This is a genomic window from Streptomyces sp. NPDC003697 (assembly GCF_053587115.1).
On record NZ_JBSFNN010000006.1, the window covers coordinates 74,694 to 130,142 of the forward strand.

Below are 55,449 nucleotides of genomic sequence, written 5' to 3' on the forward strand. Positions count from 1 at the left end.
GGCGGTGGGCCCGTCAACCAGGGCAACCAGGCGATCGGCGGTGGCGGTCCGGTGAATCAGGGCAACCAGGCCATCGGCGGTGGTGGGCCCGTCAACCAGGGCAACCAGGCGATCGGTGGCGGCGGTCCGGTGAATCAGGGCAACCAAGCGATCGGTGGCGGCGGTCCGGTGAATCAGGGCAACCAAGCGATCGGCGGTCGCGGTCCGGTGAATCAGGGCAACCAGGCCATCGGCGGTCGCGGTCCGGTGAACCAGGGCAACCAAGCGATCGGCGGTCGCGGTCCGGTGAATCAGGGCAACCAGGCCATCGGCGGTCGCGGTCCGGTGAATCAGGGCAACCAGGCCATCGGCGGTCGCGGTCCGGTGAACCAGGGCAACCAGGCCATCGGCGGTCGCGGTCCGGTGAACCAGGGCAACCAAGCGATCGGTGGCGGCGGTCCGGTGAATCAGGGCAACCAGGCCATCGGTGGCGGCGGTCCGGTGAATCAGGGCAACCAGGCTGTCGGCGGTGTCGGTGCGAACCAGGGCAACCAGGCGGTCGGCGGTCTTGGTGCGACGAATCAGGGCAACCAGGCCATTGGCGGTCTCGGTGCCAACCAGGGCAACCAGGCGATCGGTGGGCTTGGTCCGGTGAATCAGGGTAACCAGGCGGTCGGCGGTCTCGGTGCGAACCAGGGCAACCAGGCCATCGGTGGCCTTGGTCCAGTGAATCAGGGCAACCAGGCGGTCGGCGGTCTCGGTGCGAATCAGGGCAACCAGGCCATCGGTGGGCTTGGTCCGGTGAATCAGGGCAACCAGGCGCTCGGCGGTCTCGGTGCGAATCAGGGCAACCAGGCGGTCGGCGGTCTCGGTGCGAACCAGGGCAACCAGGCGATCGGTGGGCTTGGTCCGGTGAACCAGGGCAACCAGGCGCTCGGTGGACTCTTCTAGGGCACCTCTCGACGCGGCGAACCCGCCACGGGCAACCGTGGCGGGTTTGCGGGATCGATCGTCGTCGCTAGTGCAGGAACCCGCCACTGGGATACGACTGCCGCAGTTCGGCCACGAGCCGGCGCAGCCGCTGTGTCGGGCGGAGGCCCAGCTCATTGCGCAGGAGCTGCGTGTAGCGTTCGAAGTGGCCGAGTGCCTCCGCCAGGTTGCCTTCCGCCAGGTGGGCGCGGATCAGCGAGGCCTGGCTGCTCTCCCGCAGTGGGTCGGCCTGGACAGCGATATGGGCTGCCGTCACCGCCCCGGCGAACTGCTCGGCGGCGATGAGTTCTCCCGCCAGTTTCTCCAGGGCGTGGAGGCGCAGCTGGCGCCAGTGCTCCGACTCCAGCAACGCCCACTCGTCGTACCAGCCGGGCAGGAGATCGGCCGAGAGCTGATCGACGGTCGCCGCGTTGAGGCCGAGGTCCTCGGCGGGGACGCCGGGGTCGAGTATGCGCTGGGCCAACGACCGGGCGTGGTGCAGGTCGACGGACACCCCCCGCGCGAGGCGCACCTCGCTGGGGGAGACGTCCAGTGCCTTCCGGCCGAGGTCGCGCAGGCGTGACAGCGCCGCCCGGAGGTTCGTGTACGCCTTCTGCTCGGATGCCTCGGGCCACAGGCTTCCGGCGATCAGGGACCGAGGGACGGAGGCGCGGTAGTTGAGCGCGATAAACGCCAGGAGTCGCTTCGAGCCGGCCGGCACTGTCACCGGGTCGTTGTCGACCAGCAGGTCGAAACCGCCGAGGAGAGCGATGTGTACGGACGGTCGGCTCTTCACCGTCACCGAAGAGAAAGCGAGATCGTCTGAGCTCATGGCTGTGATCGCTTTGGGATCGTTCCACCTGGGCGTTTACCGGTCAGCGGCACCCCCTGCGCCCAAGGATTCGCAATCTTCACACCTCCCTCCGGACCCATGCTGCTCCATCCGGTGAGGGGTGTCTATTCGTCCTGATTGTGCTATTGAGGGCCCTCTGGCCGTGGAAATCGCGCCCCTTACGGGCACCGCGGGCAGGCCGGAGCGGCGTCGTTCCCGCCTGCTCGGGGTGCGTCCACGACGGCCGGTGGACGACTGTTCGAGCACTGCAGGCCACCGTCCCGCCGGGAACGTTCCCGGCGGGACGGTGCGGGAGCCGGTGAGCGGACCGGCTGCCGCATTCAGGCTGCCAGGAGCACCCCGGCGCCCGGAGTGGCGCCGGGGTGAGCGTCGGTCACCGGGTCGAGCCCACGCCCGCCTGCTGGTGCTGGTCTCGGCCGGAGGAGCATGACAGGAAGCGAAGTCGCCGTGAAGGTGGTTGTGGCTTCAATGAAGGGTCGTCACGTTATCGTGATCAAGGTGCGGCCCTCGTGCGCCGGTCGTGGGGCTCCAGAGGCTGCGGCGAGACCGAGGTCAGGTGCCGCGCGATGCTCCGTCGCTGGCTGACGGCTGTCCTGTGATCCGCGGTGGACCAGCGTGCGGCGTCCGATGCGGTGCCCGGCTCCCGCGGGCGTGAGCGGCCCGGTCACCGGCCGACGGTGACCCGAGCCGCGCCCACGCCGGCTGCCGCCGGCAGCGGCGCCGCGGACCGCACAGAAGAACGCCCCTCCCGGCGCTTTCCGCCGGGAGGGGCGTGACGTCAGGTGGGTGCCGTGTGGGCATCCCACGCTGCCGGTCGGTCAGCGGCGGGCGCTGTGGTGGTGCCAGTCGCTGCCCCACGAGACGGTGTCGACGACGCGGTGGCGGTTGTCGCGCAGGGTGGCGGTGTCACGCCGGTCCCACACGGAGTTGTGGCGGTCCTGGAACAGGTCGGTGCTGGTGTCGCGGCCGAAACCGGTGTGGACGCGGACGCTGGAGCGGCCGTTCAGGCGGTAGTGGTGGAAGGTGTAGGTGTGACCGGCCCGGTCGGACAGGGTCCAGCGGTCCAGGTTGACCGCGTGGCGGCCGTTGTTCGTGAGCACCACGTACTCCCTGATGAAGGAGTGGCTGGAGCGGTCGTTGCGGCCGCGGGAGTCGTGGTGGACGTTGCTGATCTGCACCTGCTCACGGTGCGGGCGTGCGTGGTCGGCCGCGGAGGCCGGCAGCGTCGCCGCACCGACCAGGGCGCCGGCCGCGGCGACGGCGGCAGCCAGACGGCGGGCGATCACGGAAGCGGGAACGGTCACGTATTCTCCCTGCGAATGCGGGCACATTCCGGTCACGGGGTGGAGCCGTGCGCCGGCTGTGCCTGGTGCGGATGGCGGCCAGGTGGCCGCACATCCACACCTTGTCCGTCTCGGCCCGTGATGATGTGAATACAGGTCTCGTGTTACACATCGTCCATATTTCCGTGACTCTCGGCTGTATCGACCATTCACCCGCTGGGGGTGTCAGGTTGACGGCCTGTCAGTCCGCCCGGCCCTTCCGGTACGGGCACCACGGCGCAAAGCCGCCATACCGCGCCACCCCGGCGCCGTGGCGGCCGTCACCCGTAAGTGGGTAACGGGCCGACGTGTCAGCGGATCCGCCGTCCGCGCCGGGCCGTGTCGGGCGTGCTCGGCGGAGCGCCCGGACGCGCCTCCGGCGCCGCTGTGGCCACCGCGGGGGAGGACGTCATGACGCCGGTGGCCATACGGGACGAGCGAGGCCGGGACACCGTGGCCATCCGGCACGGGCGAGCCACCGATGCCGCTGGTCGCCCGGGACACGAGTCCAGGACGCCGGTGGTCACCTGCCGGGCGGGTCCAGACGCTGGTGGTCACCTGTGGGACGGGTCCAGTGCGTCGGTCGTCGCCGTGCGGGAGGACGTCGCGACGTCGGCGGCCACCACGCGCGAGGAGGCCATCACCTCGGACACGAAGCGGGCGCGGCCGAGGCCGAGCCGGCGCAGTGCGCGGCCGTGGTCGGCGGCGACGGCGACGGAGACCGCGAGCAGGAGCAGCCGCCACAGCGCCATGACCGGGCGGGGCAGCGGGCGGGGCAGCTCCGCGAGCGAGGCGTGCAGCCGCTCGCAGTGGAAGGGGACGTGGCGCTGTTCGTCGGCCAGGATCCTCCGCGCCACGTCCGCGGTGAGCGGATCGTCGGCGCCGTCGCGCAGCGCCCGGTAGTACCGCAGCGCGATCACTTCGGCGATCATCAGCACCAGCAGCTCGGTGCGCAGGCCCATGAGGCGGCGCAGCCGCACGAAGGCCGTGTCGCTCCAGTGGCCGGTCAGCGTGGGCACGCCGCCCGCCGCGAGCAGCCGGGCCAGGAGGCGGGCGTGGTTCTGCTCCTCGGCGACGAACAGCCGCACCGCCCGCGCGTAGTCGGGGTCCCCGGCGTCGTCCGCCTTGGCGACGAGGTTGGCGCCGTCGCCGTCCTCGCCCACCTGGAAGCGCCGGATGCCGGCCCACACCGCCGGGTGCAGGGTGGCGCCGAGCTCCCAGTCGGGGTCGCCAAGATCCTGCCTGCGCCGGTGTTCGTCCTCGAAGCGCCGTACCCACGCGGCGAACCCGCTCGTACCCACCCGGTCTCCCCTCGCCCTGGGACATGATTGCCATGCCCCGATCAAATGGGACGCAACGAGGAGGCCGGCCCGTTGCCCGGTTGCCCACTGGCCGGGGCGCCAGGAGCGGCAGTGCGGCTCATACCGGGCACGCCGGGCCTGCTGGTCCCAGGGCGCGGGGACCGGCCGGGGGTGGACGCAGAAGGGCCCGACGTGCACCACGGAGGTGACACCGGGCCCTTCGACGTCGTACGGGCGCTCCCGTACGCGGGGGTGCGGCTACGCCGTCACCCGCACTGGCAGGGGCCGCCCGACTGGCACCCGCAGCCGCAGCCCGAGCCGCAGCCGCACGCGCCGAAGAGCGGGAGGCTCCTGGTCTCGGCGGGCCGGTCGGTCTCGCGCTCCTGCGCGGGGTCGGGCGTGGTGCTGGGCGATTCGGCCATGGGTCCTCCTCGAGGCTGGTGCCTGTGCCCATTGCATGCCCGCTCCGCCGGGCGCATCAACGGCGCACTGTGGCTCACTCGCAGCCGGGTACCGCCCCGAGCGCCCACCCAGGGCACCCGCCGGCGCGCCTGTCCGGAGCGCCCGAAGCGCGGGCCGGCCGCCGCCGGCGCCGGTTCTCAGGCGCCCTCGACTCCCGTGACCGGCTGGATGTCCTGCTGCAGCTCGTCCGCGTGCTCGCCGGTGACGAGGAACACCACCCGCTTCGCGACGGCCACCGCGTGGTCCGCGAAGCGCTCGTAGTAGCGGCCGAGCAGGGTCACGTCGACGGCCGTCTCGATGCCGTGCTTCCAGCGGTCGTCCATGAGGTGCTGGAAGAGGGCGCGGTGCAGCAGGTCCATCTCGTCGTCGTCCTGCTCCAGCTGCAGGGCCAGGTCGACGTCCTTCGTCACGATCACCTCGGCCGCCTTCGCCATCAGGCGCTGCGCGAGCTGGCCCATCTCCAGGATCGTGGCGTGCAGGTCCTGCGGCACCGCGCGCTGCGGGAAGCGCAGGCGGGCCAGCTTCGCCACGTGCTGCGCGAGGTCGCCCGAGCGCTCCAGGTCCGCCGACATGCGCAGCGAGGTCACCACGATGCGCAGGTCGGTGGCCACCGGCTGCTGCCGCGCCAGCAGGGCTATGGCCCGGGCCTCCAGGTCGTGCTGCAGTTCGTCGACCTTCTTGTCGGCCTCGATCACGCTCTCGGCCAGCTTCAGGTCGGAGTCGAGGATGGCCGTGGTGGCGCGTCCTACGGCGGACCCGACCAGCCGGGCCATCTCCACCAGACCGTCGCCGATCGAGTCCAGTTCCTCGTGGTACGCGTCCCGCATCAGGGTTCCCTCTCGTGCGTCTTCGTCGGGGGGTTCCGGGGGCCGGGGGCCGTGGTGAAGCCGGCGGCTCGAACCCCACGCTTCCACGTTCCGGCCCGTACGCGTCGGTTTCCGTCTTCCCGGATGAACCGGTCCTGGCTCCCAGGTGAACTCTGGGCGACGAGTGTTCGAGCCGGTGCTCCGGCGGCTGTGGGCACCTCGCAGCGCATGCCTAACCTGGACGCATGGACGTGAACGCGGCGGTCGCCGCAGCGGCAGCGATCGCCGGAGTACTCACCGGCGTCATCGCCATGCTGGCGTTCCGCTGGAGCGAGCGCGAGCAGAAACGCCCGACCCGCAGCTCCCTGCACACGGACGCGGTGCTCCCGCCGGGTGTGGACACCGTCCTGTCCGTCCTGCGCTCCTCCGCCGTCGTCCTCGACGAGGCCGACGCCGTGGTCAAGGCCAGTTCCGCCGCCTACGCGCTCGGTCTCGTCCGCGGCGGCAGAATGTCCGTCGAGCCCATGCTCCAGATGGCCCGTGACACCCGGCGGGACGGCGAGATACGCCAGGTCGAACTGGACCTCCCCCGGCGCGGCACCGGACGCGGGGAGGCCCTCGCCGTCTCCGCGCGCGTCGCGCCGCTCGGCTCCCGCCTCGTCCTGCTCCTGGTCGATGACCTGACCGAGGCCCGCCGGATCGAGGCGGTGCGCCGGGACTTCGTGGCGAACGTGAGCCACGAGCTGAAGACCCCCGTCGGCGCGCTGTCCCTGCTGTCCGAGGCCGTCATGGACGCCTCCGACGACCCGGAGGCCGTGCAGCGCTTCGCCGGGCGGATGCAGATCGAGGCCACCCGCCTGACCAACCTGGTGCAGGAGCTCATCGACCTGTCCCGGGTGCAGAACGACGATCCCCTCGAGGACGCCGAGCCGGTCGGCGTCGCGGAACTGGTCGACGAGGCCGTCGACCGCTGCCGGCACGCGGCCGGCACCAAGCAGATCACCATGGCCGCCGTGATCCACCCGGGCCGGGAGGCCCGCCCGGTGGAAGCCGGCGGCGTCCGGGGGGCGGCCGGGGGCGGTGACGCCCGGCGGGCGGACGCCGCGGATCTGCACGTCTGGGGCAACCGCGGCCAGCTCGCCGCCGCCCTGGGCAACCTGGTGGAGAACGCCGTGAACTACTCGCCGGCCCGCACCCGCGTCGGCATCGCCGCCCGCCGGGTTGCCTCGCCCGGCGGGGACATGATCGAGATAGCCGTCACCGACCAGGGGATCGGCATCTCCGACAGGGACAAGGAGCGCGTCTTCGAGCGCTTCTACCGTGTCGATCCGGCCCGCTCGCGGGCCACGGGCGGCACGGGCCTGGGCCTGGCCATCGTGAAGCACGTGGCCGCCTCGCACGGCGGGGAGGTCACGGTGTGGAGCGCCGAGGGGCAGGGCTCCACCTTCACCCTGCGGCTGCCGGAGGCGGGCGCGGCCCGCGACCGCGCGCAGCAGCATCCCGTCCTCGACGAGGAGGACGGGCCGTCCGCCGGCTCGATGCGCGGCGGATCCCCCGACTCACCCCATGAACCGCTTCCCGTCGCCCCGGAGGTCCTTCCGTGACCCGAGTGCTCGTCGTCGAGGACGAGGAGTCCTTCTCCGACGCTCTGTCGTACATGCTGCGCAAGGAGGGCTTCGAGGTGGCCGTGGCGGCCACCGGGCCCGACGGACTCGACGAGTTCGAGCGCAACGGTGCCGACCTCGTCCTCCTCGACCTGATGCTGCCGGGGCTGCCCGGCACGGAGGTCTGCCGCCAGCTGCGCGGCCGCTCCAACGTCCCCGTGATCATGGTGACCGCCAAGGACAGCGAGATCGACAAGGTCGTCGGCCTGGAGATAGGGGCCGACGACTACGTCACCAAGCCCTTCTCCTCCCGGGAGCTGGTCGCCCGCATCCGCGCGGTGCTGCGCCGCCGCGGCGAGCCGGAGGAGGTCACTCCGGCCGCGCTGGAGGCGGGCCCGGTGCGCATGGACGTCGACCGGCACGTCGTCACGGTCTCGGGCTCCAAGGTGGACCTGCCGCTGAAGGAGTTCGACCTGCTGGAGATGCTGCTGCGCAACGCCGGGCGCGTGCTGACGCGCATGCAGCTCATCGACCGGGTCTGGGGCGCCGACTACGTGGGCGACACCAAGACCCTCGACGTCCACGTCAAGCGCCTGCGCGCGAAGATCGAGCCGGACCCGGGCGCGCCGCGGTACCTGGTGACGGTCCGCGGCCTCGGCTACAAGTTCGAGCCGTAGGAACCACGGCCCGCGCACGTACGGCCGTCCGGCTCCCCGGAGGCGCCGGCACGGACGGTGTGCGGCCGCGTACGCCGCAGGGCGGCGCCCTCACCACGGAGGGTGCCGCCCTGCGGCGTACGCGGGCCCTACTGGCCGGCCGGCGTCCCCGAGGCCGAGTCGCCCGGGGTGGCGCCGGCGGCGTTCTCCCCGGACGGGGCGCCGGAGGCGGACTCCGACGGCGCGCCGGACGCCGGCTGGGACGGCTCGCCGGACCCGGAGGGGGCCGGCGAGCCGGAGGCGCCCGGCGCCGCGGGGATCTCGCTCGGGCCCCACGCGCCGAAGTAGCTCACGGCCGGCACGACCAGGGCGCTCATGCTCACGGCACCGGCCTTGCTGAAGGTGAACGTGATCTTCTGGACGTTGCCGTCCCGGACGTTTTTGCCCGGGTCCAGCAGGATGGCGGAGGCGTTGCCCTTGCCGCCGAGGACGAGGTAACCGCCGGCCGGGACGGTCACCTTGCCTGTGCCCTTGGCGGGCGAGAGCCGGGCGGTGCCGTTGCCCTGGACGCTGATCGAGTCCAGCGTCTGGTCGGCGCGGCCGTTGTTGAACACGGTCGCGGAGATCGCGGCCGGGCCCTTGGTCTGCGCGTCCGGCTGGGTGATGACCAGGGCGTTCTGGATCTTGATGTCGCCGGCCGTGACGGTCAGGTTGTCCGGCCTGACCTGGAGCGTCTCGGCGTTGTTGCCGGCGCTGCACGCGGCGAGCGAGGCGATCGAGAACGCGATGGCGGCGGCGGCGAGGGCGCCGCGTCGAAGGCTGCTGCTCACGGCGGCGGCAACTCCTTGAACGTGGGCGGAGCAGGACGGCCCCCTGATAAAGCCGCCCTAAGTGTCTGTCAGCGGCCACAGGTTACCGAGCCGTTCTCGCGCCACCGCACCCGACCCGCCTCTACCCGCGTTCACACGCCCGTACGCCCCGCGAACGGCGCTCTCGGCCCCTTCCGTGGGCGGTGTTTCCGCCGTCCCGCTGGTCGCCCGGGCCGACTCATGAGTCACTTCGGCCCCGGGAGTCTCGCCATTCACATGAGAAGCCGTCGCATAGCCCATGGGCGCCCCGGATTTCCGTGCCGGAATGCGCGTCCCAGGGTCCGGAAATTGATCACCGGGCGATCATCCGGCGGCGTGCCGGCCGCCGTGATCAATTCCCCGGATTCGGCCGGGACGCGACTCAGCTCACCGAACGGAGTAGCGGGAGTCGTACATCTGGAACCGGGCAAAACGGGAGTTTCAGTCGTTTGGCGCGGGCGCCGGATGCGTGTAGCGTACGCGTTTCGCCTGCCTTGCAGAGCCCCTCCGACCTGCGAATACCTGCTTCCCCTCGCCCTCCGCACCCCTCCCGAAGCACGTCCCTGTCGCAGTTGTCAAGCCCCGAGATATGCCCTGACCTGCGAAAACGCCATTCAGAAGACGCCGTATCCGTGTTACCCTGGATAGCCACGGAAGGGGTACCTGTCACATGACGTTCAAGGTTGGCGACACCGTGGTCTATCCCCATCACGGGGCCGCGCTGATCGAGGCCATCGAAACTCGTCAGATCAAAGGCGTGGACAAGACCTACTTGGTGCTGAAGGTCGCCCAGGGTGACCTGACGGTGCGCGTGCCGGCGGACAATGCGGAGTTCGTGGGCGTGCGCGACGTGGTCGGTCAGGACGGGCTGGACCGGGTCTTCGAGGTGCTGCGCGCTCCGTACGCCGAGGAGCCCACGAACTGGTCACGCCGTTACAAGGCGAATCTGGAGAAGCTCGCCTCCGGCGACGTCATCAAGGTCGCGGAAGTCGTGCGTGACCTGTGGCGCCGTGAGCGCGAGCGCGGACTCTCCGCCGGTGAGAAGCGCATGCTCGCCAAGGCCCGCCAGATCCTGGTGAGCGAGCTCGCTCTCGCGGAGAACACGAACGAGGACAAGGCCGAAGCCCTGCTCGACGAGGTCCTCGCGTCCTGACGCGAGGCAGCGACACCCGCCTCAGTTCAGCACACCTGCCGCGGTGCCCGATGACACACTCGCTGTCGCCGGGCGCTGCGGCATGCTCGTACCCGCGCACACGCGCCACCCCCGTCACGCGGCGGGGGGAGGGGCCACCGGCACCGAGGTGGCCGGCCCGGGCGGTCGCCTCGACCAGGGTCACGGAAAGGGTCCGGTCAAGGTCTCACGCCCGGTACTCCCCCGGTCTCGGCCGGGGGCACTGCAAGGGGCCATACCCAGGTAGGCCGAGCACACAAACCTGACAGGAACCGATGTCTGACGATTCGCTCCCCCCGCCCGCGGGAGCGCCCGCCGGGGCCTCCGTCGCCGCCGTGATCCCTGCCGCCGGCCGGGGCGTGCGCCTCGGTCCGGGTGCCCCGAAGGCCCTCCGCGCGCTGAACGGCACGCCGATGCTGATCCACGCGGTGCGCGCCATGGCCGCCTCGCGCGCCGTCTCCCTCGTGGTCGTCGTCGCCCCGCCCGAGGGCGCCGCCGAGGTGAAGTCACTGCTGGACGCGCACGCCCTGCCCGAGAGAACCGACTTCCTCGTCGTCCCCGGCGGGGAGTCCCGTCAGGAGTCGGTCAGGCTCGGTCTGGACGCGCTGCCGCCCGGCCACGACATCGTCCTGGTGCACGACGCGGCCCGGCCGCTGGTGCCGGTGGACACCGTCGACGCGGTGATCGAGGCCGTCCGTGACGGTGCGCCGGCGGTCGTCCCCGCGCTGCCGCTGGCGGACACCGTCAAGGAGGTCGGGCCCGCGGCGGCGCCCGGCGGGCCGGAGCCCGTCGCGGCGACGCCGGACCGGGCGCGGCTGCGCGCGGTGCAGACCCCGCAGGGCTTCGACCGGGCGACGCTGGTCCGCGCCCACGAGACGGTCACCGGCGACGTCACCGACGACGCGAGCATGGTCGAGCGGCTCGGCGAGCGGGTCGTGGCCGTGCCCGGCCACGAGGAGGCCTTCAAGGTCACCCGCCCGCTCGACCTGGTCCTCGCGGAGGCCGTTCTGGCCCGCCGGAGGCTCAACGATGGCTTCTGAGACCGCCGGGCAGCCGCCGCTGCCCCAGGTCGGCATCGGCACCGACATCCACGCCTTCGAGGAGGGCCGCGAGCTGTGGTGTGCGGGCCTGAGGTGGGAGGGCGAGGGGCCGGGGCTCGCCGGGCACTCCGACGCCGACGTCGTCGCGCACGCCGCGTGCAACGCGCTGTTCTCCGCCGCCGGCCTCGGCGACCTCGGACAGCACTTCGGCACCGGGCGCCCGCAGTGGTCGGGGGCCTCCGGGGTCACCCTGCTGACCGAGGCCGCCCGGATCGTGCGGGAGGCGGGCTTCCGCGTCGGCAACGTCGCGGTGCAGGTCGTCGGCCCCCGGCCGAAGATCGGCAAGCGGCGGGACGAGGCCCAGCGGATCCTGTCCGAGGCGGCCGGCGCGCCCGTGTCCGTCTCGGGCGCGACGACGGACGGCCTCGGGTTCCCCGGCCGGGGCGAGGGACTGATGGCGATCGCCACGGCACTCGTGGTGCGGGTGAGCTGAGCGCGTTCGTGGGTACCCTGTCGGTCACCGCTGATCCAGGTCCCCCGGAGGTGCCCATGCCCGCCGCCCTGTCCGACCGGCTCAAGGCCCTGCTCGACACGCCCGTCTTCGTCGTCGTGGGCACCATCCAGCCCGACGGCCGCCCGCAGATGTCCCCGGTGTGGGTGAAGCGGGACGGCGACCAGCTCCTGCTGTCCACCACCGCCGACCGGCGCAAGAAGAGGAACCTGGACCGCGACCCCCGGGTGGGCCTCGTCGTCGTGGACCCCGAGTCGCCCTACGACTACGCCGAGATCCGCGGCACCGCCGAGATGACGACCGAGGGCGGCCAGGAGCTCATCGACGAGCTGAGCCGGAAGTACACGGGCAAGGACTACGCGGAGTTCAACCCGGCCTCCGGCCAGGACGCCGAGCGCGTGGTGGTGCGCATCACGCCGCAGAAAGTGGTCGGCAGCCTCTGACGGCCGGACCCGAGCGGTTCCCGCCCTCGGCCCGGCACCGCCGGGAGGGGCGCGAAACGGCGCCGCGGACGGAAAAGGGGCGCGAGGCACTGCCCCGCTCCCACTACTCTGGAGTGGTGACCATTCGCCTGTACGACACCAGCGCCCGGCAGATCCGTGACTTCACCCCGCTCAAGCCGGGCTGTGTCTCGATCTACCTGTGTGGCGCCACCGTGCAGGCCGCACCGCACATCGGCCACATCCGGTCGGGCCTGAACTTCGACATCATGCGCCGCTGGTTCGCGTACCGCGGCTACGAGGTGACGTTCATCCGCAACGTCACCGACATCGACGACAAGATCATCGCCAAGTCCCACGAGCAGCACCGTCCGTGGTGGTCGATCGCCTACGCCAACGAGCGCGCCTTCAACGAGGGCTACGCGGCGCTCGGCTGCCTGCCGCCCACCTACGAGCCGCGCGCCACCGGCCACGTGCCGGAGATGGTCGAGATGATGCGCACGCTCATCGAGCGCGGGCACGCCTACGAGGCCGACGGCAACGTCTACTTCGACGTGCGCTCCTTCCCGGGCTACCTGCAGCTGTCCCGGCAGGAGCTCGACAACCTGCAGCAGCCCTCCGGGGCGGGCGAGACCGGCAAGCGGGACCCGCGCGACTTCGCCATGTGGAAGTCGGCCAAGCCGGGTGAGCCGACCTGGCCGACGCCGTGGGGCGACGGCCGGCCGGGCTGGCACCTGGAGTGCTCGGCGATGGCGCACAAGTACCTGGGCTCCGCCTTCGACATCCACGGCGGTGGCCTGGACCTGGTCTTCCCGCACCACGAGAACGAGATCGCCCAGGCCAGGGCCTACGGCGACGAGTTCGCCCGGTACTGGGTGCACAACGCCTGGGTGACCATGGCCGGCGACAAGATGTCCAAGTCGCTCGGCAACTCGGTGCTGGTCTCCGAGATGGTCAAGCAGTGGCGCCCCATCGTGCTGCGGTACTACCTCGGCACCCCGCACTACCGCTCGATGATCGAGTACAGCGAGGAGTCGCTGCGCGAGGCCGAGTCGGCGTTCGCCCGGATCGAGGGCTTCATGCAGCGGGTGGCGGAGCTCGCCGGCGGCGTGGTCCAGCCGGCCGCCGAGGTGCCGCTCGCCTTCGCCGAGGCCATGGACGACGACCTGGGTGTCCCGCAGGCACTGGCCGTCGTGCACACCACGGTCCGGCAGGGCAACTCCGCGCTGGCCGCCGACGACAAGGAGGCCGCCGTGGCGCGGCTCGCCGAGGTGCGTGCCATGCTCGGCGTCCTCGGCCTCGACCCGCTCGATCCGCACTGGGCCGGCGAGGGCGGCCGCGGCGAGGACCTGCACGGCGTGGTCGACAGCCTGGTCCGCCTGGTGCTGGACCAGCGCGAGGCCGCCCGCGCCCGCAAGGACTGGGCCACCGCGGACGCCATCCGCGACCAGCTCAACCAGTCCGGACTCGTCATCGAGGACAGCCCCCAGGGACCGCGCTGGAGCCTCGGCCCGCGCTGAGCCCGCCGGTCCCCGCGACCTGGTGTGCCGCCCGGCCCCCCGGACGGCACACCGCCAAGACGTACGGCGCCGAAGGGCCGTGCACACCGCACAGCCGTACCCACGAACGCTTCATCACCGCAGAGACACAGAGACAGGTAGGTCATGGCCCCGAAGAACCGCCGCATGTCCGGCAAGAAGGGCGCGCAGGTCGGCAGCGGCGGCAAGCGGCGCCGGGGCCTGGAGGGCAAGGGCCCCACACCCCCCGCCGAGATGCGCAAGGGACACGCCAGGCAGCGCGCCGCCCAGGCGAAGACACGCCGCGTCCAGGGGCGCACGCAGCGCCGCGGTGGCGGCCGGTCGACGTCCGAGCTGGTCGTCGGCCGCAACCCCGTGGTCGAGGCGCTGCGCGAGGGCGTGCCCGCCACCACCCTGTACGTCCAGCAGTTCATCGACAACGACGAGCGGGTGCGCGAGGCGCTCCAGCTCGCGGCCGATCGCGGCGGGATCAACCTCATGGAGGCCCCCCGCCCCGAGCTCGACCGGATGACGAACGGGCTCAACCACCAGGGCCTCGTCCTCCAGGTGCCGCCGTACGAGTACGCCCACCCCGAGGACCTCGTCGACGCCGCCCACGACGAGGGCGAGGACCCGCTGATCGTCGCTCTGGACGGGGTGACCGACCCGCGCAACCTGGGTGCCGTCGTCCGGTCCGTCTCCGCCTTCGGCGGGCACGGCGTCGTCGTGCCCGAGCGGCGCGCGGCCGGTATGACCGCCGGCGCCTGGAAGACCTCCGCCGGTACGGCCGCCCGGACCCCGGTGGCCCGCGCCACCAACCTGACGCGCGCCCTGGAGGCGTACAAGAAGGCGGGGATCACGGTGATCGGTCTCGCCGCGGACGGCGAGGCGGAACTCGGCGAGGTGGAGGCCCTGCAGGGGCCGGTCGTCGTGGTGGTCGGCAGTGAGGGCAAGGGCCTGTCCCGGCTCGTCGGCGAGACCTGCGACGTGCGGGTGCGGATCCCGATGCCGGGCGGCGCGGAGTCCCTCAACGCCGGTGTCGCGGCGGGCATCGTGCTGTACGAGGCGTCCCGCAGGCGCTCCTGAACCGTCCGGGGCCGGGTGCCTGAACCACCCGGCGCCGGACGCCCGCACCGTCGTCCCGGACGCCCGCACAGCCGTCCCCGCGGTCACCCACTCGCGTGGATGCGGGCGAACACGGCGAGCTTGACGGGGTCCGGACACATCCGACGCGCGGCGCCAGTGTCCTAACCCGACATCACTCGGTTAGATGAGTGTGGACACCAGAACACCCCGCACACCCACGGGGGACCGCTCGTCGGGACACGACGACGCTCCCGCGCTGAGCATGGTGAAGGTGCCGAGCGACCCGGCGCAGATCATCGTCAGTCACGCGAGTTTCCGCGTGCAGTTGGGTGCCGCGACGCCGCGCACCCGGTCCCCGCGCATCGCCCGGCACATGAGCGCCACCGAGGACACCGTCCGTATGCCCGTCGTCGGCACGGCGGGCCGGACCGGCGCGGCCGCGCACCGCCGCCCGGTCGTCTGGAGCGGGCGGTCCGCCCCCGACGACACCGGCGCCCACCGGCTGCTGCAGGCCGTGCGGACCGGCAGCGTCCGGCACGGCGACGACCCGGCCGACGCCGGGACCACCCGTGTCATCCCGCGCGTCGACGTCGGGGTGCGCCCCGGCGCGCCCTACGGCGACGACGGCTACGACGACCTCGCCCGGACCGCCGAGACCCCGGTCGTCGGCGCCCGCCGCACGCCCGAGGGGACCCGTCTCCTGCCGCACACGCGGGCCGCCGTCGGCGCGTACGACGAACCCGCCCACGCCGCCCCCGCGCACGGCGGTGACGGCTACCGGGAGCAGGGCCACGGCGAACCGCCGTACGGGACGCCCGAGTTCGGTGCCGACGAGCACGACGGCACGGCCGGGCGCGGACGGGTGCCGTCCCGGCGGCAGAGCGACGACCCCGCGCGGCACGCCTACTACCCGGGCCGCCGTATGAACCTCGGCGTCGTCCTGCTCCCGCTGCGGATCTTCCTGGGCTTCATCTCCCTCTACGCCGGCATGGGCAAGCTGTGCGACCCGCTGTACTTCGACGGCGGCGAGCGCGGCTCCATGGTCAAGTGGCTCAACTCCCTGCACCCCTGGGAAGTCGCCGAGCCGCTGCGCCAGTTCGCGCTGCACCACCCCATCGGCTCCGGCCTCGTGATCGCCTTCCTGCAGGTCATCGTCGGCGTCCTGACGGTGCTCGGGTGCTGGCAGCGGGTCGCCGCGGCCCTCGGCGCGCTGCTCTCGGCCGCGCTGATCGTCACCGTCAGCTGGAAGACGGTCCCTGCCTACGACGCGCCGGACATCATCTACCTCGCCGCCTGGTCCCCGCTGGTCATCGCCGGCGCCCCCGTGTACTCCGTCGACGGACGGCTCGCCGCCTCCGCGTGGCGGCGGCTCGGCCCGCGCTCCGACATCTGGGAGCTGCGCCAGTACGTGCTGCGCCGCGGTGCGCTGCTCACGTTCGTCGTCACCGGTCTCACGCTGCTCGTGGGCTCGGTGCTCGGCGGCGCGGTCCGCGACGCCGACCGCGTGGTCGTCCCCGGCCCGGGCGAGGCCCCGCGCAACGAGCTGCCCGGCTCGCCGCTGCCGAAGGAGTCCGGCGAGCGGCACGACAGGTCCCCCTCGGCGTCGACGGCGCCGAGCCGCGGCGGGGGCGCGTCGGCCAGCCCCTCCGGCGGTCCCGAGAGCGCACCGGGCGAGGCCCGCGAGAGCGGCACGGCCACCGGAGGCTCGCCCAGCCAGACCCAGGGCACCGGTGGCCAGGCCCCGCGGCGCCAGTCCTCCCCGGCCGAGCAGGCGCCCAGCACCAGCTCCGGTCCGGCTTCCGGCGGCGGCTCGACCGGCGGCGGTGGTTCCGGGGACTCCGGCAGCGGGTCCGGCGGCGGCAGCGGTTCCACGGGGCAGCCGGGCCTGGTGGGCGGGCTGCTGGGATAGGGCGCCGCTCCCCAACGAAGCCGAAGGGGTCCCGCTCCGAGGACGTGCGGGACCCCTTCGTCGTGCCGTTCCCGGCCGAGGCGCTCGGCGCGTCGGCGCCCTGCGGTGTCCGCGGTCCGCCGGGAGGGCGTCAGCGGCTCAGCGAGGCCAGTTCCTTGGCGGCCTCGGTGAGGTCCTTCGCCGTGTCGATGGCACGCCAGTACGCGCCCTGCGGGAGCGGGAAGCCGGCCAGCCGGCGCTCACGGGCCAGCCGCGGGAACGTGGTGCGTTCGTGGTCGCCGCGCTCGGGGAGCAGGGCGGCGAACTCGGGGGAGAAGACGTAGACGCCCGCGTTGATCTCGACGGTGGACGGCGGGGCCTCGATGAAGTCGGTGATGTGGCCGAAGCCGTCCGTCTTGACGGCGCCCCACGGCAGCCGCGGGCGGGCCAGCGCGAGGGTGGCCACCGCGTCGCGCTCGGTGTGGAAGTCCGCCATGTCGCGCAGCGAGAAGCGGGTCCAGATGTCGCCGTTGGTCGCGTACCAGGACCGCTCGGGGTGGGGTAGATGAGCGGCGGCGAAACGCAGGCCGCCACCGCGGCCGAGGGGCTCGCTCTCCACGACGGTGACGACGCGGACGGGCAGGTCCGCCGACTTCAGCCAGTTCTGCAGGACCTCGGCGAGGTGACCGCAGGACACCACCACGTCCGTCACACCCTCTTCGGCGAGCCAGGCGAGCTGGTGGCCGATGATCGGGGTCCCCGTGCCGGGGATCTCGACCATGGGCTTCGGCCGGTCGTCGGTGTAGGGCCGCAGGCGTGAGCCCTGGCCACCGGCCAGGATCACGGCTTGAGTGGGGCGGGACGCCGCGTTCGGATGGGTCATGCCCGAACTGTACGTGGCGCCGCGCGGGCGGCTCGAGGCCGTGACCGGTCCGGGACGGCAGCGGCCGGCGAGGTACCCGGCAGTCCGGCCGGGGACGGGGGGCGAGCACGCGGCAGAGGCATGTGAGGCCCCGTCGGAGCCCGACGGGCGCTGTCAGCGGAGTCCGGGCGGCTCAGCGCAGCCCTGGCCGGGGATGGGAGGCGCTCGCGGGACTCAGCGCGCCCCTATCCAGGCTGTGGGCGGCGCTCGCGGGGCTCGGTGGAGTCCGTACGGGTCGGCCGAATTCGTGCGGGCCCCGCCGAGCCCCGGGTGGGACGGGGCTCGGCGGGCGGCCGGCCGGGGGTCCGGTGGGGGCCGGCCGGCCGGGGGGCCCGTGCGTGGTCAGCTGCGGGCGGCCAGGACGCCCGAGGCGAACGAGGTGTCACAGACCGGCCGGGCGTAGGACTGGGCGCGCGAGGGGCCGTAGATGCGGACGGCCGCGCGGCCCAGGGTGCGGGCGATCGAGGAGCAGTGCCGGGCCAGCGACGGGCGGCCGTTGACCGCCTGCTGGAGGTGGGTGAGCGCGACGCCCGGGTCCTTGTCCTGCAACTCCGTCAGCAGCCGGTCGCGCAGCACGTCCTGCGGGGCCAGGGCGCGGGCCCGGGAGACGTCGGCCACGGAGGCGTCCGACGCGGTGAGCACCGAGTTCGAGGGGTTCCCCGACCAGTTGACTCGGGTGACCGCGAGGGTCCCGGAGAGCACCAGGACGACGGGCAGGACGAGGGCGAGGGAGCGGCCGATCCGGCGGGCGGGGCCCCGGCCGCGACGCGTCTGTGGGGTGGTGGAGTGCTTCACGCGAGTGAGGTTAGCGCCCAGTGATGATTTGGCGACATTTAGTCACCCCTTCGAGGGATGCCGAACGCCCCTGTGGGAAGCGGGGAGTTGACGCACGCTGATCGAAATGGGCGGTATGCCGGGTCGGCCGGGGCAACGCAAGAGGGCCCCGCGCCAGTTCGCGGGGCCCTCTTCGTCGACCCGGGGTGAATCACCCGTAGGTGTACCGGTGGTTCAGCCGGTAGGGGACGGCGGGAGCGTCTCAGTCGGACAGCCGCTCGCCCGTGGAGGTCGAGAACACGTGGATCTCGCCCGGCTGCGGCACGACGTGGACCGTGGCGCCCTTCTCCGGCACGGCACGGCTGCTGACGCGGACGACCAGGTCCCTGGACTCGCCGCCGACCTGGACGGTGCCGTAGATGTAGCCGTCGGCGCCGGTCTCCTCGACGACGTTCACCGTCACCTCCAGGCCGGCCGGGGCGTTGTCCGCGTCCTTGGACAGCGCGTCGGCGACGGACCCGCCGAGCTCGACGACGTCGAAGTGCTCGGGCCGGACGCCGACGGTGACCGTGCGGTCGCCCCGGTCGGCGGCGGCCTTGAGGGCGTCACGGCCGACCGGGACGACGCTGTTGCCGAACTTCACGCCGCCGTCGGTGATCGGGACCTCGACCAGGTTCATCGCCGGGGAGCCGATGAAGCCGGCGACGAACAGGTTGGCCGGCTTGTCGTACATGTTGCGCGGCGAGTCGACCTGCTGGAGCAGGCCGTCCTTGAGCACGGCCACCCGGTCGCCCATCGTCATGGCCTCGACCTGGTCGTGGGTGACGTACACGGTGGTGATGCCGAGCCGGCGCTGCAGCGACGCGATCTGCGTGCGGGTGGAGACGCGGAGCTTGGCGTCGAGGTTGGACAGCGGCTCGTCCATGAGGAAGACCTGCGGCTCACGGACGATGGCGCGGCCCATCGCGACGCGCTGGCGCTGACCGCCCGAGAGGGCCTTCGGCTTGCGGTCCAGGTACTCGGTGAGGTCGAGGATCTTCGCGGCCTCCTCGACCTTCTGCCGGATCACCGCCTTGTTGACGCCGGCGATCTTGAGCGCGAAGCCCATGTTGTCGGCGACCGTCATGTGCGGGTAGAGCGCGTAGTTCTGGAACACCATGGCGATGTCCCGGTCCTTCGGCGGCAGGTGCGTCACGTCGCGGTCACCGATGCGGATGGCGCCGGCGTTCACGTCCTCCAGGCCGGCGAGCATGCGCAAGGAGGTGGACTTGCCGCAACCGGACGGGCCGACCAGGACGAGGAACTCCCCGTCGGCGATGTCGATGTCGAGAGCGTCGACGGCGGGCTTGTCGGAACCCGGGTAGATCCGGGTCGCCTTGTCGAACTGGACAGTGGCCATGGTGAATGGGCCCCCTTCTACCGGCAGGAACGTGCCGGACGATCCGTTGTAGGAAGGTGGTGAGCCACGACGGGGTGTATTCCGTTGTGGTGTAGTCCACACAGGTGAACTGGCACAGGACGGTACCTGGCGTTCACCTGGTCTGTCAGCAGTCCGGGGCCGGTGAACTCCGTGGAAATCCTCGACGGGTCGCGGCGGCGACGCGGGTACACTGCACGGGCACGCCCGTGCGCGCCTCCTTAGCTCAGCCGGCCAGAGCAACGCACTTGTAATGCGTAGGTCGTCGGTTCGAATCCGACAGGGGGCTCCGGTGAAACCCCAGGTCAGATGTCTCTGACCTGGGGTTTCGTCGTCAGCGGATGCGGCGGCGGCGCCGGGCGCGGGCCGCGCGGGTGTCGGCGGTCTCAGTTCTGGTCTCAGTGGGGCCCGGATCCGTGGGGGCGGCGGGGCGGGCACGAAGAACTCGCCCATGCGCCGCATGGCGTCCTTGGACAGGTGAGACCGGCTCTTCACGTACCGCCGGGTCTGGCTGATCTGGGTGTGGCGGAGGATCTCCATGATCGTGGGCATGTCCACGCCCAGCTCGTTGAGGATGGTGCCGGCGGTGTGGCGGCTTCCGTCGTAGAGGCGGCGGTCATCGATCCTGGCCTCCTTGAGCAGCTCCTTGAATTCCTCGTAGTCGGCGCGCGGGTCGAGCGGGCGTCCGTCCGGCCGGGAGAACACGACATCGTGCTCCTGCCACAGCTCGCCGGCGGCGGCCCGCGTCTCCTCTTGCCCGGCCTTGTGCTCGTGCAGGAACGGGATGAATTCAGTCTTGTCTCAGGCTGGCGCGATGCCGAGTACTCGTCCACCAGCGTCCGTGACACTCGACCTCACAGATGCGGGTGCTGACCTCGTGACGCGGACAGCCCATTTGCGCCGGCACGGCGCTAGGCAGAGTGGAGCAGCACAGGGGCTATGCGTCCTGCAGTGGTGCCTGTCACCAATCCATGTTGGCAGCCTGATCCGTTAGATAGCCGCAGTATTCAATGAAGTTGTCGAAGAGCGCCGGTGACTCCATCGCCAACGCTACTTGCTCTCGGAATTTCTCATCGTAGTAAACGTCCAAACCACTCTCGATCCACCTCATCCCCAACGGGGCGGCTTCCTTGCTAAGCCATTCGTCAATCGAGTCGAATGCGAGCTTCACGTCGTTGAAATCGTCAGCGTCGACAGGGGTGAAGCTGAAGTGTGAGTTTCCGCGAACGTCGCTGAGTACGGCCGGGAGGGCTCCAACATCTTCCATGTGGAACAGAAAAGTCGAACCGTTTTTATCGAACCCTCCATGCCCGTATGTATTGCGATATTCCTCGGCGATTCGGTAGAGAGTGTCGAAGTTCTCCTTTGCTGCTGGGTCCGCATCGACACTGAAAACTTTCCTGAACTTGATTCCCCATCGCTCACCGATGAAATCCTTCAGTGCGGATTCCGTGGGATCAAAGCCCTTGAATGGGAGCAGTAGTACCAAAGTGTGCTCTATGAGGCTGAAGTATGCGGAAACCATAGCTACTGTGTTATAGAATCCCTCAGTCGCCCGAGGAGCGATACGTCGCCCTCCACTTGGCAGGTCGACGTCGAGCCTCCCTTGGCCGGCGAAGGCGAGGGCTGCGCCTTCTTGGAAGTACTCGTAAATTTCGCGCAGCCGACGGTGCTGATTGCGGATCGTCAAGCGGCCCTGGCGAATTTGCTCATCAGCAAACTGCCTAAGTTGGCGCTTCTCTAGACTGCGCTGTGCGCTTTCCAGTAATTTCGTGATGCGGTTGAGAAGATCCTGAGCGTCATCCTCGGACGGCAGGGTGGAAGGATCGACGTACAGGCGGAGGCCAAATTTCTGATGAGCCAGTGAGCAGGAGATGCCGTCTGCCTTAAATGCGTATTCCCAGGCTAGCTTCTCTCCAAATCCGAGGTTTTGCAGTTCAAGCAATTCAAGGGCTATTCGGACGATTCCAGGGACAGGAAGCCTATCCGGGTCCATCCTGAGTCGATGGCGGGGGCGACCGATGGTCATTGCGAACCCCGGGTCATCAGGGTCAGCAGGCTTGATGGCATGCATGATGGTTGCCATGTGCTTTTTTAGCTGTTCATCTGCGAAAAGGTCCACAGAGCCCCCTGAGTTCATTGTGTTGAAACGGCGCCATTGGGTGACATTCGAGGGTCTCGGCGCCTAGCACTGCTCGCACTTAGAGTGGCGTATCAGTTTTGTCTCGCCGTCCCGTCGTCGTTGAGGTGAGAACGAGCGGCGGTCGTGAATGTGTGGATTGCGTTCAGTAGATCTAGATGCGTGTTACGGCCCTCATTCGTAGGAGCAGGGTCTCCATCTAGCATGTCGAACAGCGTGTAAGGTGCTTCGCCGTGGAGTGCGTCGAAGCGCACGTTGTGGGCATGATTCTCGATTTCCTGAGCGATGGCTGCGATATGTTCGGGTCCCTCGAGTTGCACGACGGCCGTAGCAAGTTTCAAAGGTTCAGTGGATGCTTCAGCTTGGATGCGCAAAGCCCGGCTGTTCACTTCTTGGCGCCTGGCTCTGTCCCGCAGTGAAATGCCCAACTGCTCACCAGCTTGCTGTGCACAATGGCCCCACAGGGTCTTATGCCAGTAGGTGCGGGCTTCCATGAGGAGAGCAGCGTAAGCATCTCGCTGGTGTTGGCGGCGCACGGCATCCACGGGACCTCGGTAGGCGCCTCGACCTTGCAGGTGGCCAGCACTATATGCAGCCCCTGCCGCCAACAAAGCGACTGGACTGGAGATAAGAGCCGCTGTTATAGCGGGGTCCATGCGACGTGACCGCCCTTCATCATGGGCGGGTAGAGGCCCCCGCCGTGCGGATTGTGGCCTCGATATATCGCTGCCTTCATGCCGGATGTGGCGCCCCGTGCTCTGTCGATCGTACAGAGCACGCCTTCGGTGAAAGCGTAGAGCATTTACGACTATGCATGCCCTAGGTTGATGATGGAGTAATTGTTACGCTCTCTTCCGCTAGAAAAGCGGACCTTGGTTACCTCTACCTCGGCTTCAACACGCTTGTTGAAGAACCTATCGAGTTGACCGGTAAGTTCCCCTCCGGTGCTGGCGCGGATCCTTTCCCCTGAATCGGTCCGAATCTCCACCTTGCCGTCGAAGGAACTAGCAGCTCCCAGCCAGCCAACGATAGTCACTATCTCCGCCTCAGTGAACTCGCTGTGCTCGCATAGGTAACGCACCCTTTGCACGCCTGCAGGACTCCACGTGCTATTTCTGATCCCGTCGCCCGGTGCATGCCAGGCAACGCGTACGCCGACTCGAGCGTCGGTCAGCCCGGCAGTGAGCAGTGCTATGTGTTTCATGGAGCGCTGCCCTAGAGGGGCCAACTGGTCCGTCAGGAGTTCGTCCGACAATCCAGCACCTTCTGAAAGGTCCACGATGTCTAGTACTTTATCTACGGCTTCGTCGAGAAGTGTCCGTCGATTACTCGAGGGCTCGCCGAAAAGGTCTTCTTGGCCGGTGTCAGTGTCTGGCCCGTACAACTCCACTCCGAAAGATGACGGAAATGTTGCAGCCGCACTTAGAGCTGTAGCGTCCCTGATATCACGAGGAATGGAAGCTGCATTAGTGGGACGCCCCGCCAGAGCCTGTGCCACTGACGACACAGACTCCTGCAGGTTGGTCAGGAATGCGCCCAGTGTTGAAACAGGCACTGTGTGATTGGCGGTTGGTTCTCCGGTCAAAGCCACATCGAGGCGCCTGCGCTCCAGTTGAGCCCCCATGCCTCCGATGGACTCAAGCAGGCGGCTGCGCTGGACTTCCGCAAACTCAGCCGGCGTGGTTGGCGTTTCTCGGCTTCCATGCGTGAGGTTGTTGCGAATTCCTCTTAGCCAAGCACGAACGGCCTCGGCGTCTGTGGGATCAGGCCTCGGTACGCGCGGTGTCACAGCAGCACCTCCACGTATCCTCGACGCAGCTCACTGGGTACTGAGTGGGCAGATGCCGGTCTGATGCACTGCCACACCTCATCGTAGAGGCCTAGGTCCCTGAACGAGGCGCTTGAGTCCTTAGCCAAGAGGCCCGGCGACATCTGCGAGACGGGGAGCCTCTCAGGCAGTCGCAGGAGAAGCGCGTCCACACGCATGCCTTGCTCGACGCACCAGCCACGCAGGGTGAGGTCGTCTAGGAAAGCCAGAGTCTCCCGATCCAGTCGGTCATAGGCCCCCGCACTCAACAGGTAGGTCACGTCAACGTCGCTGGGGTCAGGCTTGTCGCTGACGAAGCTGCCTCCTACCCACATGCGGCTGATCCCTCCTGCCAGTGCCTCGACTATCGCTCGGTGCTCAGTCCATTCTTCCCAGATTTGACGTCTCACGTCAGAGCCTGTGGATTCCACAAGTGCCCTGTACAACTCATCCGGCGAAGCTGCGTAACGGCCTGGTGGCAGCATGCCGGTCCCTGGATCCAACGTTGGCAAGCAACTCAAGATGCCCCGATCCCCCCTCTTGCTGCAAAGCTCAACGATCCTAGCGACGACTCCCCTGCCGTGAGCGGCGTCCAGTGACCTTGTTACCCACACGATGCCCTCATGTAGCAGGGTTCAACAGAGACCGGGTGGCTTCCTGGGGGCGGTCGGCGGTGGATGTTGACCCTCAGGGCGCGCCCCAGAGAGAGCCACAGTTCAGCCCCAGGGTGGTAATCGATCTCAGGGGCCGTCCATCTGCGGGCCGCAAGCTTCTTCCGCATCGGCGGTTGCCCCAACGTCCGGGGCCGCCGGTCTCAGTTGCAGTCTCCTTTGGCGCTTGGTCCGGCCACGTCCGCCTGCGTCCGCCGTAGCGTACTGCCCTGTTTGACCAGGGCAATAGCTTCCTTGGCGGACGCCTACGGACGTAAACGGACCAAGATCGGACAACTTGTAATGCGTAGGTCGTCGGTTCGAATCCGACAGGGGGCTCCCCTGGACCCCAGGTCAGGCACCGCCTGGCCTGGGGTTCCGCCGTTTCGGGCGCCCGTGGCGACGGCGGGCGCCCGGGCGGTGCGCCGGCTGCCGCCGTACGGGCGGTGGTGGCTGCTGCCGGGTCTCGCCGGCGTTAGGCTCCTTCCCCTGGCGGCCCACCGGCCCGTCCGCACCGTTCCGCCCGCGGCCGGCCTCGACGCACGACACGTGAGCGGAGGCCGCGGGGCGCGGCTGAGGCTGGGGCCGAGCAAAACCGTGAGCACGTGATGGGCCGCAGGAATCAATGGCTGTATCCGGGTTGAGGTGCGGCCTCGAAGAATGCGGGAGATGCGTCGGTTTCCTCTCGGGCGGTCATCGCGGAATCCGGCAGGTCCCGGTGCCGTCGGTGCTTGTGATCTGCGAGCCGTACGGGTAGCGGGCGGCGGATTTGCGCGGTCGCTGGCGCATTGTGGCCCTGAGGTCGAGTGGGTGAGCCGGTCCGTCTCCAGGGTGCTGCTGGATCGCGCTCGGGTTCAGTGTCCCCGCACAGGAATCGACACGCTGGTCCGCCACTGAATCGCATGATCGCACCGCGCGTCCCCGATGAGGCGCCGGGAGCACCGGAACGGGGCAGGGGGCGCAGGCTTGGCGCGTCTGCGCCCAGAACCGCAGGCTGAGACTGATGGACCGACCGCAGGAACCGGCACGGCGCCGGATCCGTGTGCGGGCGGGCGCGAAAACCCCTAGGTGATCAAGCTAGGGGCTTTCGGCCGTAACAACCGACTAGATAATAGACTGACTGTTAAGAACTGCCATGAGCCGTAAAGGTGGGACACGCAATTTGTTCAGTCAAGCGATATTCGTGGACCACGTGAAAGGAGCAGATGCCGCCGCGGTCGTGAATATCTTCCATAACAATCAGTACACTCAGGCCGGCCTTGACTAAAGTGAGTAGCAAGACCATGCCGCTTACAACGCGTGCGAATCTGATGTTGCGAATGCGTCGGCCGCCCCTGGATGACGGCGGCGGACTCGTGCACTCGTCCACTCTGGAGTTGTGACCGGTGCTGCCCCTTCTGGCGAGCAGCCCTGGAACAATATCCCTGATCTTCACTTGACTTCCTTTCGCCACCGCGGCGAATGCCGCGCAGGGCAGGGCCACCCACGGTTGGATGGACCCCCTGCGCGGCACTCGCTTCGCAACGAAGGAAGTGCCGCCAGTGCCTGGTGAGCACGGGCGTTGGCCGCAGAATACTCATCCGCTAAGGCCCACGGCATCCCCCTTCCGGGGGATTGCACTTTTGTGCGCCCTAGGGTCCGAGCGGCGTGCAGGGATTCCGCCCGCGGGCGCGTGGCAGCGCCCCGCCTCAAGCACCGTGACCCTCAACGGCGGTCCCGGGCCTAGGTTGTCGCGTGGGATGCCGCTCCAGGCACAGGGGCCGCCCGCACCGGGCGGTGCGGGCGGCCCCTGAGTTTCGTGGGAGTGCTCAGTCCCTGCGCAGCACCGTCGTCAGGACCTGCCGCAGCGTCGCCGCGGGGTCCGGGACGGCGCCGGGCGCCCGCCACGCCACGAACCCGTCCGGCCGTACCAGCACCGCCCCGTCGGGCGTCGTGCCGTGGACCCGTGCCCAGTCGGGCGCCTGCGCCGCACCACCCGCAGGCGGCCCGCCGGCTCCGGGCCCGCCGACTCCGGGGCCACCGGTTCCGGGGCCGCCGGCACCCGGCACGTCCGCCGGGCGGTTCCCGGCAGGCCCAGCCGCCGGTCCGCCCCCGCCGGTTCCGGGGCCGCCGGTTCCGGGCCCACCGGCACCGGGCCCACCGGCTCCGGGGCCACCGGCACCGGGCCCGTCGGTACCCGGCACGTCCGCCGGCCGGTTTCCGGTGTCCGGGTCCGCCGGGGCGTAGGTCAGATCGGCGTCGTCGCCGGCGCCGATCCGGTAGCTCTGGAGCGCCACGCCGTCCTCCGCGGCGACGTGCTGGGCGGCCTCGTGCCAGCCCGCCGTGCCTCGCGCGTCGCTGAGCAGCACCATCGTGCGCTCGTACAGGTCCAGCGTGGACAGCCGCCGGCCGAGGCGGCGCAGCCACATGTGGGGGGCCCGGGTGCCGGGCTCGCCGGTCAGGTGGACGCCGTCCGGCACGATCTCCTGCTCCGGGTCGGCCCCGAGGACGGCACCGCCGGGGTAGCGGTAGCCCAGGACGACGTTGAGGATGCCGCCGCGCGGGCCGCCGCCGACCCCGGGGGCGGGGGCGAAACCGGGGTGGCTGTGCTCCACGGAGCGGGCCGAGGCGCGGGCACTGGTCGCCCGGGCCACCGGCCGGCGCTCGGTGTCGTAGGTCTCCAGCAGGCCGGGACCGGCCCAGCCGCCGAGCACGGCCGCGAGCTTCCAGGCCAGGTTGTGCGCGTCCTGGATGCCGGTGTTGGAGCCGAACGCACCCGTCGGGGACATCTCGTGGGCGGAGTCGCCGGCGAGGAAGACCCGGCCGGCCGAGTACCGGTCTGCGACCCGTTCGGCGGCACGCCAGGAGGCCTTTCCGGTGATCTCCACGTCCAGGTCGGGCACCCCGACGGCCCGGCGGATGTGCCGCGCGCAGCGGTCCTCGGTGAACTCCTCCAGCGTCTCGCCGCGCTCCGGGTGCCAGGGGGCGTGGAAGACCCAGTGCTCCCCGTTGTCGACGGGCAGCAGGGCGCCGTCGGCTTCGGGGTCGGTGAGGTAGCAGCAGATGAAGCGGCGCTCGCCCACCACGTCGGCGAGGAGCTTGGAGCGGAAGGTGAGGCTCACGTTGGCGAACAGGTCGCCCGGCCCCGTCTGGCCGATGCCGAGGCTGCGGCGGACCGGACTGCGCGGGCCGTCGGCGGCGACGAGGTAGTCGGCACGGACGGTGTAGGGCTCGTCGGTGCCGCGGTCGACGATCACCGCGCTCACCCCGTCGGCGTCCTGTTCGAAGGACTCCATCCGGTGGTGGTACCGCAGGTCCCCGCCGAGGGCGCGGGCGCCCCTCAGCAGCACCGGCTCCAGGTCGTTCTGGCTGCACAGGCACCAGCCGGTCGGGCTGAACCTCGCCAGGCCCCCGCCCGGGTCGATGTGTTTGAAAAGCCACTCGCCGGCGTCGCCGACCAGGGTCGGGGTCTGCAGGATGCCGTGGTTGCCGGCGAGCAGGGACGCCGCCGCCTTGATGTCCGGCTCGATGCCGGCCACCCGGAAGAGTTCCATCGTCCGGACGTTGTTGCCTCGTCCACGGGGGTGGACGGAGGTCCCGGCGTGCCGCTCGACGAGCAGGTGCGGCACGCCGAGGCGGCCCAGGAACAGCGACGTGGACAGGCCCACCAGTGAGCCGCCGACGATGAGGACGGGAACCCGGTGGTCGGCTTCTTGGCGCATCGATTCCTCCATGAGCAGGGGGTTGCGGGAGTGGAGCGCACGGTCTGTTCATCCCCCCTGGGGGCCGCCGCGCGTGCGTCGGCGGGCCCAATCACCCGCGTGGTTCACACGAGTCGCGCGCCTTCCGGGACCGGCACATGATCGAAATCACGCTGACGTCGCGTCACCCGCGGCCGGCGTTCCCCTCTGCCCCGCGAAGGAGACGTACGCAGGATGACCACCACGTCTGAACGAGTCTCAGAACCTCTGATGCGACAGGCCGCGAAGCGGGTGTCCCAGTCCGTGTTCGACGGCTCCCGGCTCCGGGTCGTGCTTCTGGTGGACGTCTACGACGGCGCCCAGCAGCAGTTCCTGGAGGCGTACGAGCAGCTGTGCAACCAGGTCGCGTCCGTTCCCGGGCACGTCAGCGACCAGCTGTGCCAGTCGATCGAGAACCCCTCCCAGTGGCTCATCACGAGCGAGTGGGAGAGCGCGCCGCCGTTCCTCGCCTGGGTGAACAGCGAGGAGCACGTGCGGATGGTGGAACCGATGCACAGCTGTATCCGGGACACCCGGTCGCTGCGCTTCCACATCGTCCGCGAGACGGAGGCGCGCACCGGCGCCGCCGAGCGCCGGCTGCAGACGTCGCCCCGGATCGGCGACGGGGTGATCCGGCACGCGCTGACGTTCACGGTCAAGCCGGGCAGCGAGCGGAAGGTCGCCGAGATCCTGGCGGGCTACACCTCGCCCGAGCCGAGGGTCGACGACACCACCCGGCTGTGCCGCACCTCCCTGTTCATGCACGGCAACCGGGTCGTGCGGGCCATCGAGGTGCGGGGCGACCTGCTCGCGGCGCTGCGGCACGTGGCCCGGCAGCCCGAGGTGCGGGCGGTCGAGGAGGCCATCAACCCCTATCTGGAGCAGCACCGGGACCTCAACGACCAGGAGTCCTCGCGGGTCTTCTTCACCCGGGCGGCGCTGCCCGCCGTGCACCACGTGACGGTCGGCGAGGAGAGCCCGGAGGCCGAGCGGCACGCCCTGTACTACCCGGCGCGGCCCGGTCTCGGCATGAAGCTGGCCGAGCTGCTCGCCCAGCGGGACGAGCGCGCCGCGGACGACCCGCGCAGCCCGGTGCTGCGCAGCACGATCTTCGAGCGCGACGACGTCGTGGTGCGGCTGATCGACGTCCGGGGCGGCCTGGACAGCGACATCGCCCTGACCCTCGGCCTGACGGACCCCGCGCAGGTGACCGAGCTGACGACGCTGCCGGAGGGCGACCTCGCGAGCGTCGTCGAGCGCGCCCGCATGGACCTCATCACCGACCGCCGGTCCGCGCCGCAGGCCTGACGCCCGGCCGCCGGCCACGTCCCCGCCGACGCACCACACCAACGGAGGAACGTCGTGATCAAACCACGGCCCAGGATCGTGAACCTCAACGAGACCGAGCCCAACACCAAGCGCGGCGGCGATCTGCGCGCCATGCTCACTCCCGCCACGGTCGGTTCCACCAGCGGCTTCATGGGCGTCGCCATCGTCCAGCCCGGTGACCGCATCGGCGAGCACTACCACCCCTACTCCGAGGAGTTCGTCTACGTCGTCTGCGGCGATCTGGAGGTGGACCTGGACGGCGACCCGCACCCGCTCGGGCCGGAGCAGGGCCTGATGATCCCGGCCTACATGCGGCACCGCTTCCGCAACGTGGGCGACGTGGAGGCCCGGATCGTCTTCCACCTGGGTCCGCTGGCCCCGCGCCCGCAGCTCGGCCACGTCGACACGGAGGAGACCGAGGACGTCGCCGTCGCGGCCGCCGGGGAGGCCGCAACGGCGGAGGTGCGGTCATGACCAGGCGAGTGGCGGTCACCGGCATAGGCATCGTGGCGCCCGGCGGCATCGGCGCCCCGGCGTTCTGGGACCTGCTGGCCGGCGGGCGGACGGCGACACGGGGCATCACCTTCTTCGACCCCGCCGGCCTGCGGTCCCGGATAGCCGCCGAGTGCGACTTCGACCCGGTGGCCTGCGGGCTGGACGAGGAGCAGATCGCCCGCTGCGACCGGTACATCCAGTTCGCGCTGGTCGCCGGCGAGGAGGCCGTACGGGACTCCGGTCTCGACCTGGCCCGGGAGGACCCCTGGCGGGTGGGGGTGTCCCTGGGCACCGCCGTCGGCGGCACCACCCGGCTGGAGCACGACTACGTCCTGGTCAGCCACGGCGGCGAGCGCTGGGACGTGGACCACGAGCGGGCCGAGCCCCATCTGCACCGGGCGTTCACGCCGAGCACCCTGGCCTCGACGGTGGCGGAGCGCTTCGGGGCGCACGGGCCGGTGCAGACCGTCTCCACGGGCTGCACCTCCGGCCTCGACGCGGTCGGATACGCCCTGCACACCGTGGAGGAGGGCCGGGCCGACATCTGCATAGCCGGGGCGTCGGACTCGCCCATATCGCCGATCACCATGGCGTGCTTCGACGCGATCAAGGCGACGTCGCCGAACAACGACGACCCCGCGCACGCGTCGCGCCCCTTCGACAACGACCGTGACGGGTTCGTCATGGGCGAGGGCGGCGCGGTGCTGGTCCTGGAGGAGCTGGAGCACGCCCGGGCCCGCGGTGCGCACGTGTACTGCGAGCTCAGCGGCTACGCCACCTTCGGCAACGCGTACCACATGACCGGCCTGACGAGTGAGGGTGTGGAGATGGCCCGGGCGATCGAGACCGCGCTCGACCACGCCCGCCTGGACGGCTCCGCGATCGACTACGTCAACGCGCACGGCTCCGGCACCCGGCAGAACGACCGGCACGAGACCGCCGCGGTGAAGCGGGCCCTCGGGCACCACGCCTACGACACGCCCATGAGCTCCATCAAGTCCATGGTGGGCCACTCGCTCGGGGCGATCGGGGCGATCGAGGTGGTGGCCTGTGTGCTGGCCCTGGCCCACCAGGTGGTCCCGCCGACCGCGAACTACGAGACCCCCGATCCCGAGTGCGACCTGGACTACGTCCCGCGGGTCGCCCGCGAGCGGAAGCTCGACAGCGTGCTCTCCGTGGGCAGCGGGTTCGGCGGCTTCCAGTCCGCGGTGATCCTGACCCGGCCGAGGGAGGGCACATGAGCAGTGCACCGCACGAGCGGCGCGCGGCCGTCACCGGCGTCGGTGTGGTCGCGCCGAACGGAACGAACGCCGAGACGTTCTGGAAGGCCACCCGGGAGGGCGTCGCCGTCCTCGACCGCATCACCCGCGAGGGCTGCGAGCACCTGCCGCTGAAGGTCGCCGGCGAGGTCCGCGCCTTCGAGGCGTCGGCGTCCGTCGAGGAGCGCTACCTCGTCCAGACGGACCGGTTCACGCACTTCGCGATGGCCGCCGCCGACGCGGCGCTGGAGGACGCCCGGCTCGGTCCGGGGGACACCGGCGACGTCCCGTTCTCGGCGGGCGTGGTCACTGCGGCCGGCTCCGGCGGTGGCGAGTTCGGCCAGCGGGAGCTGCAGAAGCTGTGGGGCAAGGGCAGCCGGTACGTGGGGCCCTGGCAGTCCATCGCCTGGTTCTACGCCGCCAGCACCGGCCAGATCTCCATCCGCCGCGGGTTCAAGGGCCCGTGCTCGGTCGTCGCCGCCGACGAGGCGGGCGGCCTGGACGCCCTCGCGCACGCGGCGCGGGCGGTCAGGCGCGGTACCGACGTGATCGTGGCCGGCTCGACGGAGGCGCCGCTGGCCCCGTACTCGATGGTCTGCCAGCTCGGTTACGGGGAGCTGAGCGGCGTGGCGGACCCGGCCCGGGCCTACCGACCGTTCACGGACTCGGCCTGCGGCTTCGTGCCCGCGGAGGGCGGCGCCATGCTCGTCGTGGAGAACGCGGCCTCGGCCCGGGAGCGGGAGGTGCCGGTGCGGGCCACCGTCGCCGGGCACGCGGCGACGTTCACCGGGCCCTCCCGCTGGGCGGAGTCCCGGGAAGGGCTGGCCCAGGCGATCCGCGGCGCGCTGGACGAGGCCGGCTGCGCCCCGGAGGAGGTCGACGTCGTCTTCGCCGACGCGCTCGGCATCCCGGAGGCGGACCGGGCCGAGGCGCTCGCGGTCGCCGACGCCCTGGGCGCGCACGCCCGGCGCGTGCCGGTCACCGCGCCGAAGACCGGCATCGGCCGGGCCTACTGCGCGGCACCCGTGCTGGACGCCGCGGCCGCCGTCCTCGCCATGGAGCACGGGATGGTCCCGCCGACCCCCAACGTCTTCGACACCTGCCATGACCTCGACCTGGTGACCGCCCGCGCCCGCGCCGCCGAGCTGCGCACGGCGCTGGTCCTCAGCCGGGGGCTCATGGGGTCGAACTCGGCGCTCGTGCTGCGGCACGGCGCCGCCGACGCCTCCTGGTGAGGCCGCCCGGAGCGAAACCGGAGCAAACGAGAGGAACTCGCATGAGTGCCCACATCACCGTGGAAGAACTGTCCGAGCTGATGAAGACCGCCGCCGGTATCACCGTCAGCCCGCAGCAGCTTCAGGACCGGCCGGACACCGGCTTCGACGACATCGGCATCGACTCGCTCGGCCTGCTCGGCATCGTGGGCGAGCTGGAGAACCGGCACGGCACGCCGATGCCTCCCGACGCGGAGCGCTGCAAGACCCCCCGGCAGTTCCTCGACCTCGTCAACAGCACCCTCATGGCAGGAGCCTGACATGGCCGGACACACGCAGAACGAGATCACGATCGCCGCGCCGGTCGACCTGGTCTGGGACATGACCAACGACGTGGAGCGCTGGCCGCAGCTGTTCAGCGAGTACGCCTCCGCGGAGATCCTGTCCCAGGAGGGGAACAAGTGCACCTTCCGGCTCACCATGCACCCGGACGAGAACGGCACCGTCTGGAGCTGGGTCTCCGAGCGGGAGCCGGACCGCAGCACGCTCACGGTCAAGGCCCGACGGGTCGAGACCGGCCCGTTCGCCCACATGGACATCCACTGGCGCTACGAGGAGGTTCCCGGCGGTACGCGGATGGTGTGGACGCAGGACTTCGCCATGAAGCCGGACGCGCCGGTCGACGACGACTGGATGACCGACAACATCAACAGGAACTCGAAGGTCCAGATGGCCCTGATCCGCGACAGGATCGAGCAGGCCGCGGCCGGGCGCCGGGCCGAGCCGGCCTTCACCACCGACTGAGCCGGACGGAGACGCAGCACATGCACCAGGCCCTCATCGTCGCCCGGATGGCCCCGGGGTCCGCCCCGGACATCGCCGAGATCTTCGCGGACTCCGACCGGGGGGAGCTGCCGCACCTCGTCGGGGTCGCCCGGCGCAGCCTCTTCCAGTTCGGCGACGTGTACATGCACCTCGTGGAGTCCGAGCGGGACCCGGGCCCCGCCATCGCCAAGGTGGCCGGGCACCCGGAGTTCCGGGACATCAGCGAGCGGCTGTCGGCGTACGTCAGCGCCTACGATCCGCAGACGTGGCGTTCCCCGAAGGACGCGATGGCACAGCGCTTCTACGTCTGGGAGCGCGACTGAGCCGGCCGGCTCCCCGTCACCGACCCCGCCGTCCGGCCGTGCCCCGGACGGCCGCGGCCGCCGGGCCCGCAGCGTCGCGGGCCCGGCGGCCGGTGGCCCGTCAGCCGCACCCCTCGGGTCGTGTCACTCGGGGACGGTGCAGTCGAACGCGTGCAGATAGGGGTTGACCGGGCGGACGTCGTCGATGACCAGGCCCGCGGCGGTGATCCGGCTCACCATGCTGTCGGTGGTGTGCTTGGCGCCGCCGACGTTGAGCAGCAGCAGCAGGTCCATGGCGGTGCTGAACCGCATGGAGGGGGTGTCGTCGACGAGGTTCTCGATGACCACGACCCGCGCCCCGGGGCCGCCGGCCTCGATGACGTTCCGCAGGCACCGGGCGGTGCTCTCGTCGTCCCACTCCAGGATGTTCTTGATGATGTAGACGTCGGCCTTCACCGGGATGGCCGCACGGCAGTCGCCGGGCACGATGGTCACCCGGTCGGCGAGGGCGCCGCCGTCGCGCAGCCGCGGGTCGGCGTTCTCCACCACGCGCGGCAGGTCCAGCAGCGTGCCGTGCATCGAGGGGTACTTCTCCAGCAGGCCCGCCACGACGTGCCCCTGGCCGCCGCCGATGTCGGCGACCGACGACGCCGCGGACAGGTCGAGCAGGTCGGCCACGTCCTGCGCGGACTGGCGGCTGGAGGTCGTCATGGCCCGGTTGAAGACGTCGGCCGACTCCGGGGCGTCCTCGTTGAGGTAGACGAAGAACTCCTTGCCGTACAGGTCCTGGACGACGTTGCGGCCGGTGCGCACCGCGTCGTCCAGCTTCGGCCAGGCGTCCCAGGTCCACGCCTCGGTGCACCACAGCGTGATGTAGCGCAGGCTGTTGGGGTCGTCCTCGCGCAGCAGGCGCGACATGTCGGTGTGGGCGAACGTGCCGTCCCCCTGCTCGGTGAAGACGCCGTAGCAGGACAGGGCGCGCAGCAGCCGCCGCAGCGGCTTGGGCTCGGTCTTCACCGCGGCCGCGAGGTCCTCCACGGCCATCGGGGTGTCACCGAGCGCGTCGGCGACACCCAGCCGGGCGGCCGCGCGGAGAGCGGCGGCACACGCCGCCCCGAACGCGAGTTCCCGCAGCCGCATGGACGGCGGTGGGGTGGTTGCGGTCGTCATGCGCCGCCTTCCTTCTTTCGTGGAGCCGTTCAGTGGAGGCGTTCAGTGGTGCAGTTCTGTGCTGCCGTTCGGTGGTGCTGTTGCCGTTCGGTGGGGACGGCGGGTGGTCAGCACAGTCCCGCGGGCCGGGAGGCCCGGCAGGTGTTGCCCGCGAAGGTGTTGTTCCGGGCGGTCTCCTGGTCGACCAGGTCCGCCGGGGAGTTGCCGTCGAGCATGTTCTCGGTGACGCGGTTGCGCTCGCTGCTCGCGCCGACGAAGCTCTTGAACAGCACGACGCCGCCCGACAGCGGCGACTCGCCGGCGTTGCCGGTGACGGTGTTGTGGGTCACCAGCGTGTCCTCGACGCCGGTCAGGACGATGCCGGAGCCCTGGAGGTAGGGCAGACGCGCGGTCTTCGGGCAGTACTTGTTGTTGCCCGTGACGCGGTTGTCGGTGACCGTCACGGCGCCGGCCCTGGGCCGGTTCTCGTCGCCGACGACGAAGACGCCCGCGCAGTTGCCGGTGACGTCGTTGTCGGCGACGACCACGTTGCGCAGGCGCCGGACGGTGGCGCCGATGCGGTTGCCCTCGAGCCGGTTGTCCTCCAGCAGCGTGCCGCCGGCGTCGGTGGCGCCCGCCTCGGTGGTGATGGTGTTGGCGAGGAAGAGGCCCGCGTCGCCGTTGTTCCGGGCGGTGTTGGCCCGGTACACGCTGCGCGCGGCACCCTCCTCGGCGATGCCCCACTGGCCGTTGTTCTCGGCGGTGACCCGGCGCACGGTCAGCCGGTCCGCCGACTGCGCGAAGACCCCGGCGCGGGAGAAGCCGCGCACGGTGAGGTTGGCGACGGTGACGCCCTCCACGGGGCGGTCCTTCGTGCCCGTCACGCAGATGCCGTTGCCGCCCTCGGCGCAGCGGCCGGAGGCCTTCGCGGCCGGCTCGAGCACGGTGTAGCGGCCGAAGCCGCGCAGCGTCACGCCGGACGTGGCCACGTCGACGCTCTCGTGGTAGGTGCCGGGCATCAGCAGCACGGTGTCACCGGGCCGGGCGGCGTCCACCGCCTCCTGGATCGACCCACCCTGACGCACCAGGTGCGTCGTCGGCACGGAGATCTCCGGCGTGGAGACCGGCGGGGCGGCGCCGAGGCCCGCCCCGACGAGCGCAGCGGTGCACGCGAGAAGAATGATATGCCGTTTCGTCATATTCCGTACCGTATGACCGTCGTGGCGGTGCCACCCGGCATCGGCCGTCCGGCGGCGTGTCACCTGCGGGCCGTGGCCGGGTCCGTGACGCGTGCCCGGTCCGCCGCCCCGCGCCGGGGCCGCCGTGAGGGGCCGGGGAAAAGCACGGAATCCGAAGGAGACAGGGGCCGTGCCCAGGGGTTAACGTCCGGCCATGAACAGCTCGGTGAGCGGTGCCGTGAACGGCGGCATCTCCTTCTGGTTCGCGGACGACGGCCTGCCCCCGGTGCGGGAGCCGCTCACCGGTGACGCGGCGGCCGACGTCGTGATCGTCGGGGGCGGGTACACGGGTCTGTGGACCGCGTACTACCTGAAGAAGGCGGCGCCCTTCCTGCGCGTCACCGTCCTGGAGCAGAAGTTCTGCGGCTACGGCGCCTCGGGGCGCAACGGCGGCTGGCTCTACAACGGCGTCGCCGGCCGGGACCGGTACGCGAGGCTGCACGGCCGGGAGGCCGCCGTGCGCCTGCAGCGGGCGATGAACGACACCGTGGAGGAGGTCGTCCGGGTCGCGGCCGAGGAGGGCATCGAGGCCGGCGTCCACCGCGGCGGCGTCCTCGAAGTCGCCCGGACACCCGCTCAGCTGGCCCGGCTGAGGGCCTTCCACGAGCACGAGCTGGCCTTCGGCGAGAAGGACCGCGAGCTGTACGGCGCCCGCGAGACCGCCGAGCGGATCCGGGTGGCGGGCGCCGTCGGCTCCACGTGGACCCCGCACGGCGCCCGGCTGCACCCGGCGAAGCTGGTGAAGGGACTCGCGGCGGTCGTGGAGGCGCTCGGCGTGACGATCCACGAGTCGACGCCGGTGACGGAGATCCGCCCGAAGCACGCCGTCACCCCGTACGGCACGGTCCGCGCGCCCTACGTCCTGCGCTGCACGGAGGGCTTCACGGCCTCGCTCAGGGGCCAGCGGCGCACCTGGCTGCCCATGAACTCGTCGATGATCGCCACCGAGCCGCTGACCGAGGCACAGTGGGACGCGCTCGGCTGGGCGGGCCGCGAGACGCTGGGCGACATGGCGCACGCGTACATGTACGCGCAGGCCACCGCCGACGGCCGGATCGCGCTCGGCGGGCGCGGGGTGCCCTACCGCTTCGGCTCGCGCACCGACCACGACGGCCGCACCCGGGCGGCGACGGTCGACGCCCTGCGCGACGTCCTCGTCGGCCTCTTCCCCTCGCTGGCCGGGGTGCGCGTGGAGCACGCCTGGTCCGGCGTGCTCGGGGTGCCCCGGGACTGGTGCGCCACCGTGACGCTGGACCGGTCCACCGGACTGGGCTGGGCGGGCGGCTACGTCGGCTCGGGGGTCGCCACCGCCAACCTCGCCGCCCGCACACTGCGGGACCTCGTCCGGCTCGACTCCGGCCAGGCGGGCCCGACCGGCCTCACCGAGCTGCCGTGGGTCGGCCACCGGGTGCGCAAGTGGGAGCCGGAGCCGCTGCGCTGGCTGGGGGTCCGGGGCCTGTACGCCACCTACCGCGCCGCCGACCGGCGCGAACTGCGCACGCACAGCGCCCGCTCTTCCCGGCTGGCCCGTGTCGCCGACCGGGTGGCGGGGCGCCACTGACCCGCGGCTGTGGGCCCGTGGCGCGGTTGTCGGTGGCGGGCGGCAGGATGAGCGGCATGGTGAGGAGAGCGACCGGGGCCGCCCGGACCGGCACAGGGGTGAAGGCGGCGCGGCGCCCGGAGGTGCGGCTGCCCGCGCTGGAGCCCTTCGGCTCCGGCGGGCTGGAGCCGGACGGGGACTACGACGGGCTGGAGTTCCGTCAGGCGGACCTCTCCGGGCAGAACGGCGCGGGGGCCCGGTTCATGGACTGCGCGCTGACGGGCTGCGCCGCGGACGAGGCGTCGCTGCACCACGCCCGGCTGCTGGACTCGGTCGTCACCGGGCTGCGTGGCGTGGGCACGGACCTGGCCGAGGCCACCCTGCGCGACGTGGAGCTCGTCGACGTCCGCCTCGGCGGGGTCCAGCTGCACGGCGCGGTCCTGGAACGGGTGTGGATCCGCGGCGGCAAGATCGACTGGCTGAACCTGCGCAACGCGAGGCTGAAGGACGTCGTCTTCGAGGGCTGCGTCCTCGTCGAGCCGGACTTCGGCGGCGCCCGCCTGGAACGGGTGGAGTTCGTCGACTGCGCCGTGAAGGGCGCCGACCTCACCGCCGCCGTGCTCAGGGACACGGACCTGCGCGGCGCCGCCCCGCTGGAGGTGGCCCGCGGGCTGGACCGGCTGGCCGGCGCGGTGATCAGTACGGGGCAGCTCCTCGACCTGGCGCCGCTGCTGGCGGCGGAGCTGGGAATCGCGGTGGAGGACTGAGTCGCGGGCCGTGCCGGGTGCCGCCGACCGGGTCGTGCCCTGCGGTGAGTGGCGGGCCGTGCCCCGCGGTCCATGCCGGGGCGTGTTCGGCGGTGGCTGCCCGGGCGTGCCCGCCGGTGGCGGCCGCCGGGGCGGCCGGCCCGCTCACGGCAGCCGGGGGAAACGGGCCTGCAGCGTCCAGATCGCCGGGTTGTCCGCGAGGTCCTCGTGCAGGTCGCACAGGTCCGCGATCAGGTCGTGCAGGAAGTCCCGGGCCTCCCTGCGCAGCTCGGCGTGGGAGAACGTCAGCGGGGGCTCCTCGGCCGGCATCCAGTCGGCCTCGACGTCGACCCAGCCGAAGCGGCGTTCGAAGAGCATGCGGTCCGTCGACTCGGTGAAGTCCAGCTCGGCCCGCTGGGGGCGTGACGCACGCGATCCGGCCGGGTCGCGGTCCAGATGCTCCACGATGTCGCACAGCGCCCACGCGAAGTCGAGCACCGGCACCCACCCCCAGGCGGTGGACAGCTCCCGGTCCGCCTCGGTGTCCGCCAGATAGACGTCACCGCAGAACAGGTCGTGGCGCAGTGCGTGGACGTCCGCGCGCCGGTAGTCCGTCTGCGGGGGATCGGGGAAACGGTTGGAGAGGGCGTAGCCGATGTCGAGCACGAGGTGATGGTGTCACGCTCCCCGCATAGGATCGCGAGCGTGTCCCGGCACGCGCCTTCCGTCCGGCCCGCGGCGGTCACCTGCGCCCTGCTGGCCCTTGCCCTGACAGCCTGCGACGGCGGCGTGCAGGGCACCCCGGGCGGTTCCGGCGTGCGCGACCCGTACTTCCCCAGGTCGGGCAACGGCGGCTACGACGTCACCCACTACGGCCTCACCCTCTCCTGGGACCAGGGCCGCCGCCGCCTCACCGGCACCGCCGTCGTCACCGCCCGCGCCACGCAGCGGCTGTCCGCCTTCGATCTGGACCTGGAAGGGATGAACGTCGGCGGGATCACCGTCGACGGCGCCGCCGCCCGCTTCAGCCGCGCCGGCCAGGAGCTCACCGTCCGGCCGCGCGACGAGCTCGGCAAGGGGCGGACGTTCACCACGACCGTCCGCTACTCCGGCAGCCCGCGGACGATCACCGACCCGGACGGCTCCCAGGAGGGCTGGCTGCGCACGGACGACGGCGCCCTCGCCCTCGGCGAGCCGACGGGCTCGATGGCGTGGTTCCCCGGCAACCACCACCCGTCCGACAAGGCGGCCTACGACATCGCGGTCACCGTGCCCGGGGACCTGAAGGCCGTCTCCAACGGGGAGCTGACGAGCGAGACCACCGGCCGGGGCCGCACCACGTCCCGCTGGCACGTCGCCGAGCCGATGGCGAGCTACCTGGCCACCCTCGCGATCGGCCGTTTCGACGTCACCCGCTCCACGACGAAGAGCGGCCTGCCCGTCCTCGTCGCCGTCGACCCCGCCCAGGCCGCGGCCGGCCGCGTCGTGCTCGCCAGGCTGCCCGAGGTGATGCAGTGGGCGCAGGACACCTTCGGCCCGTACCCGTTCGCCTCCACCGGCGCCATCGTGGAGCGCCCCGGCGACGCCGGCTACGCCCTGGAGACCCAGAACCGCCCCGTCTTCGCGGGGGCGCCCGACCTCGGCACCTTCGTGCACGAGTACGCCCACCAGTGGTACGGCGACTCGGTCACCCCGAGGACGTGGCGGGACATGTGGCTCAACGAGGGCTTCGCGACGTACGCCGAGTGGCTGTGGGAGGAGGAGCACGGCGGCGCCGGCGCGCAGAAGACCTTCGACGCGCTCTACCGCGGCACCTACTTCGACGACCCCGAGGAGAACGAGGAGATCTGGGCGTTCCCGCCCGCGAGGCCGAGCGGTGCCGCGCACATCTCCGATCCGCCCGTCTACTACCGGGGAGCCATGGTGCTGCACAAGATCCGGCAGCTCGTGGGGGACGACGCCTTCCGCGGCATCGTCCGGGGCTGGGCCGCCGCCCACCGCCACGGGAACGCGGACACCGCCGCCTTCACCGCGTACGTGGAGAAGAGCGCGCCGGACAAGGACTTCGGTGCCGTCTGGGCCGACTGGCTGTACGGCGACGGGAAGCCGGACCGTCCGTGAGGGGCGGTCCGGCACCCGTTCACGGCTGCCGAAATCCCGGCGCCCTGGGCGCGTTTCGCACGCGGTCCCGACGGTGGCCGACGGCGCGCGGGGCCCCGCCACCGGCCGGGGGCCCCGCGCACCGCCGTGTCCGGGGCGGCCTCAGGAGCCGTGTGCCCGTCAGACGTTGACGCCGAAGTCCTGGGCGATGCCGACCAGGCCGGAGGCGTAACCCTGGCCGACCGCGCGGAACTTCCACTCCGCACCGTTGCGGTACAGCTCGCCGAAGACCATGGCCGTCTCGGTGGCGGCGTCCTCGGACAGGTCGTAGCGGGCGATCTCGGCGCCGCCGGCCTGGTTGACGATGCGGATGTAGGCGTTGCGGACCTGGCCGAAGTTCTGGCCGCGGTTCTCGGCGTCGTAGATGGAGACCGGGAAGACGACCTTCTCGATGTCGGCCGGGAGCCCGGCCAGGTTGACGTTGATGGCCTCGTCGTCGCCGGCGCCCTCACCCGTGCGGTTGTCACCGGTGTGGACGATGGAGCTGTCCGGGGTCTGCTTGTTGTTGAAGAACACGAAGTGCTGGTCCGAATAGACCTTGCCCTGCGGGTTGACCGCGATCGCGGAGGCGTCCAGGTCGAAGTCCGTGCCGGTGGTGGTGCGGACGTCCCAGCCGAGGCCCACGGTGACGGCGGTCAGGCCCGGAGCTTCCTTGGTGAGCGAGACGTTGCCGCCCTTGGAGAGGCTTACAGCCATGGTGTGGGAGTCCCTTCCCTCGTTGCGTGATGCCGACGAAGCTACCGGCACTCTGCACAACGCCTAGGGGGGTCCCCTCGGTTCCGGATCTCTTTACCTTTTTTACCCGGCTCGTCCCTCCGCGGGCGGCGGCGGAAAACCGGGTGACGTGAACCGTGGCGGGACGGGAAGATGGGAGCCATGTCCGGTCCGTACGTCGTCCGCGGCTCGGTCTCACTGCCCGAGGCCGAGCTCATGTGGCGTTTCTCGCGGTCGTCGGGCCCCGGCGGACAGCACGTCAACACCACTGACTCCCAGGTGGAACTGCGCTTCGACCTGGCGCGGACGCAGGCCCTGCCCCCGGTGTGGAAGGAGCGGGCCCTGCGCCGGCTGGCCGGCCGGCTCGTCGACGGGGTCGTCAGCGTCCGGGCCTCCGAGCACCGTTCCCAGTGGCGCAACCGGGAGGCCGCCGCCGTCCGGCTGGCCGCGCTCCTGGCCGAGGCGTCCGCGCCGCCGCCCGGGCCGCGTAGACCGACCCGGGTGCCGCGCGGGATCAACGAGCGACGGCTGCGGGAGAAGAAGCAGCGCTCGGAGAGAAAGCGGGGCCGCTCCGGCCGCGACTGGACCTGAGCCGCCCGGCCCGCCACGCCCGGCCGTCCCGCGGGGCCGCGAATGCCCGTCCGTCTCGCCCGGGCCCGGCGCCACGCTCTTGTGCGGGTCCGCCGGGCCGCGGCCGGGTGCGGGCAGGGGAGAGGCCCCGCGCCCCGGCCGGCGGCCGTCGTCACCCCAGGTGCCGGTACCGGCCCTGGTAGTACATCAGCGGGCCGCCGTCCGCGCTCGGGACCCTCGCCGTGAGCACGCGGCCGAGCACCAGTGTGTGGTCGCCCGCCGGAACCCGCTGTTCCGTGCGGCACTCCAGGGTGGCCAGGGCACCCTCCACCAGAGGCGCGCCGGAGACCTCGCCGCGCACGCAGGGGATGTCCTGGAACAGCAGCCGGTCGCTGAGGCGGCCTTTCATGGCGAAGCGGCCGGCGATGTGGTGCTGGCCCGCGGACAGGACGGAGACCGCCCACAGGGGCTGCTCGGCGAGCACGTCGTCCATCCGGGAGCCCGTGCGCAGGCTGACCATGGCGAGCGGCGGGTCGAGAGAGACGGACATGAACGCCGTAGCCGTCATGCCGGCGTCCTCGCCGGCCGGGGCCAGGGGGTCGTCCGGGTCGAGCGGCGCCTCCCGCGCGGTCACCAGGACCACGCCCGCGGCCAGCCGCGACATGGCGGCGCGGAACTCGTCGTCGGTCACTCCCCCAGCATGCCCGGAGTCGGACGGGTCGAAGGGGTCCGGCGAGCCGGGCGAGCCCGGGGGGACGGAGGCGGCGGGCGGGGCGGAGGAAGTGTTCAGCACGGGAAAACGCTAGTCAGCGGCTCGCGCCGGCCGCATCGGCCCAGGGTCCGAAACCGGACCTAGGGCCCAAGGAGGAGCTTTTTCGGCCCGCCGCGCGCGCCCCTCGTGCATCATGTCCACACACTTACAAAGCCTGCGTTCAGGAAAGGCGCAGGGAAACCGCAGGAACTCCACGCAATTATTCACGTTTGGCTGTGACTTGAGTCACAGGGGCGACTAATTGTTGACCCTGTGTACCGGGTGGGCTTCGCGCTGTGATTCAGTGGCGGAGACCACTGCAAGGAAAGATACGCCGAAGAGAACCCTTGATTCGCTGCGAGGTCTCGGGGGGAGGGCGAGCATGGAGACCGAGTCGGAGCCGTATGTCCGCCTTGCGACCCTGCGACAACTGCACCAGGTCATGGCGGACATGAACACCGCGCGAAGCCTGGCCGACACGCTGCAGAGCGTCGCCGACGGCGTCGTGAACGGCCTGGGCTACGAGCTGGCGTGCGTGAACCTCGTCCGCCCCGACGGCGACCTCGTCGTCGCCGCCTTCGCCGGGAACCCCGCCGCCGAGGCGCTCATCACCGGACGCGTCGGCTCGCGCGACTCCTGGGACCGGCGGCTGGCCATGGGCGAGCAGTGGGGCGACCTGGTCTTCATACCGCACACCGAGGGCTGGATCCTCGACGACGACGACGTCCCGCAGTGGTACACCGACGGGCCCGACCCCCGCTTCGAGGACGAGTGGCATCCGGCCGACCGGCTGTTCGCGCCCCTGTACACCCCCGGCGGGCCCGGCGGCGGCTCCGGCGAGCTGCTCGGCGTCATCTCCGTGGACCGCCCGCGCAACGGCCGGCGCCCGGGCGCCTGGGGCCGCGAGGCGCTGCAGATGTACGCCTTCCAGGCCGCCATCGCGATCAGCAACGCCCGGCTGCGCGCTAACATGCAGCGCGCCCTGGTCCGCCTGGAGCGCGAGCAGCAGGCCCTGCGCGCCAGCGAGGAGAGCTTCCGCCAGGCCTTCGAGTACGCGCCCTCCGGCATGGCCATCGCCGAGATGGGCGGCGAGCAGCACGGCCGCATCCTGCGCACCAACGACGCCCTGTGCCGTCTGCTGGGCCGCCCCGCCTCCGCGATGCGCCGCTACTCCTTCTCCGATCTCGTCCACCCGGAGGACATCGGCACCCTGCTGCGGACCTCCGCCGAGGGCGGCCGCGCCGAGCTGCGCCTGGGCCGCCGCGACGGCAGCTACGTGTGGGTGTCCCTGCGCAATTCCGTCGTCGCGGACGCCGCCGACGGCCCCCGCTTCCTGCTCACCCACGTCGAGGACATCGAGGAGCGCAAGCGCCGCGAGCTCCAGCTCGCCCACCGCGCATCCCACGACTCGCTGACCGGCCTGCCGAACTCCGCCGAGCTGCGGGCCCGCCTGTCCTCCCGGCTCTGCCGGCGCCCGCAGTCGGGGTACGCCGGTGAGCTGGACTCGCTCGACGCGGCGTACGGGCACCCCGCCTACGACGTCGGCGGCCACGGCTTCGACTTCCGGCCGGAGGCGGAGGCGTACGACGCCTACGACCACCACGTGCACACCGTCGCCCCCGAGGGGGAGCACGACGACGGCACCAAGGGCCTGGCGGTCCTCTTCTGCGACCTCGACGGCTTCAAGTCGATCAACGACCGGTTCGGGCACAACGCTGGCGACGCCGTCCTCATCGAGGTCGCCCGGCGGCTCAGCAACGGCGTCCGCGACGGCGACACCGTGGCCCGGCTCGGCGGTGACGAGTTCGTCATCCTCGCCGACGGGCTCGGCCGCGCGGACGCCCAGGACCTCGCCGTACGGCTGCGCAACGAGATCATCCAGCCGATCCGCGCCGAGGGCCGCGCCGTCCGCGTCGGCGCCAGCTTCGGCATCGGGTGGGCGCACTGCGGCATGACGGCGGACGAGGTGCTGAAGTCCGCGGACGAACGGATGTACGTCGAGAAACGATCTCGTCCCAAACAGCACCGGCGGGCCGGATGAACCCCGGACGGGCGAGATGATGCGGGCTGTGTGACCCGTCACGGGTCCGCGCCGGGCACCCCCCGTTCGACCGCGTTCGAGCACGCGGGAGGGTACGCTCGCCTTTCCCATCATGTACCGCATCCGACCGCACCTGTTGAGGAGTACCTAGGGATGACGCCCGGCAACAACGGCGCGAGCACGCCCGAGGACGACGACCCGTTCGGCTACCTCTACGCCGACGGTCAGGCCAACGGAGCCCAGCCGCCGTCCGGTGGCTACGGCTACCCGAACTCGGTCAGCCGGGTCCGCACGGTCGGCCAGCGGCAGTACGGCCAGCAGTCCCCCACCGCGCCGTACGGGCAGGCCCCGCAGCAGCAGGGCGCGTACGGTCAGTCGAACGCCCACTACGCCGCCCCCGAGACCCTCCCCGGCGGCGGTCCGGGCGGCCCCCGTGCGTCCTCCTCCCAGGGCGGCGGCTCCCGTGGCCGCGGCCCCAACACCAAGGGCCTGCTGATCGGCGCCGTCGCCGTGGTCGCCGCGGTGGTCGTCGGCATCGGCGTCGTGATGATCGGCGGCAACGACGACGGCAAGTCCGGCGAAGCTGCGGGCGGCGCCTCCCCGACGGCCGAGCAGAGCGACGGCCCGAGCCCGTCGGCGAGCGACAGCGCCGGGGACGAGAAGGACCTGCCGGCCATCGACGCCAAGGCCCTGCAGCTGGGCGGCGGCGCGGTCACCGCGTCGAACGTCAAGGGCGCCCGGGCGGACGGCGGCGTCTACGTCACGAACTTCAACACCGCCGGCGCCTCGGTCACCTGGAACGTCAACGGCATCCCCGAGGACGGCAAGTACACCCTGTTCGTCGGCTACGGCGTCCCCGGCAAGGACGGCACGGCCACGCTGACGGTCAACGGCACCGCGGCCGGCCAGCCCGTCAAGCTGAAGAACTGGGCGAACGCCCCGGCCGGCGACTACGAGAAGGGCTGGACGAAGACGTTCAACTACATCCAGCTCAACAAGGGCACGAACACCATCAAGATCTCGTGCGAGCCGGGCAACCAGTGCGACGCCAACCTCGACCAGCTCTGGCTGGCCAAGGGCTGGGTCAAGTCCGGCTGACCCTCAGGCCGCGCTGGCCTCCGCCGTCACCGCCACCCGGCTCAGCAGCTCCGCGTAGGCCGCCCGGTCGAACTCGCCCGCCACGGGGGACAGGACGCTCGCCGCGGACAGGGCGGTGGCGCGGGCCAGCCGTTCCGGCCAGGGCAGATCCTCGACCAGCGCGGACAGCAGGCCCGCGACCGCGGAGTCGCCCGCGCCCGTCGGGTTGCCGTGGACCCGGGCCGGCGGCGCGGCGCGCCAGCGGCCCTCCGGGGTGACCGCGAGCAGTCCCGCGGCGCCGAGCGAGGCGACCACCGCCCCGGCGCCGCGCCGGCGGGCGTCCTGGGCGGCGCGCGACGGCTCGTGGGAGCCGGTGAGCTCGGCCAGCTCGTCGGCGTTGGGCTTGATGACGTCGGGGCGGGCCGCCACCCCCCGCCGCAGCGCTTCCCCACTGGTGTCCAGCAGCACCGGCACGTGCGCCGCCCGCGCGGCGCGCACCAGCCCGGCGTACGCCCCCACCGGCAGCCCCGGCGGGAGGCTGCCGCACAGGGCCACCGCCGACGCCGGGCCGAGCAGCTCCGCGTAGACGTCCTGGAAGGCGGACCACTCGCCGGCGGCGATGACCGGCCCGGGCTCGTTCAGCTGGGTGGTGTCACCGGTCCGCTCGTCCACGACGGCCGTGGTGCGCCGGGTCGCCCCCGCGACCGGTACCAGCGCGTCCACCAGGCCGGACATGCCCGCGAGCAGGTCGCGCAGCAGGCGCCCGGTGCCGCCCCCGGCGAAGCCGGTGACCGTGACCTCGTGCCCGAGGGCCGCGAGGACCCGGGCCACGTTCACGCCCTTGCCGCCGGGCCGCTCGGCCACCGCGGTCACCCGGTGCGAGGCATGGGGCCGCAGGGACGGCACCCGGTAGGTGATGTCGAGAGCGGTGTTCAGCGTGACCGTCAGGATCACGTCGGCTGCCTCCCCCGGGTGAATGCGCGTGTCGCAAAGTGCCGGAGGCACGATCATGCCAAACGGACGGCGGACGGCCCAGTCCAGGAGTGGCCACCCCCCGCCGTATGGCCGGACGGATCAGCCCAGTTGGGGAGCGACCACCCATTCACCGCGGCGCATCACGCCCGTGACGGCGAAGTCCTCGTCCAGGATCACCAGGTCGGCGTCCTTGCCGGGCTCCAGCGAGCCGATCCGGTCGTCCAGGCCGAGCAGCCGGGCCGGGTTGGCGGACAGGGCGGCCACCGCGTCCTCCACCGGCAGCCCGTCGACCGTGACCGCCCGCTGGAACGCCCGGTCCAGGGTGAGCGTCGAACCCGCGATCGAACCGCCCTCCACCAGCCGCGCCACGCCGTCCGCGACCTCGACCTCCAGCGGTCCGAGCAGGTACCGGCCGTCGCCGAAGCCGGCCGCGTCCATGGCGTCGGTGATGAACGCGACCCGCCCGGCGCCCGCGTGGTGGAACGCCAGCCGCAGGGCGGCCGGGTGCAGGTGCGTGCCGTCGTTGATCAGCTCGACGGTGATCCGCTCGTCCTCCAGCAGGGCGGCGATGGGACCGGGGGTGCGGTGATTGAATGCGGGCATCGCGTTGAACAGGTGCGTGGCCACCGTCGCGCCCGCGTCGATCGCCTGCACCGTCTGCTCGTAGGTGGCGTCCGTGTGGCCGATCGCCGCGATCACCCCCTGGTCGGCGAGCAGGCGCACGGAGTCGAGGCCGCCGGGCAGCTCCGTGGCCAGGGTCATCATCCGGGCCTGTCCGCGCGCGGCGTCGACGAGTTTGCGCACTTCCCCCGGGTCCGGGTCGCGCAGCAGCTCCTCGGAGTGCGCGCCCTTGCGGCACGGCGAGATGAAGGGCCCCTCGAAGTGGACCCCGGCGAGGTCGCCCTGCTCGGCCAGCTCGCTGAGCAGCCCGGCCCGCCGGATGAGGAAGTCCATGTCCCCGGTGACGGTCGAGGCGACCAGCGTGGTGGTGCCGTGCAGCCGGTGGGTGCGGATGCCGCGCAGGACGTCGTCGGCCGTGCCGGAGGTGAACGAGGCACCGCCGCCGCCGTGGTTGTGGAGGTCGACGAAGCCGGGCACCACCCAGTGGCCGCGCGCGTCGGTCACCCGCGCGTCCGCGGGGAGCGGCGCCGGGTCCGCGGCGGGCTCCGGCCGCGCGGCGCCGGCCTGCGTGATCCGGGTGCCCTCGACGACCACGCGTCCGTCGGGCACGACTCCGGTGGGCAGCACCACCCGGGCACCGGCGAGAACCTTGCTGGGGGCCATCAGGCGGTTACCTCCGGGGAGTCGTGGCAGGGGGTCAGGAGATCCTGGGCGAGGAGTCCCGCGCCCAGGCATCCGGCGGTGTCCCCGAGCGCCGCGGGGACGATCGACGGCAGCTTCTGGAAGGTGACGCGCCGCCGGACGGCGTCCCGCAGCGGTGTGAACAGGGTTTCCCCCGCCTCGGCGAGTCCGCCACCGATGATCAGCGTGCGGGGGTCCAGCAGGGTGAGCGCGGTGACCAGCCCGTCGGCGAGCGCGTCCAGAGCCTCCCGCCAGACGGCCCGCGCCCGCGGGTCGCCGGACTCGACGGCCCGCACGCAGTCGGCCGCGTCCGCCGCCGGGTTCCCGGCGGCCTCGGCCCAGGCCTGGCCGACGGCCGCCGCGGACGCGAACCGCTCCAGGCAGCCGCGCTGCCCGCACGGGCAGGCCGCACCCCCGGGCCGGACGACGATGTGGCCGATCTCGCCCGCGAAACCGTGCGCGCCCGCCTCCACCCGGCCGTCGATGCCGATGGCCCCCGCGATGCCGGTGCCGAGCGGGACGAACAGGAACCGGTCGGCGCCGCGCCCCGCCCCGATCCGGCCCTCGGCGAGCCCGCCGGTGCGCACGTCGTGGCCGACGGCCACCGGCGCGCCGGCCAGCCGCTCGCTCAGCAGGGCGCGCAGGGGCACGTCGCGCCAGCCGAGGTTGGCCGCGTAGACCGCGGTGCCCTGCCGCTCGTCGACGATGCCGGGGACCGCGACACCGGCGGCGGCCGCGGTCTCGCCCAGGTGCTCCACGCCCCAGGCACGCAGCTCGGCGGCGAGCGTGAGGATGTCCTCGACGATGGCGTCGGGCCCGCGTTCGCGGCCGGTCGGGCGGCGCACCAGGTGCAGCACGCGCGGTCGGCGGGAGGTGTCCCCGGGCGGCTGGGCGCCGTCCGCCGCGACCAGCGCGGCCTTCATCCCGGTGCCGCCCACATCGAGGGCGATGACGTGTCTCACGGGGGACAGTGTGACCCTTCCCCCCGTGAGAGGTCTAGTCCACTTACGTGGTGTAGACCTAATGTCTGACGATTCGAAAGCTTTCACGTTGTGGGGTCACAGGTTCCGTTCCTGTGCGCCCGGGGCGGTGAGCCGGCAGTGAGCGGGACGGGAGAGGCTGTGCAGCGGCGCAGGACAGGAATGATCGCGGTGGTGTCCGCACTGGGCATGACGGCGGTTCTCGGCGGCTGCGGGAGCACCGGCTCCTCCGGCGTCACCCTCCGGCTGGTCGCCGCCGACTACGGAGACTCCGCGGCCAACAGCTCGCAGAAGTACTGGGACCGGCTGGTGAAGGACTACGAGTCCCGGCACCCGGACGTGCACGTCGAGGTCAGCGTCTACTCCTGGAACGACGTCGACCGCAAGGTCGGGGAGATGGTCGCCGCCGGGAAGGCCCCGGACCTCGCGCAGATCGGGGCGTACGCCGACTACGCCGCCGAGGACCTGCTCTACCGCGCCGACGACCTGCTCTCCATCCCCGTCCAGGGCGACTTCCTCGGCCAGCTCTCGGACGCCGGGCAGGTGCGGCACACGCAGTACGGCATCCCGTTCGCGGCCTCCACGCGCGTCCTGTTCTACAACAAGACCCTCTTCGCCAAGGCCGGCGTCACCCCGCCCAAGACGTGGAGCGGGCTGGCGGCCGCGGCCCGGGCACTGAAGGCCGAGGGCGTGAAGTACCCCTACGCGCTGCCCCTCGGGCCGGAGGAGGCACAGGCTGAGACGATGCAGTGGCTGCTCGGCGGCGGGGGCGGCTACACCGACGACATCGGCACCTACACCCTGGACTCCGAGCGGAACGTCCAGACCTTCACCTGGCTCAAGGACGAGCTGGTCGGCAAGGGGCTCACGGGGCCGGTGAAGCCCGGCGAACTCAATCGCGCGGACGCGTTCGCCGCGTTCGCCGCCGGCGACGTCGGCATGCTCAACGGCCACCCGACGCTGATACAGCAGGCGGCGAAGAAGGGCGTGAAGTTCGGCACGGTGCCGATGCCGGGCCGCGACGGCACGCCCAAGACGACCATGGGCGTCACGGACTGGATGGCGGCGTTCAAGAAGAACGGCCACCGCGACGAGGTCGGCGACTTCCTCGACTTCGTCTACAGCGAGAAGAACGTCCTGGACTTCTCCCGCGAGTACGACCTGCTGCCCGTCACCGAGTCCGCGTCCGAGGCCATGGCTCAGGCGGAGCGGGACAGTAAGCTCCGGCCGTTCCTGGAGGAGCTGCCGGTCGCCCACCTCTACCCGGTCGGCAAGACGTCGTGGGGGCGGGTGAGCGCGGACATCAAGAAGACGATCGGGCAGGCGGTCGCCCCGGACGGCAGCCCCTCGGCGGTCCTCGGACGGCTCCAGGCGACGGCGTCCGCAGCGGACAGCGCGGCCGAGTAGGCGAACGCCTCCGCCCGCCGCCCTTCCGGGTCGCGGTCGGCAGCGGCCCCGCGGGCGCGGGTGCGGCCGGGCGGTGACCCGCCGTGGTGTCGGTGGCCGGGGTTACCGTGCCGGTATGGACGACCAGGAGCGGCTCGGCGGCAGGGAACGGGACATCCTCGCGCTGGAGCGCCGCGGTTTCGCCGGGCCCGGCGCGAAGGAGCGGGCGATCCGTGAGGAGCTCGGGCTGTCCCCCGTGCGCTACTACCAGCTGCTCAACGCCCTCCTCGACGACACACGGGCGCTGGCGCACGATCCGGTCACGGTGAACCGGCTGCGGCGGGTACGGGAGAGGCGGCGCGGGGAGCGGTGAGCCGCGGGTGCCGCACGCGGCGCCGGCACCCGGCGCGCGACCGGTGACCGTTCCCGGGGCTGCCGCCTCCGTCCCCCGGTGTCGCCGCCGCCCGCGCCGAGCTGCCCGGTCTCCGGGACCGGGTCGGCGCCTGGCAGCGGCGCGGGGCGACCGGCCCGCGCCGTCGTGGCCGTCGCCGGTCGCGGTGGGCTGTCGGCGTTCCCGTCGTGCCGTTCGGGACGACAGGCCCTTCGGGCAGGCGTGCGGTCGGGGCGCGCTGGATAGGTTCGCCGTATGGGCAGCCACGACACGGACTCGACCAACCCCAGGCACCTCCTGCCGACGCCCGCCACGCAGGCCGGCCGGGACGGGCTCGACGCGATGCTCGCGCAGCCCGGCAAGGCGCTGATCGCGCTCGACTTCGACGGGACCCTCGCCCCGATCGTGCCGGACCCGGACCAGGCCCGGGCGCACCCGGACGCGGTCCCCGCGCTGGCAGCGCTCGCCCCGAAGGTGGGCGCCGTCGCGGTGGTCACCGGCCGCCCGGCCGGGGTCGCGGTGCGCTACGGCGGCTTCGCGGGCGTGCCCGGTCTGGAGCACCTCGTCGTTCTCGGCCACTACGGTGCCGAGCGCTGGGAGGCCGCGACCGGCGAGATCGTCGCGCCGCCCCCGCACCCCGGCGTCGCCGCCGCCCGCGCCGAGCTGCCCGGTCTCCTGGACCGGGTCGGCGCCTGGCAGGGCACCTGGATCGAGGAGAAGGGCCGGGCCGTCGCCGTCCACACGCGCCGCGCCGAGGACCCGCAGGCCGCGTTCGAGCTGCTCCGCGAGCCCCTCGCCGGCCTCGCCGACCGGCACGGGCTGGTCCTGGAGCCGGGCCGGCTGGTCCTGGAGCTCCGCCCGCCGGGTGTGGACAAGGGGGTGGCGCTGTCGGAGTACGTCCGCCGCGTCGGCGCCGGCTCCGTCCTCTACGCCGGCGACGACCTCGGGGACCTGCCCGCCTACGCCGCCGTCGACACCCTCCGCGCGGACGGCGTGCCGGGCGTCCTGGTGTGCAGCGGCAGCACCGAGGTGACGGAGCTGGCGGACCGGGCGGACCTGGTGGTGGACGGCCCGGCGGGCGTGGTGGAGCTGCTGAGGGCCTTGGCGGAGCGGCTGCCCTGAGACCGCCGTCCCGCTCCCGGCCACACCGGGCGCGGGCACGGCTCCGACCGACCGAGCGCCGTCCCGCTCCCGGCCGCACCGGCCCCGGGTGTGCCGACAGGGCGGGCCGGGCGGCGGGCCCGGGTGCGCCGGGCATGACGGGACCGACCGGGCCCCGGGTGTGCCGGGCATGACGGGACCGACCGGGCCCCGGGTGTGCCGGGGCCCGGTCGGTCCGGTGGGCGGCGTCAGGCGGGGCGGGCGTTCAGTTCGTCGAGCTGGTCCAGGAACCACTGGGCCGGCGGGAGCGCCGTCGCGGCCGCCGCCAGTCGCTTCGAGCGCTCCGCCCGCTCGTGCTCCGGCATCCGCAGCGCCTCGTGCAGCGCCTCCGCCGTCCCGACCACGTCGTACGGGTTGACGACGATCGCGTCCTCGCCCAGCTCCGCGTACGCCCCGGCCTCCCGGGACAGCACCAGCGCGCAGCCCGCGTCCGACACGACCGGCACCTCCTTGGCGACCAGGTTCATGCCGTCCCGGATCGGGTTCACCAGTGCCACGTCCGCCAGCCGGTAGGCGGCCAGCGAGCGGGCGAAGTCGTCCCTGACGTGCAGGACGACGGGCGTCCACCCGGGCGTGCCGTACCGTTCGTTGATCTCCTCCGCGAGCCGCCGCACCTCGGCCGTGTACGCGCGGTAGACGGCGAGGTCCTGGCGGGAGGGGTAGGCGAAGGCCACGTGGACGACCCGCTCGCGCCACTCGGGGTGGTCCTCCAGCAGCCGGCGGTAGGCCAGCAGGCCGCGCACGATGTTCTTCGACAGCTCGGTCCGGTCGACCCGAACGATCGTCCTGCGCGGCGCGCCGTCGGGCCCGGTGCCGATCTCCTCGCTCAGCGCCGTCATCCGCTCCTCGACGTCGGTCCGGTGCGAGCGCTCCCGCAGGTACGCGGCGTCGGCGCCCAGTCCGTGCACGCCCACCCGCGTGTCCCACAGCCCGCCGACGATCTCCTCGCAGCAGCCGGTGAACGCGTCCGCCCACCGCCGGGTGAGGAAGCCCAGCCGGTCGGCGCCCAGCATGCCGCGCAGCACCTGCTCGGCGATGTCGTCCGGCAGCATGCGGAAGTAGTCGACGGGCGCCCACGGCGTGTGGGAGAAGTGGCCGATGCGCAGGTCGGGGCGCAGATCGCGGAGCATCCCCGGTACCAGGGTGAGGTGGTAGTCCTGGACGACGACCGCCGCGCCCTCGGACGCCTCCTCGGCCAGCGCCTGGGCGAAGGCCCGGTTGTAGGCCTCGTAGGAGGCCCACTGGCGGCGGAACTCCGCGTCGAACACCGGTTCGAGTGGCGTCTGGTACAGCATGTGGTGGACGAACCACAGCACCGAGTTGGCGATGCCGTTGTAGGCGTCGGCGAAGGCGTCGGCGTCGATGTCGAGCATGCGGACCTGCTGGCCGCCGGTCGCGTCGGCCGGCAGCCGGCGGCCGCCCTCGAAGCGGCGTGCCGCCTCGCGGTCGGCGTCGCTCAGGGCGGCGCACACCCACACCGCGCCCGCCTCGGGCCCGATCGCCGACAGCCCCGAGACCAGCCCTCCGCCTCCGCGTCGGGCGTGCAGCGAGCCGTCCTCGCGCAGCTCGTACGAAACCGGGCCGCGATTGGACGCGACCAGCACCTCGGCACCGTGCATTGAAGCCATACGCCTCAACCTAGCCCGGCCCGGAAACGCTCAAACGTACGGTTCCGGTTCGTACCGGCCGAACAGGAGGCGGCGGCGGTTTTCACGCCACTCTCCGGGACGCGTACTCGGCGACCTCGACCATCGGCGGCCGCTCCTCGGTGTCCACCGCGTACGTCCGTGGTGCGAAGCCGTGCTCGACCCGCTCGAACTGGGTCAGGGACGGGCGGACCAGATGGCCGCGCGCCAGGCGCAGTTGCGCGGTGCGGTAGATCGCGGCGGCCATGCGGCCCAGCGCCTGCCCGTCCTGGTGGCGGTGGAGCCGCACGCCGACGTCGACCTGGGCGAGGGCGTCCAGCCCCACCAGGTGGAGCGCGTCGACGAGCATGCCGAGCTCGACCCCGTAGCCGACGGGGAACGGCAGCCGTTCCAGCAGCGAGCGACGGGCCGCGTACTCGCCGCCGAGCGGCTGCACGAAGCCGGCCAGCTGCGGCCAGTGCATGTTGAGCAGCGGCCGGGCCATCAGCTCCGTGACGCGTCCGCCCTGCCCGGCCGGCACGCTGTTCGCCTCCTGGCCGGCCAGGGCCAGCGGGCGGTCGTACATCGCCTTGACCAGGTCGACGCCGGGGTCGGTGAGCAGCGGGCCGACGATCCCGGTGACGAAGTCGGAGGAGAACTCCCGCAGGTCCGCGTCGACGAAGCAGACGATGTCCCCCTTGGTGACGAGCAGCGAGCGCCACAGCACCTCGCCCTTGCCGGGCACGGCGGGGATGCGCCGCAGTATCCCGTCGCGGTGGACGACCCGGGCGCCCGCGGCGGCGGCGACCTCGGAAGTGCGGTCGGTGGAGCCCGAGTCGACCACGACGATCTCGTCGACGAGCGGGGCCTGCACCACGAGGTCGCGGCGGACGGCGGCGACGATGTCGCCGACCGTCTCCTCCTCGTTGAGGGCGGGCAGCACCACGCTGACCGACGACCCGCCGGCGCGTTTCGCGGCCAGGAGGCTGTGCAGCGGACGATCGGTGACGGACCAGGAGCGGGTCCTGAGCCAGCGCTCGACTTCTTCCAGCATGGTCGGCGGCTCCCTCACTGATGCCTCGGATCACGGTGACGGAACGCTCGGTCCGTGACCCGTCTCGCGGTTCGGACGTTTCTCTGAACTGTCCTGGCCTTCGGTTACAGTCTTGAACAACGCGCGTGACCGTCGCATGTCGGGGGGCCGCCGCGCGCCGACAATCACATACCGCTCATCCAGAGGGGCAGAGGGACACGGCCCGATGAAGCCCCGGCAACCCTCCAGCCGGTTCTCGTGACGATCGCTGTGCGTGCAGGATCGTCTCCGCGAGGCTCCCGGCTAGGGAAGGTGCCAAATCCGTCTCACGGCGAGATGCGTCGTGAGGAAGATGAGGAGAAAGGGCCTCGCCTCACATGGCTGTGCAGACTGTTGCAAGCAGCACCGGATCCACCGTCGACCTCGGCCCCGCCGCGGCCCTGAGCTGTCGCGAGTGCGGTCACCGTGTCCCCCTCGGACCGGTCTTCGCGTGCGAGGAGTGTTTCGGCCCGCTGGAGATCGCCTACGACTTCTCGGCCTACGAGACCGAGGAGCTGCGCAGGCGGATCGAGGCGGGTCCCGCGAACATCTGGCGCTACGCGCCGCTGCTGCCGGTCCCCGCGGACGTGGCGACCAAGCCGAACCTGAACCCGGGCTGGACCAAGCTCGTCAAGGCCGACCACCTCGCCCGTGAACTCGGCGTGACCGGCGGGCTGTACGTCAAGGACGACTCCGGCAACCCGACGCACTCCTTCAAGGACCGCGTCGTCGCGCAGGCCCTGGAGGCCGCCCGCGCCTTCGGCTTCACCACCCTGTCCTGCTCCTCCACCGGCAATCTGGCCGGCGCCGTCGGCGCCGCGGCCGCCCGGGCCGGTTTCCGCTCCTGCGTGTTCATCCCGCACGACCTGGAGCAGGGCAAGGTCGTCATGGCCGCGATCTACGGCGGCGAGCTCGTCGGCATCGAGGGCAACTACGACGACGTGAACCGCTTCTGCTCCGAGCTGATCGGCGACCCGGCCGGTGAGGGCTGGGGCTTCGTCAACGTCAACCTGCGGCCGTACTACGCCGAGGGCTCCAAGACGCTGGCCTACGAGATCTGCGAGCAGCTCGGCTGGCGGCTGCCCGACCAGATCGTCGTCCCGATCGCCTCCGGCTCCCAGCTCACGAAGATCGACAAGGGCCTGCAGGAGCTGGTCCGGCTCGGGCTGGTCGAGGACCGGCCGTACCGGATCTTCGGCGCCCAGGCCGAGGGCTGCTCGCCGGTGTCCACCGCCTTCAAGGCCGGCCACGACGTCGTCCGCCCG

General features: G+C 71.7%; 50 protein-coding genes, 1 tRNA gene, 3 pseudogenes and 1 riboswitch (1 of these 55 cut by a window edge). Of the genes and pseudogenes, 28 read left to right on the plus strand and 26 right to left on the minus strand.

Features of this window, described 5'->3' with window-relative positions; translation table 11 throughout:
- The coding region (locus ACWDNY_RS04085; RefSeq protein ID WP_451644138.1) for a hypothetical protein at positions 1-930 on the plus strand (930 nt) is incomplete at its 5' end.
- Between the two features lie 67 nt (positions 931-997).
- Here ACWDNY_RS04085 and ACWDNY_RS04090 read toward each other — a convergent pair.
- From ACWDNY_RS04090 to phoU, 5 genes are all read right to left on the minus strand, one after another.
- Complete coding sequence (locus tag ACWDNY_RS04090) at positions 998-1,780, minus strand: AfsR/SARP family transcriptional regulator (RefSeq protein ID WP_451644139.1); 783 nt, start codon at positions 1,778-1,780, stop codon at positions 998-1,000.
- 839 nt (positions 1,781-2,619) lie between these two features.
- Positions 2,620-3,105: a lamin tail domain-containing protein gene (locus ACWDNY_RS04095; RefSeq protein ID WP_451644140.1), complete on the minus strand. Its 486-nt coding sequence runs from the start codon at positions 3,103-3,105 to the stop codon at positions 2,620-2,622.
- Positions 3,106-3,677: 572 nt separating this feature from the next.
- Positions 3,678-4,424 (minus strand): ferritin-like domain-containing protein, encoded by a 747-nt coding sequence (locus tag ACWDNY_RS04100; RefSeq protein WP_451644141.1) that lies wholly within the window; start codon positions 4,422-4,424, stop codon positions 3,678-3,680.
- 266 nt (positions 4,425-4,690) lie between these two features.
- Positions 4,691-4,846, minus strand: a complete 156-nt coding sequence (locus tag ACWDNY_RS04105) for a hypothetical protein (RefSeq protein WP_451644142.1) — start codon at positions 4,844-4,846, stop codon at positions 4,691-4,693.
- Positions 4,847-5,023: 177 nt separating this feature from the next.
- Positions 5,024-5,713: a phosphate signaling complex protein PhoU gene (gene phoU / locus ACWDNY_RS04110; protein ID WP_451644143.1), complete on the minus strand. Its 690-nt coding sequence runs from the start codon at positions 5,711-5,713 to the stop codon at positions 5,024-5,026.
- 224 nt (positions 5,714-5,937) lie between these two features.
- Here phoU and ACWDNY_RS04115 point away from each other — a divergent pair, with 224 nt between their 5' ends.
- Together ACWDNY_RS04115 and ACWDNY_RS04120 are read left to right on the plus strand one after the other, a co-directional pair.
- Entirely contained in the window at positions 5,938-7,296 is a 1,359-nt protein-coding gene (locus ACWDNY_RS04115) for a sensor histidine kinase (RefSeq protein ID WP_451644144.1), read from the plus strand.
- Entirely contained in the window at positions 7,293-7,973 is a 681-nt protein-coding gene (locus ACWDNY_RS04120; protein WP_010358452.1) for a response regulator transcription factor, read from the plus strand. The genes ACWDNY_RS04115 and ACWDNY_RS04120 overlap by 4 nt, the downstream gene beginning before the upstream one ends.
- 128 nt (positions 7,974-8,101) lie before the next feature.
- Here ACWDNY_RS04120 and ACWDNY_RS04125 read toward each other — a convergent pair whose 3' ends face one another.
- Entirely contained in the window at positions 8,102-8,782 is a 681-nt protein-coding gene (locus ACWDNY_RS04125; RefSeq protein WP_451644145.1) for a DUF461 domain-containing protein, read from the minus strand.
- 688 nt (positions 8,783-9,470) lie between these two features.
- Here ACWDNY_RS04125 and ACWDNY_RS04130 point away from each other — a divergent pair.
- The 7 genes from ACWDNY_RS04130 to ACWDNY_RS04160 all read left to right on the plus strand — a co-directional run bounded on the left by ACWDNY_RS04130 (position 9,471) and on the right by ACWDNY_RS04160 (position 16,474).
- Positions 9,471-9,953 carry a CarD family transcriptional regulator gene (locus tag ACWDNY_RS04130; protein WP_003953493.1) on the plus strand — a complete coding sequence of 161 codons (483 nt, stop codon included), beginning with the start codon at positions 9,471-9,473 and terminating at the stop codon, positions 9,951-9,953.
- A 293-nt stretch (positions 9,954-10,246) separates the two neighbouring features.
- Positions 10,247-11,011: a 2-C-methyl-D-erythritol 4-phosphate cytidylyltransferase gene (gene ispD, locus ACWDNY_RS04135; RefSeq protein WP_451644146.1), complete on the plus strand. Its 765-nt coding sequence runs from the start codon at positions 10,247-10,249 to the stop codon at positions 11,009-11,011.
- Positions 11,001-11,504 carry a 2-C-methyl-D-erythritol 2,4-cyclodiphosphate synthase gene (gene ispF, locus ACWDNY_RS04140; protein WP_451644147.1) on the plus strand — a complete coding sequence of 168 codons (504 nt, stop codon included), beginning with the start codon at positions 11,001-11,003 and terminating at the stop codon, positions 11,502-11,504. Before ispD ends, ispF begins: the two co-directional genes overlap by 11 nt.
- Before the next feature lie 56 nt (positions 11,505-11,560).
- Positions 11,561-11,965: a PPOX class F420-dependent oxidoreductase gene (locus ACWDNY_RS04145; protein WP_451644148.1), complete on the plus strand. Its 405-nt coding sequence runs from the start codon at positions 11,561-11,563 to the stop codon at positions 11,963-11,965.
- Positions 11,966-12,081: 116 nt separating this feature from the next.
- Positions 12,082-13,482 (plus strand): cysteine--tRNA ligase, encoded by a 1,401-nt coding sequence (cysS, locus tag ACWDNY_RS04150; RefSeq protein ID WP_451644149.1) that lies wholly within the window; start codon positions 12,082-12,084, stop codon positions 13,480-13,482.
- A gap of 144 nt (positions 13,483-13,626) precedes the next feature.
- Positions 13,627-14,565: a 23S rRNA (guanosine(2251)-2'-O)-methyltransferase RlmB gene (rlmB, locus tag ACWDNY_RS04155; RefSeq protein WP_451644150.1), complete on the plus strand. Its 939-nt coding sequence runs from the start codon at positions 13,627-13,629 to the stop codon at positions 14,563-14,565.
- 184 nt (positions 14,566-14,749) lie between these two features.
- Complete coding sequence (locus tag ACWDNY_RS04160) at positions 14,750-16,474, plus strand: DoxX family protein (protein ID WP_451644151.1); 1,725 nt, start codon at positions 14,750-14,752, stop codon at positions 16,472-16,474.
- A gap of 130 nt (positions 16,475-16,604) precedes the next feature.
- On the opposite strand, the gene ACWDNY_RS04165 is transcribed toward ACWDNY_RS04160, so the two are convergent.
- The 3 genes from ACWDNY_RS04165 to ACWDNY_RS04175 form a co-directional block, all read right to left on the minus strand.
- Positions 16,605-17,336, minus strand: coding sequence for a nucleotidyltransferase family protein (locus ACWDNY_RS04165; RefSeq protein ID WP_451644152.1), 732 nt, complete (start codon positions 17,334-17,336; stop codon positions 16,605-16,607).
- A gap of 381 nt (positions 17,337-17,717) precedes the next feature.
- Positions 17,718-18,170 (minus strand): hypothetical protein, encoded by a 453-nt coding sequence (locus ACWDNY_RS04170; RefSeq protein ID WP_451644153.1) that lies wholly within the window; start codon positions 18,168-18,170, stop codon positions 17,718-17,720.
- Between the two features lie 241 nt (positions 18,171-18,411).
- Complete coding sequence (locus ACWDNY_RS04175) at positions 18,412-19,548, minus strand: ABC transporter ATP-binding protein (RefSeq protein ID WP_451644154.1); 1,137 nt, start codon at positions 19,546-19,548, stop codon at positions 18,412-18,414.
- Positions 19,549-19,781: 233 nt separating this feature from the next.
- Between ACWDNY_RS04175 and ACWDNY_RS04180 the strand changes: the two genes are divergently transcribed.
- Positions 19,782-19,855: transfer RNA gene (locus tag ACWDNY_RS04180), tRNA-Thr, on the plus strand.
- A gap of 254 nt (positions 19,856-20,109) precedes the next feature.
- On the opposite strand, the pseudogene ACWDNY_RS04185 reads toward ACWDNY_RS04180, so the two are convergent.
- The 7 genes and pseudogenes from ACWDNY_RS04185 to ACWDNY_RS04215 form a co-directional block, all read right to left on the minus strand.
- Positions 20,110-20,271: pseudogene (locus ACWDNY_RS04185) on the minus strand (tyrosine-type recombinase/integrase); the annotation flags it as partial.
- Between the two features lie 256 nt (positions 20,272-20,527).
- Positions 20,528-21,688 carry a hypothetical protein gene (locus ACWDNY_RS04190; protein ID WP_451644155.1) on the minus strand — a complete coding sequence of 387 codons (1,161 nt, stop codon included), beginning with the start codon at positions 21,686-21,688 and terminating at the stop codon, positions 20,528-20,530.
- A gap of 92 nt (positions 21,689-21,780) precedes the next feature.
- Positions 21,781-22,200 (minus strand): hypothetical protein, encoded by a 420-nt coding sequence (locus ACWDNY_RS04195; protein WP_451644156.1) that lies wholly within the window; start codon positions 22,198-22,200, stop codon positions 21,781-21,783.
- Positions 22,201-22,514: 314 nt separating this feature from the next.
- On the minus strand, positions 22,515-23,096 hold the full coding sequence (locus ACWDNY_RS04200) for a hypothetical protein (RefSeq protein WP_451644157.1): 582 nt from the start codon (positions 23,094-23,096) through the stop codon (positions 22,515-22,517).
- Between the two features lie 395 nt (positions 23,097-23,491).
- Complete coding sequence (locus tag ACWDNY_RS04205) at positions 23,492-23,998, minus strand: DUF6932 family protein (protein ID WP_451644158.1); 507 nt, start codon at positions 23,996-23,998, stop codon at positions 23,492-23,494.
- 1,973 nt (positions 23,999-25,971) lie between these two features.
- Positions 25,972-26,145 (minus strand): annotated as a pseudogene (locus ACWDNY_RS04210) (aromatic-ring hydroxylase C-terminal domain-containing protein); the annotation flags it as partial.
- 309 nt (positions 26,146-26,454) lie between these two features.
- Positions 26,455-27,864 (minus strand): annotated as a pseudogene (locus ACWDNY_RS04215) (FAD-dependent oxidoreductase); the annotation flags it as partial.
- A gap of 213 nt (positions 27,865-28,077) precedes the next feature.
- Here ACWDNY_RS04215 and ACWDNY_RS04220 point away from each other — a divergent pair.
- Genes ACWDNY_RS04220 through ACWDNY_RS04250 form a run of 7 tightly spaced genes read left to right on the plus strand, consistent with a single transcriptional unit; the run spans position 28,078 to position 33,327 of the window.
- The gene (locus tag ACWDNY_RS04220) at positions 28,078-29,190 is read left to right on the plus strand and encodes a SchA/CurD-like domain-containing protein (RefSeq protein WP_451644159.1); all 1,113 of its coding nucleotides are present in this window, start codon (positions 28,078-28,080) and stop codon (positions 29,188-29,190) included.
- A 54-nt stretch (positions 29,191-29,244) separates the two neighbouring features.
- A complete protein-coding gene (locus ACWDNY_RS04225; RefSeq protein ID WP_451644160.1) occupies positions 29,245-29,685 on the plus strand; it encodes a cupin domain-containing protein in 441 nt (146 codons plus the stop codon).
- Positions 29,682-30,947 (plus strand): beta-ketoacyl-[acyl-carrier-protein] synthase family protein, encoded by a 1,266-nt coding sequence (locus tag ACWDNY_RS04230; RefSeq protein WP_451644161.1) that lies wholly within the window; start codon positions 29,682-29,684, stop codon positions 30,945-30,947. The genes ACWDNY_RS04225 and ACWDNY_RS04230 overlap by 4 nt, the downstream gene beginning before the upstream one ends.
- Complete coding sequence (locus tag ACWDNY_RS04235; protein WP_451644162.1) at positions 30,944-32,200, plus strand: beta-ketoacyl synthase N-terminal-like domain-containing protein; 1,257 nt, start codon at positions 30,944-30,946, stop codon at positions 32,198-32,200. Before ACWDNY_RS04230 ends, ACWDNY_RS04235 begins: the two co-directional genes overlap by 4 nt.
- A 41-nt stretch (positions 32,201-32,241) precedes the next feature.
- Positions 32,242-32,499 (plus strand): acyl carrier protein, encoded by a 258-nt coding sequence (locus tag ACWDNY_RS04240; RefSeq protein WP_451644163.1) that lies wholly within the window; start codon positions 32,242-32,244, stop codon positions 32,497-32,499.
- A 1-nt stretch (position 32,500) separates the two neighbouring features.
- Positions 32,501-32,983, plus strand: a complete 483-nt coding sequence (locus ACWDNY_RS04245; protein ID WP_451644164.1) for an SRPBCC family protein — start codon at positions 32,501-32,503, stop codon at positions 32,981-32,983.
- Between the two features lie 20 nt (positions 32,984-33,003).
- Positions 33,004-33,327 (plus strand): TcmI family type II polyketide cyclase, encoded by a 324-nt coding sequence (locus ACWDNY_RS04250; RefSeq protein ID WP_451644165.1) that lies wholly within the window; start codon positions 33,004-33,006, stop codon positions 33,325-33,327.
- Between the two features lie 123 nt (positions 33,328-33,450).
- Here ACWDNY_RS04250 and ACWDNY_RS04255 read toward each other — a convergent pair whose 3' ends face one another.
- Both ACWDNY_RS04255 and ACWDNY_RS04260 read right to left on the minus strand, forming a co-directional pair.
- Positions 33,451-34,476, minus strand: coding sequence for a methyltransferase (locus ACWDNY_RS04255; RefSeq protein ID WP_451644166.1), 1,026 nt, complete (start codon positions 34,474-34,476; stop codon positions 33,451-33,453).
- A gap of 107 nt (positions 34,477-34,583) precedes the next feature.
- Positions 34,584-35,654 (minus strand): right-handed parallel beta-helix repeat-containing protein, encoded by a 1,071-nt coding sequence (locus tag ACWDNY_RS04260; RefSeq protein WP_451644167.1) that lies wholly within the window; start codon positions 35,652-35,654, stop codon positions 34,584-34,586.
- Positions 35,655-35,847: 193 nt separating this feature from the next.
- Between ACWDNY_RS04260 and ACWDNY_RS04265 the strand changes: the two genes are divergently transcribed.
- Both ACWDNY_RS04265 and ACWDNY_RS04270 read left to right on the plus strand, forming a co-directional pair.
- Positions 35,848-37,254 (plus strand): NAD(P)/FAD-dependent oxidoreductase, encoded by a 1,407-nt coding sequence (locus tag ACWDNY_RS04265; protein WP_451644168.1) that lies wholly within the window; start codon positions 35,848-35,850, stop codon positions 37,252-37,254.
- Between the two features lie 56 nt (positions 37,255-37,310).
- Positions 37,311-38,000 carry a pentapeptide repeat-containing protein gene (locus tag ACWDNY_RS04270; RefSeq protein ID WP_451644169.1) on the plus strand — a complete coding sequence of 230 codons (690 nt, stop codon included), beginning with the start codon at positions 37,311-37,313 and terminating at the stop codon, positions 37,998-38,000.
- 144 nt (positions 38,001-38,144) lie between these two features.
- On the opposite strand, the gene ACWDNY_RS04275 is transcribed toward ACWDNY_RS04270, so the two are convergent.
- Positions 38,145-38,645: a hypothetical protein gene (locus ACWDNY_RS04275; RefSeq protein WP_451644170.1), complete on the minus strand. Its 501-nt coding sequence runs from the start codon at positions 38,643-38,645 to the stop codon at positions 38,145-38,147.
- Positions 38,646-38,651: 6 nt separating this feature from the next.
- On the opposite strand from ACWDNY_RS04275, the gene ACWDNY_RS04280 reads away from it, so the two are divergent.
- Positions 38,652-40,100, plus strand: coding sequence for a M1 family metallopeptidase (locus tag ACWDNY_RS04280; protein ID WP_451644171.1), 1,449 nt, complete (start codon positions 38,652-38,654; stop codon positions 40,098-40,100).
- 159 nt (positions 40,101-40,259) lie between these two features.
- Here the strand turns inward: ACWDNY_RS04280 and ACWDNY_RS04285 are convergent, their stop codons facing one another.
- The gene (locus tag ACWDNY_RS04285) at positions 40,260-40,835 is read right to left on the minus strand and encodes a TerD family protein (RefSeq protein ID WP_451644172.1); all 576 of its coding nucleotides are present in this window, start codon (positions 40,833-40,835) and stop codon (positions 40,260-40,262) included.
- A 171-nt stretch (positions 40,836-41,006) separates the two neighbouring features.
- Between ACWDNY_RS04285 and arfB the strand changes: the two genes are divergently transcribed.
- Entirely contained in the window at positions 41,007-41,444 is a 438-nt protein-coding gene (gene arfB / locus ACWDNY_RS04290) for an alternative ribosome rescue aminoacyl-tRNA hydrolase ArfB (RefSeq protein ID WP_451644173.1), read from the plus strand.
- 151 nt (positions 41,445-41,595) lie between these two features.
- Here the strand turns inward: arfB and ACWDNY_RS04295 are convergent, their stop codons facing one another.
- Entirely contained in the window at positions 41,596-42,216 is a 621-nt protein-coding gene (locus ACWDNY_RS04295; protein WP_451644174.1) for a flavin reductase family protein, read from the minus strand.
- Positions 42,217-42,556: 340 nt separating this feature from the next.
- Here ACWDNY_RS04295 and cdgB point away from each other — a divergent pair, with 340 nt between their 5' ends.
- A complete protein-coding gene (gene cdgB, locus ACWDNY_RS04300; RefSeq protein WP_451644175.1) occupies positions 42,557-44,215 on the plus strand; it encodes a diguanylate cyclase CdgB in 1,659 nt (552 codons plus the stop codon).
- Between the two features lie 153 nt (positions 44,216-44,368).
- Positions 44,369-45,313 carry a CBM35 domain-containing protein gene (locus ACWDNY_RS04305; RefSeq protein ID WP_451644176.1) on the plus strand — a complete coding sequence of 315 codons (945 nt, stop codon included), beginning with the start codon at positions 44,369-44,371 and terminating at the stop codon, positions 45,311-45,313.
- 3 nt (positions 45,314-45,316) lie between these two features.
- On the opposite strand, the gene ACWDNY_RS04310 is transcribed toward ACWDNY_RS04305, so the two are convergent.
- From ACWDNY_RS04310 to ACWDNY_RS04320, 3 genes are all read right to left on the minus strand, one after another.
- Positions 45,317-46,246: a 1-phosphofructokinase family hexose kinase gene (locus tag ACWDNY_RS04310; RefSeq protein WP_451644177.1), complete on the minus strand. Its 930-nt coding sequence runs from the start codon at positions 46,244-46,246 to the stop codon at positions 45,317-45,319.
- 120 nt (positions 46,247-46,366) lie between these two features.
- The gene (gene nagA, locus ACWDNY_RS04315) at positions 46,367-47,551 is read right to left on the minus strand and encodes an N-acetylglucosamine-6-phosphate deacetylase (protein ID WP_451644178.1); all 1,185 of its coding nucleotides are present in this window, start codon (positions 47,549-47,551) and stop codon (positions 46,367-46,369) included.
- Entirely contained in the window at positions 47,551-48,531 is a 981-nt protein-coding gene (locus ACWDNY_RS04320) for an ROK family protein (protein ID WP_451644179.1), read from the minus strand. The genes nagA and ACWDNY_RS04320 overlap by 1 nt, the downstream gene beginning before the upstream one ends.
- A 159-nt stretch (positions 48,532-48,690) precedes the next feature.
- On the opposite strand from ACWDNY_RS04320, the gene ACWDNY_RS04325 reads away from it, so the two are divergent.
- From ACWDNY_RS04325 to otsB, 3 genes are all read left to right on the plus strand, one after another.
- A complete protein-coding gene (locus tag ACWDNY_RS04325; RefSeq protein WP_451644180.1) occupies positions 48,691-49,956 on the plus strand; it encodes an extracellular solute-binding protein in 1,266 nt (421 codons plus the stop codon).
- A gap of 115 nt (positions 49,957-50,071) precedes the next feature.
- The gene (locus ACWDNY_RS04330) at positions 50,072-50,308 is read left to right on the plus strand and encodes a DUF3263 domain-containing protein (RefSeq protein WP_451644181.1); all 237 of its coding nucleotides are present in this window, start codon (positions 50,072-50,074) and stop codon (positions 50,306-50,308) included.
- Between the two features lie 273 nt (positions 50,309-50,581).
- The gene (otsB, locus tag ACWDNY_RS04335; protein WP_451644182.1) at positions 50,582-51,448 is read left to right on the plus strand and encodes a trehalose-phosphatase; all 867 of its coding nucleotides are present in this window, start codon (positions 50,582-50,584) and stop codon (positions 51,446-51,448) included.
- Between the two features lie 227 nt (positions 51,449-51,675).
- Here the strand turns inward: otsB and ACWDNY_RS04340 are convergent, their stop codons facing one another.
- Positions 51,676-53,115 (minus strand): alpha,alpha-trehalose-phosphate synthase (UDP-forming), encoded by a 1,440-nt coding sequence (locus ACWDNY_RS04340; RefSeq protein ID WP_451644183.1) that lies wholly within the window; start codon positions 53,113-53,115, stop codon positions 51,676-51,678.
- A gap of 82 nt (positions 53,116-53,197) precedes the next feature.
- Positions 53,198-54,166: a glucosyl-3-phosphoglycerate synthase gene (locus ACWDNY_RS04345; RefSeq protein ID WP_451644184.1), complete on the minus strand. Its 969-nt coding sequence runs from the start codon at positions 54,164-54,166 to the stop codon at positions 53,198-53,200.
- A gap of 172 nt (positions 54,167-54,338) precedes the next feature.
- Positions 54,339-54,504: riboswitch (SAM riboswitch) on the plus strand.
- Positions 54,505-54,522: 18 nt separating this feature from the next.
- Here ACWDNY_RS04345 and thrC point away from each other — a divergent pair.
- Positions 54,523-55,449: the 5' portion of a threonine synthase gene (gene thrC / locus ACWDNY_RS04350; RefSeq protein ID WP_451644185.1), read on the plus strand. The gene runs 357 nt beyond the window's last position; 927 of the gene's 1,284 nt are visible here — the first part of the coding sequence; its start codon is at positions 54,523-54,525; its stop codon lies off the right edge, out of view.

Excerpts from the sequence above, each read along its gene's own strand:
- ACWDNY_RS04175 (WP_451644154.1), bottom strand. The coding sequence starts at position 19,548 with ATGGCCACTGTCCAGTTCGACAAGGCGACCCGGATCTACCCGGGTTCC.
- ACWDNY_RS04145 (WP_451644148.1), top strand. The coding sequence starts at position 11,561 with ATGCCCGCCGCCCTGTCCGACCGGCTCAAGGCCCTGCTCGACACGCCC.
- ACWDNY_RS04130 (WP_003953493.1), top strand. The coding sequence starts at position 9,471 with ATGACGTTCAAGGTTGGCGACACCGTGGTCTATCCCCATCACGGGGCC.
- ACWDNY_RS04285 (WP_451644172.1), bottom strand. The coding sequence starts at position 40,835 with ATGGCTGTAAGCCTCTCCAAGGGCGGCAACGTCTCGCTCACCAAGGAA.
- ACWDNY_RS04090 (WP_451644139.1), bottom strand. The coding sequence starts at position 1,780 with ATGAGCTCAGACGATCTCGCTTTCTCTTCGGTGACGGTGAAGAGCCGA.
- ACWDNY_RS04205 (WP_451644158.1), bottom strand. The coding sequence starts at position 23,998 with ATGCTGCCACCAGGCCGTTACGCAGCTTCGCCGGATGAGTTGTACAGG.
- ACWDNY_RS04195 (WP_451644156.1), bottom strand. The coding sequence starts at position 22,200 with ATGGAAGCCCGCACCTACTGGCATAAGACCCTGTGGGGCCATTGTGCA.
- ACWDNY_RS04260 (WP_451644167.1), bottom strand. The coding sequence starts at position 35,654 with ATGACGAAACGGCATATCATTCTTCTCGCGTGCACCGCTGCGCTCGTC.
- otsB (WP_451644182.1), top strand. The coding sequence starts at position 50,582 with ATGGGCAGCCACGACACGGACTCGACCAACCCCAGGCACCTCCTGCCG.
- ACWDNY_RS04105 (WP_451644142.1), bottom strand. The coding sequence starts at position 4,846 with ATGGCCGAATCGCCCAGCACCACGCCCGACCCCGCGCAGGAGCGCGAG.
- cdgB (WP_451644175.1), top strand. The coding sequence starts at position 42,557 with ATGGAGACCGAGTCGGAGCCGTATGTCCGCCTTGCGACCCTGCGACAA.
- nagA (WP_451644178.1), bottom strand. The coding sequence starts at position 47,551 with ATGGCCCCCAGCAAGGTTCTCGCCGGTGCCCGGGTGGTGCTGCCCACC.
- ACWDNY_RS04270 (WP_451644169.1), top strand. The coding sequence starts at position 37,311 with ATGGTGAGGAGAGCGACCGGGGCCGCCCGGACCGGCACAGGGGTGAAG.
- ACWDNY_RS04255 (WP_451644166.1), bottom strand. The coding sequence starts at position 34,476 with ATGACGACCGCAACCACCCCACCGCCGTCCATGCGGCTGCGGGAACTC.
- ACWDNY_RS04235 (WP_451644162.1), top strand. The coding sequence starts at position 30,944 with ATGAGCAGTGCACCGCACGAGCGGCGCGCGGCCGTCACCGGCGTCGGT.
- ACWDNY_RS04250 (WP_451644165.1), top strand. The coding sequence starts at position 33,004 with ATGCACCAGGCCCTCATCGTCGCCCGGATGGCCCCGGGGTCCGCCCCG.
- ispF (WP_451644147.1), top strand. The coding sequence starts at position 11,001 with ATGGCTTCTGAGACCGCCGGGCAGCCGCCGCTGCCCCAGGTCGGCATC.
- ACWDNY_RS04280 (WP_451644171.1), top strand. The coding sequence starts at position 38,652 with ATGGTGTCACGCTCCCCGCATAGGATCGCGAGCGTGTCCCGGCACGCG.
- ACWDNY_RS04165 (WP_451644152.1), bottom strand. The coding sequence starts at position 17,336 with ATGACCCATCCGAACGCGGCGTCCCGCCCCACTCAAGCCGTGATCCTG.
- ACWDNY_RS04345 (WP_451644184.1), bottom strand. The coding sequence starts at position 54,166 with ATGCTGGAAGAAGTCGAGCGCTGGCTCAGGACCCGCTCCTGGTCCGTC.
- ACWDNY_RS04340 (WP_451644183.1), bottom strand. The coding sequence starts at position 53,115 with ATGGCTTCAATGCACGGTGCCGAGGTGCTGGTCGCGTCCAATCGCGGC.
- ACWDNY_RS04115 (WP_451644144.1), top strand. The coding sequence starts at position 5,938 with ATGGACGTGAACGCGGCGGTCGCCGCAGCGGCAGCGATCGCCGGAGTA.
- ACWDNY_RS04230 (WP_451644161.1), top strand. The coding sequence starts at position 29,682 with ATGACCAGGCGAGTGGCGGTCACCGGCATAGGCATCGTGGCGCCCGGC.
- ACWDNY_RS04240 (WP_451644163.1), top strand. The coding sequence starts at position 32,242 with ATGAGTGCCCACATCACCGTGGAAGAACTGTCCGAGCTGATGAAGACC.
- rlmB (WP_451644150.1), top strand. The coding sequence starts at position 13,627 with ATGGCCCCGAAGAACCGCCGCATGTCCGGCAAGAAGGGCGCGCAGGTC.
- ACWDNY_RS04305 (WP_451644176.1), top strand. The coding sequence starts at position 44,369 with ATGACGCCCGGCAACAACGGCGCGAGCACGCCCGAGGACGACGACCCG.
- ACWDNY_RS04265 (WP_451644168.1), top strand. The coding sequence starts at position 35,848 with ATGAACAGCTCGGTGAGCGGTGCCGTGAACGGCGGCATCTCCTTCTGG.
- ispD (WP_451644146.1), top strand. The coding sequence starts at position 10,247 with ATGTCTGACGATTCGCTCCCCCCGCCCGCGGGAGCGCCCGCCGGGGCC.
- ACWDNY_RS04220 (WP_451644159.1), top strand. The coding sequence starts at position 28,078 with ATGACCACCACGTCTGAACGAGTCTCAGAACCTCTGATGCGACAGGCC.
- ACWDNY_RS04160 (WP_451644151.1), top strand. The coding sequence starts at position 14,750 with ATGAGTGTGGACACCAGAACACCCCGCACACCCACGGGGGACCGCTCG.
- ACWDNY_RS04245 (WP_451644164.1), top strand. The coding sequence starts at position 32,501 with ATGGCCGGACACACGCAGAACGAGATCACGATCGCCGCGCCGGTCGAC.
- ACWDNY_RS04330 (WP_451644181.1), top strand. The coding sequence starts at position 50,072 with ATGGACGACCAGGAGCGGCTCGGCGGCAGGGAACGGGACATCCTCGCG.
- phoU (WP_451644143.1), bottom strand. The coding sequence starts at position 5,713 with ATGCGGGACGCGTACCACGAGGAACTGGACTCGATCGGCGACGGTCTG.
- arfB (WP_451644173.1), top strand. The coding sequence starts at position 41,007 with ATGGGAGCCATGTCCGGTCCGTACGTCGTCCGCGGCTCGGTCTCACTG.